This window comes from Glutamicibacter sp. BSL13, assembly GCF_052928425.1.
In genome coordinates, this window is record NZ_JAVGCZ010000001.1 from 57,672 (window position 1) to 98,828 (window position 41,157).

Genomic DNA, 41,157 nt, shown 5'->3' on the forward strand with positions numbered 1-41,157 from the left:
GCGCTGCGCACCCTGGAGGACTCGGAGCTGATGGCCGACATCCTCGGAGAGCAGGTGTTCAACTCCTTCCTGGCCAACAAGCGGGCCGAATGGGAGGAATACCGCCAGGAAATCACCCCCTGGGAGCTGAACCGCTACCTGGGCATGCTCTAGGGCCAGACCGGCACAACGGGGGAAAGAAGAAAGGCAGATGACACCGAGTTCGCGGGAACTGATCAACGCAGGCTTCCTGGACACCACGCGGGCCAAGCAGTTCCTGGACTCGCCGGAACTAGCCGATTTGGACCGCGGCCTGATCCTACGCAGCATGGCCCACGCCCCGGACCCGGACCAGGCGCTGCTGCTGGCCGTGCGCCTGGTGGACAAGCACCCGCAGGCCGGCAGGCTGCTGTGCGAACCGGACAGCTGTCAGGCACTCATCCGGCTGCTGGGGGCCTCCGACGCGCTGGGTGAATTCCTGATCCGCTGCCCGCAGGCCCTGCAGGTCATTACCCACACCCCGCAACTGCATTTCCAGCCGCGCCCGCCCCAGGCGCTGACTGAACAGCTGCTGCAGGCCGTGGAAGCCTACCCCAGCCCTTCGGGACACTGGGTGGCGGGGCAGCGCGGGGAACCGGCCCGCCGCGCCCTGCGCACCGCCTACCGCCTGGCCCTGCTGGACCTGGCCTACCGGGACCTGGGCTCCAGCCAACCGCAGCACATCCTGCCGCAGGTCGCCGCCGAATTGGCGGACCTGGCCGCCGCGGCCCTGGAAGCGGCGCTCGCCGTCAGCCGGGCCGAAGCCGGTGAACAATACGGAGAACACCACGTCGACCAGGTGCGCCTGGCGATCATCGGCATGGGCAAGTGCGGGGCCCGGGAACTGAACTACATCTCCGACGTGGACGTGATCTACGTGCACCAGGGAATGGGGGAACTGTCAGAACAGCAGGCCACCGAGATCGCCACCACCCTGGCCAGTGGCACCGCGCGCACCATCATGCTGCCCGGCGGGGAACCGCCGCTGTGGGAGGTGGATGCCAACCTGCGCCCCGAAGGCAAGGAGGGGGCACTGACCCGCACCCTGGCCTCCCATGAGGCCTACTACCAGCGCTGGGCGCATTCCTGGGAGTTCCAGGCGCTGCTCAAGGCCCGGGCCATTGCCGGGGACCGGGAACTGGGCGAACGCTACGAGCGGATGGTCTCCCGATGGTCTGGTCCAGCTCCGAACGCGACGGGTTCGTGGAATCGGTGCAGAAGATGCGCCGCCGGGTCAGCGCCAACATCGCCAAGGACGAGGTCGAGTGGCAGATCAAGCTAGGCCCCGGGGGGCTGCGGGATGTGGAGTTCACCGTCCAGCTGCTGCAGCTGGTGCACGGACGGGTGGAACAGGCGCTGCAGGTGCCCACCACCACCCTGGCCATCCAGGCGCTGAGCGAACTGGGGTTCATTGGACGCACCGACGCGATGAACTTCGATGAGGCCTACCGCTTCCTGCGGCTGCTGGAACACCGCATCCAGCTCTCCCAGCTGCGCCGCACGCATCTGATGCCGCGCACCGAACACGCCCAACGGGTGCTGGCCCGGGCCATCCGCAGCGCCGGGGACACCCGGTTGACCAGTGCCGCGCAGCTGATGCGGCGCTGGAATGAAACCAAGCGGCTGGTGCGCTCCTTGCACGAACTGATTTTCTACCGCCCACTGCTGGTCACCAGCTCGAACCTGACCACCGAAGAGGTGCGGCTGACCCCGGCCAGCGCCCAGGCGCGGCTGCGCGCCCTGGGGTATCTGGACCCGAAGGCGGCCATGCGCCACATTGAGGCGTTGACCAGTGGCGTCTCCCGTTCGGCGGCGCTGCAGCGCCAGCTGCTGCCGGTGCTGCTGGGCTGGTTTGCCGAGGGTGTGGACCCGGACGCCGGGCTGTTGGGCTTTCGGCGGCTGAGCGAATCGCTGGGCAAGACCCACTGGTTCCTGGGGATGCTGCGTGACACCAACGCCGCCGCCGAACGACTAAGCGCACTGCTGTCCAACACCCGTTTTCTGACCGACCTGCTGGCCGTGGAATCCACCGCCGCGGCCTGGTTGGGCAATGACAGCGCCCTGCAGCCGCTGGACCGCACCGCCCTGGAGCAGCAAAGCGATGCTATTATCCGGCGCAACCGCCAGCCGGACACCGCGATCCGCCAGGTGCGGGTGGCCCGGCGCAAGGAATTCCTGCGCGTCGCCCTGGCCGACGCGGCCGGGCTGATGAACGTCTCCAAGGTTGGCCACGCGCTCTCGGACATCGACGCGGTCGCCGTGGAGGCCATTTTGCGGGTGCTGCGCGCCGCGGATGTTGCCGAGCACGGGGAGCACAGTGACCTGGTGGTCATCGCCATGGGTCGGCAGGGCGGGCAGGAGATCGGCTACGGCTCCGACGCGGACGTCATGTTTGTCCAGCGCCCGGTGCCCGGGGCGGATGGCCAGCAGGCCCAGGAACAGGCGCTGCGCATCGTCACCGCGCTGATCGCCGCGGTCTCCCGGCCGCTCAAGCCGGCCATCCCGGCGGAGGTGCGCCTGGTGATCGACGCGGACCTGCGCCCGGAAGGAAAGACCGGAGCCCTGGTGCGCAGCCTGGACTCCTACGCCGAATACTATGCACGCTGGGCCGATGTGTGGGAACGCCAGGCACTGCTGCGCGCCCGGCCGATGGCCGGGGACCGGCAATTGGGTGAGGACTTCATCGCGCTGATCAACCCGGTCCGCTACGGCGGGGGACTGGATGAGGCGGAGGTCAAGGAGATCCGCAAGATCAAGGCCAGGGTGGAGGCCGAACGCCTGCCGCGCGGCGCCGACCCGGCGCGGCACCTGAAGCTGGGCCGCGGTTCACTTTCGGACGTGGAATGGCTGGTCCAGTTCTTCCAGCTGCAGTACGCCTGCGAACACGAGCAGCTGCGCACCACCACGACCCGCGCCGCGCTCAAGGCCTTGGCGGAGCTGAAGTACCTGTCCAAATCGGAGGTCAAGACGCTGGACATGGCATGGACCCTGGCCACCAAGGTGCGCAGCGCCGAAATCATCACCTCCGGGCGCTCCAGCGACGTGCTGCCGCGCTCGGCCCGGGACATGGAGGCGGTGGGACGCTGGTGCGGCTACGAACCGAACCAGGGCTACCAGCTGGAGGACGACTACCTGAAGGCCACCCGGCGGGCGAGGGCAATCTTTGAAAAGCGCTTCTACGGTTTCGAGGACTAGGGGCGGTTAACCCTGCGCGCGGGTGAGCCGGCCAGTGGTGTCCGGCCATTGCACCACGGCCCGGGCCCCGGCCACCAGGGCCTTGGCACGCAGGGCATCGGCAAGCACGATCCCGTTACCGCCCACCTCCAGGATCGCCAGGTCGCCCTCCAGCCCCGGTGGGGCATCGCGCAGCCGCCAGTTGGCTGCCAATTCGGCGATGCCGCGTTCCAGCAGCAGCTCTTCACCGGCGTGGAAGTCACACGCCGGACCCACGGCGTGGCCGAGAACGCTGCGCGGCTGGACGGTGTCGAAGTCCTCGGTCACCGGTTCCAGATAGCCGACGACCTCGCGGTCCTCACGGGTGACCGGCATCCACTGGGTGCTATCCATGCGCCTCACCTTAGCAGGCAGGCACGTTACGACGGCGGGCTACGGGTGCACCAAAAACCGCAGGCATCGCGCGGGCAAGGGCCCTGGCGATGCCTGCGGTAAATTTTACGCTCGTCCCACCGCGATCCGAGGGGCGGATGACGGCGTCTTGGGCTAGCAGCCGTAGTAGAGCTCGTTCTAATAAACAGCCTATGGCCATAGTTGGGGAGTGTTGGTTTCCGCATGATTCCGGGGGAGAAGCCGATGGTCCGCACTAGCTGTTATTGAGCCAATGCGGACCTTTTGCGGACTATCTGCGGACTTAAATGTCGAAGTGTCTCGCCTCTCAGTTGTCGTTTGGAGTCTCGCCCCGGCTTGTTTCGGACTGAATGACCGGCGCGGGGGTGTAGCGCGAGGTGTGGCCGTCGGACACACCTGATTTCCGCAAGTCCTTGGCAACTGCCGAATGCTGGACACCAACTATCGGCGCGATAGCCCTAGTCGACATGCACTCATGGCTGTCCCCCAGCTGCTCTCTCACCTGCTGGGTGCCCCTGTAACGCTCTGCCCCCTCTACATCTTCCATGTCCGTGCCTTGGGGGCATGGGCGGGCTGGGATGCGCTCACAAGCCCGTCTTGTGGGTGTTTCGGAGCCTATTCTCTCGGCGCGTTCCTGCTCTCCTAGCGCCTAACCAGTGAGAGCGCGGTACAGACATAGCAACATTTAGCCCCATACCGCTGGGGCACCGTATCTCAAGGCCACGGGTACGGGTTCACCTTCAGCACGCTCTCATTTCGAGGGGGTGCTACTGGTGCTACTCCGAATGATGGTTGCCGGGGTTCGGAGTGCTGTTGTGGTGTGGGGGATCAAAGCAAAGGCAGCCCGTAGGCCCGCTAGCCCGAAGGGCCAATAGGTAAGGATGAACTTTCTAACCTACCTACTAGGATTATCTCGCGCATACTGAATCAGGCTTGAAACCGTGCGCCTGTCTTTCTTGCCTTTGAAGGTCTTATGTCCGCAGGTAGCAATTGGTCTAATCCATCTGCCTTCGTTGCCGACCTTCCCTAGTGTTACTCCTAGGCCGCGTGCATCGAGCGTAACCCTCGCTGTTTCCCCTGGCCCTAGTCGAATGGGTAACTCGTGATCGAGCGGGCTAGATTCGAGTCGGGCAAAAGTTCTCTTTCCAGGTAGTGACAGATCAAGTGCAGATAGTTCTGTCACCGCTGTTCTGCTCCGATTGGTCGCTTCGATCCCTAGACGGTCATTGTCCATCTCCCCCATCTCATCGATAGGGGTAATGAAACAGAGCTTGAGCGCTATTCGCAGTCGGTCAGACCAACGGAACCACAGAGTCAGAACCATCGATAGCCCCGAGATGATTATCGCCAGGACGGGCAATATAGAATCCCACGCAGTTCGGACCAGTTCTACGTGCACAACATCATTAGCGCTCACGGGACGAGACTAACGCATCGCACGGCAATTCCTTGCGCAGTCGCCCGCGTGCTCATTCCCTAGATATCTCGCTCGGTACTTTTGGACAGATCCGTCAAAAAGTTCTTTTTACGGTTGATCTTGAAAAGCGATTGCGTCACTAAAAGTGCCAGAATCACCATCTTGCTGGACTCCGCAAAATGGAATACTTCCGGTCAAATCTGAGTAGAAGGCGATCACGTCCGGAAAACGGACACAACAACCAACTTTGCGGGATCCCGCAAAATTCAAGACTTCCGCGTTCCCAACGCGAAAGGGTAGGCGGTGAGCGCACACCCTTTTTTTCGTGACGCTGCGCAAATCATCTTGCCGGCCCCGTCAAAAAGTAACTTTTCAGTGTTGACCCCAAAAAGGGTACGCGCTCAGTGCGTACCCCCTCATTTCAAATGCGACCCGTCCGAACCGGGGGGGATATTTTCAGCTATGGCAGAGGGGCTGAGCAGAGTAACAAGCTAACCCCTCTCCCCCTATAAGGTGAAGGTGTAACAATCACCTTCTTGTCACCCCCGTGGACTACGGTTCGAACTATCCGCACACAACATTCAGGAGGAAACCGTGGGTCGTCAGGAATTTGTAAACTTCAGCAAAGAGATAGCATCGAACTTTCATCAGGGCATCGACGATTGGTATGCATTCCAACAATCAGACCTAGACCGCACATGGAAAATACTAAATTCCTTCGCGCACGCCTTGAACGGCGAAACTGTTGAATACTTCAGCGGGCGCATCCATGACGCTGTTGCAGGTGACATTGAGATAGCTGCCTACACGACTCGCTTCCTGATCTATTTCCGGGGCGTTCCTGGCGAACACGGCCCTAGCTATCATGTAATCCCCCGCGCTTCGCTAACGGGACTTCAGATCATCTCTGCGCCCACAATGATCACCTCACACACAATGGGGCTGGACCCGCAACCCGCATACCAGGTGACTTATGCCGATCAAACCAATTTCGCGTTGCCACTGGTAGCCCAACGGAGAAACGATGATCTGAACGCCTTCGCACCAACGCTGTGGGAAGACCTCATCAAGTAGGAAACAAAAAAATGCCCCGAACCTCTCGCAAGGAGAAGCTCGGGGCATTTTTTGGGAAACAGCAAAGTCGCTACAGGTGGGGGTGTTTCCTTTCAAGTAAAAGCAACCATATTTCTGCTGCTCCTGGTGCTGGCAGGTCTTCGCAACTTCTACTGGGATGCTCGCTGCCATCGTTCGGCACTTACCTTGTTGCAGCCCGCCGCGACGTTAACACCAATAAAAAACTGGTTAGACCGAATAAGGATCGAGCAACGGCTCATCCGGTGCCAGGGTCGCCTCGCTAAGCGAGTTCAGACCAACCGGCTGATACTTATCTACCCATTCGCGCCGGGAAGCACGCCAAGCCTGTTCGCGCTGGTAAAGGCTTCCACCAACCCAATGCCCGGGATCAAAAACCTTCAAATGCTCCGGCATGTCAGCAAGACTGAACTTCCCGGCTGGTGCTGCCGGTTGCCTACGCCTAGCCATGCTTCTTAGCACCGCCATAAACTCCACGTAACGGCCTAACATTCGCCGGCAGGTCATCCTCCAAGCCAGGCAACGCCAAGGTCGCCAGGATTCGAGCTAAAGCCAACCGTTGCGAACGTGCTTCACCAATTGCAGGGTGCAGCCGTGAGCCCTGAGAGCTGGGAATCATCACACCATCCCTGGACACTGCGTTATCAAGATCCTTGATCCTGTCACGAGTCCTGCAAGCCTCTTCGAGCTGCGCAAGCTCCAAGTCTGAGAGTTCAAACTCTGCCACCGTCGATGCCCAAAGAGCTTTACCGGGTGCGTTCAAACCCGTCGGAGTGCGAGGTTTAGATGGTTTAGTCGTCAAAATCTGAGTCCTTTCATAGAGATGCTAGAGCAGTTCGAGCGGCAAAATTGGCTAGAACCAGCGGATAAATCGATAGGGGTCAACGTTTAGGAGGCCACGCATGAAAGTTTGACTATGCCGGGTGGGAAGTTTGGTGGGGGGTGGGGGGATGGTAGGCCGCCCCGGATGCGCTGTGAGCCGCCGCCGTTGTGGTGACGGCTCACAGTGTGGTGTTGCTGGTTAGTTGATGTGTACGCCTGTTTCGTTGTCGGTGTAGTCGATCTGGTTGATGCCTGCTGCGATTGCGGTGCGCTGTAGTTGGTCGCGTTCGGCTTCGTAGGCTTCGTCTTCGGGATCGTAGGCGAACTGTCGAACGCCGTAGTTTGCTCGTTCTGCTCGGGTTTCCATTGGCTTTGGTTCGCGGTATGGCTTGATGCTGTTGAGTGCTGGTGCTTCGATGGTTGCTCCGAGCTTCCACAGTTCTCGCCATTGCAGGGCGCGGCCAGTGGTGTTGTTCCAGGCTTCCCAGACTCGGCGGCGGTGTAGGCCTTCGGCGTTGGTGGTTAGGCCGATGAGTAGCTGGTCTGCGTGTCCGGTTGGTTGGGTTACGCCTGCCAGTAGCGCTGCGGTGTGCAGGGTGGGTAGCAGTGCGGTGAGCTGGTAGGCGTGGGCGGGTGCGTCGGCCCATGCGGTGCGGGTGGTGCTATCGGCTTTGACCATGAGTTCTGGGCTGGCTTCGGAGTCCACTACGTCGAGTGCTTCGGTGAGCTGTTCGGCTAGGTCGTTGAAGCGTTCGCGGATGGTTTCGTAGTTGGCTTCGGCGACGGTGCGGTATTCGACGCGGAGCGCTGCGAGGATTTCGGCTGCTACGTTGTTGCGCACGGTCGCTTCGGTGACTGGGTTGCTACCTGCTGCGGCGATGGCGAGAGCGTGTAGGCGTGCGAGTTCTTCAGGTTTCACCTTGGGGTCGAGCACAGCCTTGGTGAGTGCTTCTTGCATGTCATCTTCAAGGCTGGCGAAGGTGTTCCACCGTTTGGTGAGTGCTTCGAATTTGGTGGTCGTGGTGCCGCCATTTTCGACGATGGTGTGTACCTGGCTGATGAAGTCTGCTGGGGTGGTTTTCATGGTTACTGTCCGTCCTTGTTGATGGTGGTGGTGAGCGCTTCGACTACTTTTTGTCGGAAGGCTTCGTTTTGGAATTGGGTTTGCGCTGCGGGGTCGGTTTTTGCCCCGTCTTGTGCGATGGCTTGCATGATGCTTTGTTTCAGTTCCGGCCCGTTGAGCGCTGGTGGCTGACTGGGAACGTCGTCGTGGTCTGCTGAGAGATCCACGCTGATGGGGTGGTTGATTGTCCCGAGGTGTTGTGCGAATAGGTCTCGGATTGATGGTTGCTGATTCATTTCTTCTCCTTAGTCAGCGATGGTTGCGGGTAGTGTCGGCTCTAGGGTGCCGTCTGCTGCGGTTAGCCCGGTGTGGGTGCTGTGGACCGGCTGAGGCGCTGTCGGGCGCTGTATGAGCCGTTGTGGGGCTTCTAGCTGGTCTGCGAGATCGTGCAGGGTGTCGGCCATGAGTCGCGCTTCAGTGACGGTGAGATGGGCTAGGACAGTGCCCCGGTGGAGCATCCCTATTCCTTGCGTGCGCTCTTGCGTTTCTTTATCTACCCAGACGTATGGACGCACCTTTGCCTGCGGGCGAAATCCTGATTTGTGGCTCAATTGTCTGTCTCCTCGAAACTCTTTGGGATAGTGATGATGTAACCGCTAGATTCTCCGCAATGGGCTACACGATGACCCGCTGCGGCTTGTAGGCTGCTTGCGCCGTGAGTGTGCGTGTGGTGGCAATGCGGACAGACGATTTGGACAACCACGGCGCCGGGATAAGTTCTGTTTTCCCAAGCATCGATTATGGGTGTCTCTGTATTCGTTGCGTTCATGCTGTTTTCCCTTCTCGGATGGTGGTGCAGGTGAAGCAGTCGCCGAAGATGTCCACTCCGTGGATGGGGCACTCTTCGGTCGAAGGTGTCACTTTTTCTCCCCAAGGTGTCGAAGGGGTCATGATCTGGGAACGTGACACCTTGGACACCTTCGTGACACCTTCGGTCGTTTCGGTAGGCTCTAACCGCCAGACCCAACCGGCACCGAAGTCGGACTTGGCGCTTAAGATCCGAGGATTTTTGCTCCTCTTACGGGCGTTCTTGAGTTCGTTGTCACTGAATCCAGCTGCTTTTCCTGCCTTGAGTACGTCTCCCGCCTTTGCTTCCCATGCGTCGTTTTGTTTGATGTAGTCGAGGATGAAGCCCTGGGCGGCGTTGCGGTCTTCATGTTCGCCTTCGTCGCCGTCGGTTCGGCTGATTAGGTCACTGACTGTTTGGTCGGTTTCGCCGAGGAAATTGACCTTTGCAACGCTGGCGGTTTCCCCGTCATCGGTAGTTACATCAACGGATTCCAGAACGAACTTGTAGGAGCCTTTCGTTTCCCCGTAGTTGTTTTTGTCCTGGCTGAAGATTCGTTCACCTGATTCCTCGTCTGTGGCAAAAGCCAGGTATGAGCGCGTGAGGTCTCGCCAGGCGTGTGAACCTGATAGCCCTCCACTCACGGTTCCCCCGCCTTTGTTGAAATGGTTGATCAAGATGAGCGCCATCTCTAGACGCTGGGCTAAGGCGATAAGTGGTTCGTAGGATTGTCTGACATCCTGGACCTTGTTCATGTCGCCGTGCATCAGCGAAGGGGCCGGATCTACTACCAGAACCTTGGCCCCGGTTTCCATGACGGCTTCTTCGATCACGTCCACGTCGAGCGGGAACTTGAGCGAACGGCGGCTGGTGTACTCGTCGAGTGTTGACTCAACTTCGATTTGGTAAATCCGGTCAAGGTCTGCGCCTGCTGCTTTGAGTCGTGGCACCATTACGGTGTCCCAGTCATCCTCGGGACCTATGACGATTGTTGCCATTTTCTGGCCATGTAAGTCGCCTGGAAGCTGGCCTCTACTGGCAAGGGCGGCGAGGTGCAACATGAAGGTTGTCTTCCCTTCACCGCCCTTACCGGCGACGATGGTTGCCGTTCCGAGGGGAATCACGCCTTGGCCAGTGAATGGCTCCCAGAACCATTTTTGGCGACGTGTCTGAATCTGACTGGCTGGTGTGAGAAGTACCCGCTTGGTTGGCAACTTATCGGACATTTTATGATTACCCTCCTACTGCTGTGCGATGAACCGCGGGGGGTTCACAAGGGGTGCTGGTTGTTCTGTCGGTGAAGTTTTCGGCCTGAGTCGTTGTCGTGCCGCATGGATGCTGATTGCGTCTTGCGCGGATTTGGCGAACTCTCGATGTGTTTTTTCGCCAGCTTCCATGGTGTAGAACAGTCGGGCGGCGTGCTCGGCGTGGGACTCTGCGGCCGCGTCTGCGGCGTTCCAGCCCTGCTTGTGCCCATCCTCTAGCCCGTGACGGTATCCCTGCTTGTATCCGGCGTTCAGGCCCTGTCGGAACACTTCGCTGTCTCGGGCTTCCCAGTAGTTGTCAGTCATCCGGCCCTGCTTCCACCGGGACCAATTTGTAGAGAGCCATCGATGCTTCAAGCCCATTTTGGGTGGCCCTGTCGATCACTCTTTGAGCGCTCGGTAAGTTCCAGTAGGCACGCCGTCTATGTCGCTTGGGTTCATGGTCTCCCCGCACTTCCACCACGACGATATGCACTCCATCAACGAGTCCTTGATGATTAGTAGTCAACGGGTACTCCTAACGCTGTGCAGATGATTTGGGGGACTGCCACAAGGGTGGTGAGGGTCAGTGCCAGTACTGCTAGCCGGATGGTGCGCTGAATGTTCTTGTGCATTACTGGTCACCGTCCTGGGTGAGTTCCATGTACGCCTGGAATAGTTCTGGTGCTTTGAGGTTGTTTTCCTCAGCGAGGGCAAATAGTCCGTTGACGGTGGGTGTGCCTTTGATGGGGTGCTGCTCCAGGTATTCCTTGGCGGCGGCGCGGTCGATTTGTGCGAGGACTTGATTCACCATGTTGGGTACGTGTTCGATTTGTTCGCGGGTCCAGGGCGCTTCGGTCCAGTCGCCATTGTCGGCGCACTTGTAATTGGACAGTTGGAACGTGATTCCGTTCTTGGTGTCCCAGTAGCTGTTGAGCTGTGCGTTGGAGTTGTCTAGGTAGACGCCGGGGCCGGTAAAGCTGTGTCCGAGGGTGGTGCAGTCTTCGTCCAGCTGCTCGTTGGGTGGGCATTCTGCGCCGCATGAACAGTGGTATTCGACGTTGAATCCTGCCGGGGCCTGTTCCCGCAGAGTGTTTGGGACGGGCAGGCCGCGTCGTTCGGCTTCGGCTACTAGGTCAATGGTGGTGTAGTCGGTAATGTTGGTCATGACTGATTCCTTTTCTGATGGATTGGTTGGTAGGGCCGCAGCGGATTCTTTGGCGAGAGTGCTGCGGTCCTTTTCTGTGCTCTGACTGTCGTTCACTTTGTTTCTTCCTTCTCGAACTGCTCGTTGAGCCACGCCTCTAGGTCGGCTTGGCGGTACATCACCCGTCCTCCGATGCGTGCGGACCTGGGGCCGGTGCCGAGGTGCCGCCAGTAGCGGAGTGTGGAGACTGGCACGCGCAGAAATTCCGCTGCCTCCTCTATTAGGTTCAAGGTGTATGGTCCAGCACTCATTGATCTCTCCGTTCACAGGATCTGCTTGTTAGCCTTCACAAGATTTTCTTGTTGCTTCGAAGATACAGGCAATTCTTGTCGTTGGCAACTGGCTGTTCTTGTCGGTAGCCTGTAGTCATGGAAAGTATCGATGTATCGGTAGGAGCGAACCTCAAGGAGTTCCGTGGATCTATGCCCCAAGCGGAACTCGCCCGGAGAATGACAGATAGGGGTTTCAAATGGTCCCAGGCGACCGTCTACGAAGTGGAAAGAGGGGGCAGGCCGCTAAAGCTATCCGAAGCCCTAGAACTCGCTGAAGTGCTTGGCATCGTTCCTGAACAACTTTGGTCCGGTTCTGTTGAAGGTCGAGCTGCGCGAGAAGCTTTGAAAGCGCATCGGGAATGGCAAGAGATACTGACGAAAATTCGTGAGGATGCATTGCGATTCGAGGCGATACGGCAGTCACTGGGGCGTCGGGCATTCCGCTTGATGAAGCTGATCGGACCGGACGATCCTCTGTGGGAACACACCAAGAAAATGTCTAGGGTCTCCAAATTAAAACTTCAGGAGGCATTGCAGCTCCTCGAAAAAGAGGAAAAAGAGCAACGCGTTCACTTGGCGCGAGAGCTGCTAGCTGCCGAGGAAGGCAAGAATGGCGTCGATTAAGAGGCGTCCTGATGGTAAGTGGCGTGCCAGGTATCGGGACGAGGCGGGGAAAGAGCACGCACGTCATTTTGGGCGCAAGGTAGATGCGCAGCGGTGGCTGGATGAGGTCACCGCGTCGGTAGTCACCGGGACGTATCTGGACCCGAAGAATGCTAGGACCACGATGCGGGAATGGTCAGAGCATTGGCTCAAGGGCTATGAGGTGAACCGTCCTGGTTCGGTGAAGCAGGCCAAAACTCATGTGAAGCGGATCAACGCCGTGTTCGGTGACGTGCCGTTGAAAGATATTCGTCCTACAGCTATCAAGAATTGGTTGGCCGCGCTCAAGAAGGAGGGACTAGCAGATTCCACGATTCATGCGCTGTATCGGCGGTTAGCTCATTTGCTGTCTGACGCCCTAGAAGATGGCCTGCTGGTGCGCACCCCCGTTAGCCGCAAGATCGCGCCTCCTACGGGCAAGCAGCGCCCGTACGTGGCAACTGAGGCCCAAGTGTGGGCGCTCCATGATGCGATGCCTGAGGGGATGAAGAACGTCATCCTGTTGGGTGCGTTTGCCGGGTTGCGGGTAGCTGAGATTTCAGCGTTGCGGGTGCAGGATGTGGACTCCTTGCGCGGATTTATCACACCGGCGATTCAGTATCCCGGTGTACCGCTGAAAACGGAGGAGTCGAAGAACCCTATCCCGATTCCTCGGGCGTTGGCTTATGAGCTGAATAAGAACCCGGCGAAGTGGGGGAGTGAGACGTTTGTGACGCTGGAGAATGGCCGGCCTGCTGCCCCGTACACGATTGAAGCCCGGTTCCGGGTTGCGCGGGCGACGGTAGAAGGGCTGCCGGAAGATTTCCGGATTCACGATCTGCGACATTTCTTCGCGTCATTTTTGATCGCTTCGGGTGAGGACGTCAAGAAGGTGCAGTCTGCTATGCGTCATGCCTCAGCGAAGACGACGCTCGATGTTTACGGGCACCTTATGGAGGACGCGAAAGAGTCCACACGTGCCGCCGTTGATGGTGCTTTGGCGGCTCGTGCGGACTCTCTGCGGACTAAGCGGGCTTGATCCTCGTAATTTAGCTAGCAGCCGTAGTAGAGCTCGAACTCGTACGGGTTCGGGCGCAGCGAGAGCGGACGGATCTCATTCTCGCGCTTGTACTCGATCCAGGTGCGGATCAGGTCCTCGGTGAACACTCCGCCTTCGAGCAGGTACTCGTAGTCCTCCTCCAGGGCCAGCAGTGCCTCCTCCAGGGTCTCCGGGGCGCGCTGGATGTCCTTGGCTTCCTCCGGGGGCAGCTCGTAGAGGTCCTTGTCGATCGGCTCGGCCGGCTCGATGCGGTTCTTGATGCCGTCCAGACCCGCCATCAGCTGGGCCGCGAACGCCAGGTACGGGTTCGAGGAGGCATCCGGGGCGCGGAACTCGATGCGCTTGGCCTTCGGGTTCGACCCGGTGACCGGGATGCGGATACCGGCCGAGCGGTTGCCCTGCGAGTAGACCATGTTCACCGGTGCCTCGTAGCCCTTGACCAGGCGGCGGTAGGAGTTCACGGTCGGGTTGGTGAAGGCCAGCACCGAGGACGCGTGCTTCAGCAGTCCGCCAATGTACCAGCGGGCGGTGTCGGACAGGCCCGCGTAGCCCTTCTCGTCGTAGAACAACGGGTCCCCATTGGACCACAGCGACTGGTGCACGTGCATGCCCGAACCGTTGTCCCCGAAGACCGGCTTGGGCATGAAGGTGGCGGACTTGCCCCAGGCGTCGGCCACGTTCTTCACCACGTACTTGAACAGCATCAGCTCATCGGCCGAGTGCACCATGGTGTTGAACTTGTAGTTGATTTCCGCCTGGCCAGCGGCACCCACCTCGTGGTGGCTGCGCTCGACTTCCAGCCCGACATTATCCAGCTCAACGCAGATCGCGTCGCGCAGGTCGGCCTGCTTGTCGGTGGGGGAGACCGGGAAGTAGCCGCCCTTGAACGGGGTCTTGTAGCCCTGGTTGCCGCCTTCTTCCTTGCGGCCGGTGTTCCAGGGGGCCTCGTCCGAATCGATCTGGTAGAACGCGCCCTGCGGGCTGGATTCGTAGCGGACGTCTTCAAAGATGAAGAACTCGGCTTCCGGGGCGAAGAACGCGGTGTCGGCGATGCCCGTCGATTCCAGGTAGGCCTCGGCGCGCTCGGCCACGCCGCGCGGATCGCGGTGGTAGGGCTCACCGGTGCGCGGGTTGATGATGGAGAAGTTGAATGCCAGGGTCTTTTCGATCCGGAACGGATCGAGGAAGCCGGTCTTCACATCCGGGATCAGCTGCATGTCCGAATCGGAGATGCCGGCGAAGCCGCGAATCGAGGACGCGTCAAAGAGCTGGCCGTTGACAAAGAAGTCGGCGTCCACTGACTTGGCAGGAACGTTGAAGTGCTGCTGCACACCCGGTAGGTCGGTAAAGCGAATATCGACGAACTTGACGTCCTCCTCGGCGATGTACGCCAAAGCTTCTTCTGGACTGGAAAACATGTGCAGGTTACTCCCTGTTGTCTATTGAAACGGTAAACAAGTCGGTCAAATCATGATCGCTTGCCCTTGCCTACTCCTCTACAATACCGAGGATCCGTTTCCCAGTGGTGTCTCTATTGTTTCTTGTGCGTTACAAAGCAGGGTTTTTCGCTTCTTTTACAGTGCCCGCCCTGTGCCGCCGGGCACACTCAATGGGTTCGCACAGTGAACCCCGATAAACTGGGGGAGTGGAACGAAAAGACTTGGGTTCCTGGCTGGAAGGACCCCCTCAGCTCAACACCCAGCAATGGCCCGGACAGCGACTGGGACGGCCCGAGCGGGGGCCCGGTTCAATTGCCCGCTTCCCCCGGCGTGTCGGGGCGATCATCATCGACTGGGCGCTGGCAATGCTGGTGAGCTGGTGGCTGTTTGATTCCGCCGCCTTGGCCACCCTGCTGCTCTTCTGCCTGGGCCAGATCATCACCGTTGGATTCACCGGCCACTCGATCGGCCATCGGGCGCTGGGCATGCAGGTCCAGTCCATGGACGGCACCGCGATCAAGCCGCTGACCGGTCTGGTGCGCTCGGTGCTGCTGTGTCTGGTCATTCCCGCTCTGATTGCGGACGCCGACCAGCGGGGCCTGCACGACCGCGCCGGAGGCAGCGTTCTGGTGAGCATCCGCTAAGCCTGCCCGATCCACGCGGCAAAGACCCGGCCGGTCAGGAAAGCACTGGGGTTAAATGAAAGCGAGCCGTGCACCCACCAGGGTGCACGGCTCGCTTTCATTCGGTGGTTTACCGCCCGCGCATGGCGCGACGGCTCGGACGCACCTTGTTCGGGTCAATCCCCTTCGGAATCGGCAGACGATTCGCGCTCAGGGTGGTCAGGCGCTTATCCACTGCACTGACCTCAAGCTTCGACAAGGTCTTGGGAAGCTTCTTCATCTTCTTGCTGACCTCAGGCAACGGGGTCTGGTTCTCGCCGCTGCCGGCATTGATCACGGTGATCGGAACGTTGGGCAGCACACGGCCGATGCGCTTGCGCTCGGAGCTGACCAGCTCGCGAACACGGCCGTTCGGGCCCTCGGTGACCAGCACGACTCCGGCGCGGCCCACACCCAGGAACACCAGGTCCTGGTGGCGGTTGGCGGCTACCGGCTCCTGCTTCAGGATCCAGCCGCGGCGCAATACGCTCATCGCGGCGCCGGCAGCACCCGGGCGTCCCTCCAACTGCGTAAACGCGGCCTTCTCGGCGCGACGGGAGAGGACAAACATGGCCGCCAACAAGCCCAACGGGATCGAGATCAGCAGCATCGTGATCCAGTTGTTCAGCAGGATGCCGATCAGCAGACCCACCGCAACAACACCCAGGCCAGCCAGCAACATCCACCACACGACCATCGGGTCATTGCGGCGAGTCATCTGGAACACCTGGCCCATTTGCTTCAGGCGACCGGGCTCTTTATTCGGCTTATCGGCTTTTGGTTTGCGCGAGAACAGGCCACGCTTGGGCTGCGGGTCTGTGTTGGATGCGACATTGTCGGAGTTTTTGGCCATAGTGACTCAATTCTACCCGAGTCCACTGCCCACGTTCCATCCGGGAACGGCAAAGTCCCGACCACACAGTGGTGATCGGGACCTTGCTCGGGCCACAGGCCGCCTCGTGGGGCAGCAACGCTAGTTGGTGACCAGGGAGGCTGCTTCCTGGCGGGTGTTGCCCGAGGACTCAATGTGCGCCAGCGCTTCGGGGATCTCGCGACCCTTCTTGCGCATTGCCCCGGCCCACAGGCGTCCGGCGCGGTAGGAGGAACGCACCAGCGGGCCGGACATGACCCCCAGGAACCCGAGCTCCTCCGCTTCCTGCTGCAGCTCCAGGAATTCCTGGGGCTTGACCCAGCGGTCCACCGGCAGGTGGCGTTCGGTGGGGCGCAGGTACTGGGTGATGGTCAGCAGGTCGCAGCCGGCCTCATGCAGGTCCGCCATGGCCTCGGAAATTTCCTCACGGGTCTCGCCCATGCCCAGGATCAGATTGGACTTGGTGATCAGCCCGCGCTTGTGACCGTGCGTGATGACGTCCATGGACCGTTCATAGCGGAAGGCCGGGCGGATGCGCTTGAATATGCGCGGCACGGTTTCCACGTTGTGGGCGTAGACCTCCGGGGCCGAATCGCAGATCGCGTCCAGGTTCTCCGGCTTGCCGGAGAAGTCGGGAATCAGCAGCTCGACGCCGGTGTTGTCGTTGAATTGGTGAATGCGGCGCACGGTTTCCGCGTACAGCCACACGCCCTCATCCTCCAGGTCATCACGGGCCACGCCGGTGACGGTGGCGTAGCGCAGATCCATCTTCTTCACGCTCATGGCCACCTTGAACGGCTCCGAGCGGTCCAGCGCCGAGGGCTTGCCCGTGTCAATCTGGCAGAAATCGCAGCGACGGGTGCATTCCGACCCGCCAATGAGGAAGGAAGCCTCGCGGTCCTCCCAGCATTCGAAGATGTTGGGGCAGCCAGCCTCTTCGCAAACCGTGTGCAGTCCTTCGGACTTGACCAGGTTCTTCAGACCGACGTACTCCGGTCCGATGTTCAGTTTGGCCTTGATCCACTCCGGCTTGCGTTCCACCGGAACCTTGGAGTTGCGTTGCTCGACGCGCAGCATTCGACGGCCTTCAGGGGCGACACTCATGTGTATTGCTCTTTCTGAGGAAGTAGGAAGGTCTTAAGCGACGGGAAGGGAGGTGACAACCTGGGGCGTGAGCAGACGATCCAGCTCTTCTTGCACCCGGTCGGCGACGTCTACGGGATTCACGGTGCGTCCCAGCTCCTGGGAGATCGAGGTGACCCCGGCATCGGTAATGCCGCAGGCAATGATCTGCTCGTAGGGTTCCAGGGAGTTGGAGCAGTTCAGGGCGAAACCGTGCATGGTCACCCCATGGTTGATGCGAATGCCGATGGCGGCAATCTTGCGGTCCTGCTGCACGCCGTCACCCGGAACCCAGACTCCCGAGCGTCCCTTGATCTGGACGGTTCGGATGCCCAGTTCGGCCAGGACGTTCATCAAGGCTTCTTCAAGGGTTTCCACATACAGGCGGATGGCGTTGATCTTCTTGAGCTTGACGATCGGATACCCGATCAGCTGCCCCGGTCCATGCCATGTCAGCTGTCCACCGCGGTCAACCTCAACCACGGGGGTGCCGTCCTGCGGCAACTGCTCATCTTCGGTACGGCGTCCAGCGGTGTAGACCGCCTCGTGTTCCAGCAGAAGGATTCTGGGGGCTTCTTCGTCGGCAGCCACGGCGTCGTGGAGACGTATTTGGTAGTCCCAGGCTTCCCTGTAGGGAACCAGCGATTCGCCTAGACCGAGTCGTTCGAATTCGATCGTCATGAGCTTCAGCCTACGCCTAATGCGTAAAGGGCTCGAGTTGGTAACGAAACAACGAATGTGGATAACTTAAACGCGTAATACAAGTTTGCTTTACAACGGAGTCATGGAATATGAACTCAGCCCGTTCGCGTGGCCCGAATGTGAAGGCTACCTGACCCTCAGGTCGTTGGACGATGCCCAAGATTCGCGGGTGTGGCTCGTCCAACGCGAAGCCGACCAATGCTTCCTGGTCATGAAGCTGGCCTCCCAGACTGAAACGCTGGCCACGATCCGGCAGGGGACCGACGGGCCCAACGATCAGCACACCATCAAGCTTCATGACACGGTGATGACCAACCGGGGGCCGGCGCTGCTGGTGGAATACTGTCCCGGGGGCAGCTTGGGCCAAATGGTCGCTGCCCGCGGCCCACTGCCGCTGGGGGAGGTGATTACCGCATTGGCTCCGGTCGCCCAGTCGGTCGCGCGCCTGCACTCCCAGGGGCTGGCGCACGGGGACGTGTCCCCGAACAACATCCTGCTCTCCGCCGAGGGGATGCCCAAGCTTTGTGACTTCCAAGAAGTGAACCTGCTGGACGAAAATAATCACAGGGCTGGCACCCCAGGGTTCATCGCGCCGGAAGCAGGGGACTCACCGGCAACAGCGCCCGATGCGGTGGCTAACGGCGAGGCGCGGGATGTCTACGCGCTCGGGGCCTGTCTGTGGTACCTGCTCAGCGCCAAGGTCCCCGACCCTCCGGCGCTGCGTGCGCCGGTGACGCTGGTGTTTGAGGATCTGCCGGAAACCGTGCTGGACCTGCTGCTGGATGCGCTGCATCCAGAACCGACCGCGCGTCCCAGTGCCGACCAATTCGCCCGCAGCCTGTACGCCAGCGGGCAGGCCGAACCACTGAACTGGACTGAATCGGTTCCCGCCCAGGCATCACACCTGATGGCGACCATTCATCCGCCAGCACCCCGCGGCCGACGCCGGGCCATGCGTTCGCGGCCGGAGCGTCGGCAACGATTGGTTCCGGAACGGCCCGAAGTCACCCAGGAACAAGCCCGACGCTTCGAGGACCGGCACGCCCTGAAACCCACGCCCGGTGGTCGACGGCTGATCGCCGCGGCATTGCTCGGTTTGTTCATGGTCGTCATTGCTGGGCTGGGGGTGAATCACTGGCAGTCGCAAACCGATGCCAACGCCGCCAACGGCGAGCAGGCACCAGTGGATGCTTCCCGAACCTGCTCCATTCAGTCCGATGCCCAGTTGCCGCCCTGCGCTCAGTCACCGGACGCCGTCGGGGCAGCCTTGTTGAAACTGACCCACGCGCGGGACCGGGCATTCAACTCGGGCGACTATCAGGCGCTCTCCAAGCTCTATGTGCCGGAAGCTAAACAACTGGGTGAAGATGCCCGGGTCCTGCAGGAATTGAAGGATATGGACCTGGGGGTCACCGGGATGCGAACCCGACTGAGCGGGATCGAAGTCGTGGCGCGAAGCTTCCCGGACACCGTGGTCCTGGAGGCGCATAGTGTGCTTGACCCGTACGCCTATCGAAGCCTGTCGAGCGAAGAAGATGTTCACCGGGCCCAGCAGGCCCGGGCCGAGCGAGTCCGCTTCGAACTGCGCCAACATACCGGGCAGTGGCTCATCTCGCGGATTCTTGCCCGGGAGACGACAAATGGGACCGCCGCGAACGGCGATCCCATGAGCGGGTATGAAACCGGGCCTGTCGAGGACTAGTTCCAGAGGGTGGCGATCAGGATGTTCACCAGGGCCAGGCCGCCGGTGGCATGCGCGATGCCAGTGGAAACCTCCTCGCCGGCCTTGACCTTCTTGCGGCCCAGGAACGCGGTCACCACGATGGCGATGGAGATGACCAGCTTGATGCCGATCTTCATGTGGTTGACGGTGCCGTCTTGCATTTCAATGACGCCGACCAGGGCCAGGCCGGTGATCAACTGGGTCAGTGCGCCAATCCACTGCCACAGGTTGACGGTAGGGGTCTTGAAGTTGGCCAGCCAGCCGCCGAAGATGGCCGCAGCCCCCAGGATATGGAGCATTACCAGAACGTTAAACAGGAAAGTCATGCTTCAAGAATAGTCTGCTTCGACAAATTGTAGAAATGCCGAAGGCCCGCTGGAACACGCGGTGCCGCGTGTCAGCGGGCCTTCGGCAAGCCGGGCTGATCAGGGCCTAGAGGCCAAGATCACCTTCGAATGCGCCACCCTCCAGGCGGGCCTTGACGGTCTGCAGGAAGCGACCGGCGTCGGCGCCGTCCACCAGGCGGTGATCGTAGGTCAGGCACAGGTACATCATGTGGCGCACGGCAATCGAGTCGTTGCCTTCGGCGTCGGTGATGACCATCGGGCGCTTGACGATCGCGCCGGTGCCCAGGATGGCAACCTGCGGCTGGTTGATGATCGGGGTGTCGAACAGCGCGCCGACCGAACCGATGTTGGTGATGGAGAAGGTTCCACCGGCCAGCTCATCGGGACCGATCTTGTTGCTGCGGGTGCGCTCGGCGACATCGGCGATCTTCGAGGCCAGGCCGGCCAGGTTCAGGTCACCGGCGTTGGCCACGACCGGAACCAGCAGGCCGCGATCGGTGTCCACCGCGAATGCCAGGTGCTCGGCATTGTGGTAGGTGATCTGCTGGCTCTGCTCGTCGTACTCGGCATTCAGCGTCGGGTGCTGCTTCAGGCCCTCGGCGACGGCCTTGGCGATGAACGGCAGGTAGGTCAGGTTCACGCCGTTGGTGGCCTTGAACCCGGCCTTGGCCTTGGCACGCAGGTTGACCACGCGGGTCATGTCGATCTCGTGGACCTGGGTCAGCTGGGTGGAGACATCCAGCGACTCGCGCATGCGGCGGGCAATGACCTGGCGGATGCGCGGAGCCTTGACGGTGGTGCCACGCAGCGAGGAGGCCTCGACGGCCGGAGCGGCCTTGGCCGCCGGAGCCGACGGCGCGGCAGCGGCCGGAGCGGACTGGGCGGCGGCCTTCTTGGCCTCCACCGCGTCCAGCACATCCTGCTTGCGGATGCGGCCACCGACACCGGTACCGGTCACGGTGCTCAGGTCAATGTCGTTTTGGTTGGCCAGACGACGCACCAGCGGGGTGACGTAGCCGGCGCCCTCGGAACCGCCGGCGGCCGGAGCCGGGGCGGCAGCGGGGGCTTCCTGCTTCTTCTCGGCCGGGGCCGGAGCTGCGGGAGCCTCTTCCTGCTTCGGAGCAGCCGGAGCGGCCGGAGCCTCTTCCTGCTTCTTCTCGGCCGGGGCCGGGGCTTCTTCCTTCTTCTCGGCCGGGGCCGGAGCCTCTTCGTTGGCGGCCGGTGCGGCCGAGCCGGAGCCGATGACGGCCAGTACGGCGCCCACTTCGGCTTCCTCGTCCTCGTTCACGCGGATTTCCAGCAGCTTGCCGGCCACGGGGGAGGGGACCTCGGTGTCGACCTTGTCGGTGGAGACCTCCAGCAGCGGCTCGTCAACCTCCACGTCGTCGCCGACCTGCTTCAGCCAGCGGGTGACGGTGCCTTCGGTGACCGATTCGCCCAGGGCCGGCAGGGTGACCTCGGTGCCCGAGGCGTCACCCGAAGCGGCCGGAGCCGACTCGGTGGACTGCTCGGCGGCCGGGGCCGATTCCTGCTGCGGTGCGGACTCTTCCTGCGCCGGCTCCTCAGCGGCCGGTTCCTCGGCCTGCTGCTGATCGGAACCGGAATCCGAGCCTGCGCCCGAGCCATCGCCAATGCGCACCAGCGGCGCGCCGACTTCGGCTTCCTCGTCCTCGGCCACCAGGATTTCCTCGATCACGCCGGCAACCGGGGAGGGCACCTCGGTGTCGACCTTGTCGGTGGAAACTTCCACCAATGGCTCGTCGACCTCGACACGATCGCCGACCTGCTTGAGCCAACGGGTCACCGTGCCTTCGGTAACGCTCTCACCCAATGCGGGCAGGTTTACGGTTTCAGACATCTTCCCGTATCTCCTCTGAAAATTTAAAAGCTATTAGGTTGGTCCGCGGTGCCGGCTTGCCTCAAGCGGCCCGCGAGCCCACGTGGTTGATGGAGGCGTTGCCTCCGAGCCTAGCGGACGAAGCAGCGTGCCGTTGCGGACACGCTGCTTCATGACGGGCAACTAGCCGTGCAGCGGCTTGCCGGCCAGGGCCATGGCGGTCTCGCCCAGGGCCTCGTTCTGGGTCGGGTGGGCGTGGACCAGCTGGGCCACATCCTCCGGGTAGGCTTCCCAGTTCACGATCAGCTGGGCCTCGCCGATCTGCTCGCCAATGCGGCTGCCGACGCCGTGCACGCCCACGATCGGGCCGTTCTTCACGCGCACCATCTTGATGATGCCGCTGGTGCCCAGGATCGAGGACTTGCCGTTGCCGGCCAGGTTGTATTCGGTGGTCTCGACCTGATCGGCGCCGAACTTCTCCTTGGCCTTCGGCTCGGTGTAGCCCACCGAGGCGATTTCCGGCTCGCAGTAGGTGACCTTCGGGATGTTGATGTCTTCGATGATGGTCGGCTTCAGGCCGCCGATCTCCTCGGCAACGAAGATGCCCTGCTGGTAGCCGCGGTGGGCCAGCTGCAGGCCGGGGACGATGTCGCCGACGGCGTAGATGTTGCCCACGCCGGTGTGCAGGCGCTCATCGGTGATCACGAAGCCGCGGTCGATGGTGATGCCCTGCTCCTCGAAGCCGAAGCCCTCGGTGACCGGGCCGCGTCCCACGGCCACCAGCACGATGTCGGCTTCCAGGGTCTTGCCGTCGGCCAGCGAGACCTTCACGCCGTTCTCGTCCTGCTCGACCTTTTCGAAGAAGACACCGGTGTTGAACTTGATGCCGCGCTTCTTGAAGGAGCGCTCCAGCACCTTGATGATGGCCGGGTCCTCGTTCGGGACCAGGGAAGGCAGGCCCTCCACGATGGTCACGTCCACGCCGAAGGACTTCCACACGCTGGCGAACTCGACGCCGATCACGCCGCCGCCGAGCACGATGGCGCTCTTGGGCATGGTGTCCATGTTCAGCGCCTCGGTGCTGGTCAGCACGCGTCCGCCGATTTCCAGGCCGAAGGTCTTGGAGGTCGAACCGGTGGCCAAGACGATGTTCTTGCCCTTGTAGCGGTTGCCGTTGACCTCGATGGTGTCCTGGGAGACCAGGCGGCCTTCGCCTTCGATGACGTTGATCTTCTTCATCTTCAGCAGACCGCTCAGGCCCTTGAACTTGCCGGCCACAATGCCGTCCTTGTAGCTGCGCACCGCACCCAGGTCAATGGAGTCAAGGGTGGTGTTGATGCCGTACTTGGCGCTTTCGCGTGCGTTGTCGGCCAGCTCCGCCGAGTGCAGGTAGGCCTTGGTCGGGATGCAGCCGGTGTGCAGGCAGGTGCCGCCGAGCTTTCCCTTCTCGATCAGGCCAACGGTGAGGCCCAGCTGGACGGCGCGCAGGGCGACCGAGTATCCAGCGGAACCGCCACCGAGGATGAGGACATCGAATTCTTGCGTTGCTGCCGATTCGGCCACGTGAACGCTCCCTCGTAATAGCTAATCTGGTCGACTTCTGGCCGACCGGGGATCGGGTGGGACACGCTGCGCACAACACCTCCCGGTGGAGGGTGGAGGGCGGCGTGCCGTGATGTTTCAAAACTTACCTTAGTCCGGTGAACCGCCATCAGTCACCTCGTGACAGCGAAAAGTCAGTTTCCCCTATATTTTTGCACGAAACCCGGTGTGGGAAGCTGTGACGCCTCCCGCACCGGGGTGTATTTCGTGACTCATCAATCCCGTTTAACGGGTGGCGAAGCGCTCCGCGAATCCGATGAGCGTGCGCACCTGTGAACCGGTGCCGTTCTTCGGGGTGTAGCCCCAGGCACTGGCCTCGTTGAAGGCCGGGCCGGCGAAGTCGATGTGGGCCCAGGGGATCGGGGTCTCATCGACCTTGCCCACGAACTCGCGCAGGAACACGGCCGCGGTCATCATCCCGCCCATGCGTTCACCGATGTTGGCCAGGTCGGCGACCTGCGAATCGATTGAGGCGCGCAGATCCTCGGGCAGCGGCATCGGCCAGGCCAGCTCACCGACCTCATCGGATGCGGACACCAGCTCGTCGCGCAGCGCCTCATCGCCCATGACCCCCGCGGTGCGCAGGCCCAGGGCGAGCATCTGCGCGCCGGTGAGCGTGGCGATGTCAATGATCGCGTCCGGCTTCTCCTCACTGGCGGCGACCAGCCCGTCGGCCAACACCAGGCGGCCCTCGGCGTCGGTGTTCAGCACCTCCACGGTCTTGCCGCCGTAGATGGTGATGACATCGCCTGGGCGGGTCGAACGCCCGCCGGGCATGTTCTCGGCCAGGCAGAGCCAGGCGGTGACCTTCAGGTCCAGGCCGAGCTCGGCCACACCGGCCACGGTCTGGAACATGGCCGCCGCGCCGGACATGTCCGACTTCATGGCGTGCATGCCAGCGGCCGGCTTCAGCGAGATGCCGCCGGTGTCAAAGGTGATGCCCTTGCCCACCAGGGCCAGGTGCTTGCTCGCCTTGGCCGGGGAGTACTCGACCTTGACCAGGCGCGGGGCCCGCTCGGAGCCGCCGCCGACGCCCATCAGCCCGCCGAAGCCGTCCTTGGCCAGGCGCTTCTCGTCGTACACGGTGACCTTCAGCGGCAGCGACTTGGCGTAGTCCTTGACCGCGTTGGCGAAGGATTCGGGGTACAGCGCGTTGGCCGGGGTGTTGATCAGGTCGCGGGTGGCGCGCACGGCGCGGCCCAGCACCGCTGCGCGCTTCAGCGCGGCCGGCAGCTGCTTGTCCGCGGAGGCGGCGGTGACCACGATCGCGTCGCTGAGCGCCGGCTTCTCGTTCTTTTCCGAGCGGAAGTTCTCGAAGCGGTAGCTGCCCAGGGCGATGCCCTCGGCCACTGCGGCGGCGCGCGCCACGGTGGCGGCGGGCAGTGCGAACAGGGCGCTCTTCACGCTGCCCAGCTGGCGGGCGGCCGAACCGGCGGCGCGGCGCAGCTTCTCGTCGGTCAGCTCCTGCAACGAATCAACTCCCAGGCCGATGAAGGCCACGTACTTGGCCTTGGAGGCCTCCACCGCCGGCAGCCGGGTCAGCTCATCGGCCTTGGCGCCGACGCCCATGTCGGCCAGGGACTTTTCCAGTTCTGCGGTGGTCTGGGGGTCAAGCACCGATTCGGCGATGTGAACCTTCTCATCGCTCTTGTAGATGCCCAGCACCAGTGCGTCGGCGTTCTTGCGCTTGATGTCGGTTCCGATTGCGGTCAGCTTGAGATCGCTGGAGTTGATCACGAAATCATTCCTTCTAAGCCTTTGTAGGGTTTGAGGATCTGTAAGGGTAGGGGACCGGGCGGAGCGGGGCGCCGCGGGTGGCGGCATGCGGCATCTGCACCGTGTCCCATTAGTAGATGTTAGCCGAGGTACACCCCGCGCGTGCCCCACTTCACAGTGGCTGTTGCCCCGAAGAGATAGAATGTGACGTTGGAGTATGACCCGGGGGCCCGGGTTCTGCTAAGAATCGTTGGGTGGCAGGCAGACGTGCATGGCATGCACGACGGTGCCGTTGGCCCAACGGGTAGGACAAGTAGTGATCCGTCGGAATGATCCGGCGGCTGATCTCGGATCGGGGTGGAATGACCAGTTCGTCGTTGATGAAGCTGATGGCCGAAGACCTCGATGACCCCTGCCTGCAGGGGCTGGGAATGTACATTTCCCTCAAGGGGGCCAGCGACGCGGGCAACGCCCACGTCCAGGTACACAACGAGCTGTTTGGGCAGCTGGCCGGCGAGCTGGTGGCCCGTTTCGACGCCGATCAGCTGGTGTGCTACTCCGCCCAGCGTCCCCGGGTGACCTACCTGGGGGACCACTTCGCCGCCTACCAGGAGCCGGTCATCGAGCTGTACCTGATGACCGATGGCATGGACCGGGACTTCTGGTTCCTCACCGGCGTTGAGCCGGACCTGAAATGGGAAGAGCTCAGCTCCCAGCTGCTGGTGCTGATCGAGGCCTTTAACATCGGCCCGGTGGTCTCCACCAGTTCGCTGCCGATGCCGGTCCCGCACACCCGTCCGGTGGGTGTGACCGCCCACGGCAACCGCAAGGACCTGATCGAACAGATTTCCACCTGGTCGCCGACCGCCGAACTGCCGGCCGCCTTCACCGACCTGCTGGAGATCCGCCTGGCCGAGGCCGGGCGCGACGTGGTCGGCTACTCGCTGCACACCCCGCACTACCTGGCCGAGGCCGAATACCCACCGGTGGCCGTGGCCGCCCTGGAATTTGTGGGGGCGGCCCTGAAACTGGCCCTGCCCACCGACAGCCTGCGTGAAGCCGGCCGGCTGATCGAAGGACAGCTGGCCGAACAGATCGACGCGAACACCGAAGTGCGCCAGATGGTGGCCGGGTTTGAGAAGCGCTTTGACGCCCACGCCCAGGAGCACCAGCCGCGGTCGCTGCTGCTTGATGAGGACCATGAGCTTCCCGACGCCGAGCAGATCGCTGCCCGCGCCGAATCGTTCCTGGCCGGGATCGAGGACCTGGATGCCTGGTTGGCCGAAACCGGCCCCCTGCCCGAAGACCGTCACGAGGACGCCACGCACACCGACGCCGATGAGGGCGCCGATTCGGACGATGACCCGCACGGCCCCGAAGATTCGGCCGATAGTTCCGGTGACCCGACCCCTTGAGCCATGACCAGCTGAATTCAAAAAAATCTTGGATCGTCTACACGGTGGCGCTGCTGGCCTACCTCTCGGCGGTCGCCCAGCGCACCAGCTTCGGCGTGGCCGGGCTGGAGGCCACGGAACGCTTTAACGCCTCCGCCTCGATCCTGGCGACCTTCTCGGTCGTCCAGCTGCTGGTGTACGCGGCCGGCCAGGTGCCGGTCGGGCTGATCCTGGACAAGGTCGGCCCGCGCCGGATGATTGTCGGCGGGGCGATCCTGATGACCCTGGGCCAGGCATTCTTGGCCTTTGCGAACAACGTCCCCCAGGGCTTGGTTGGGCGTGTGCTGGTCGGTGCCGGGGATGCCATGGTCTTCGTCTCGGTGCTGCGGCTGCTGCCCATGTGGTTCTCCGGGTCCCGCATCCCGATGCTCACCCAGATCACCGGCACGGTAGGGCAGCTGGGCCAGCTGATCAGCCTCTTCCCGTTCCACGCGATGCTCATCCACGTCGGATGGACCCCGGCATTTGCGATGCTTGCCGTCATCGCCTTCGTGTCCCTGCTGCTGGTCATCACCTTTGTGCACAATGGGCACGAATGGCGTGGCACCGGGGAAGAGGACCCGCTGAGCACCCGGGCGCGGCTGGCGGCGGCGTGGCGGCAACCGGGCACCCGGTTGGGGTTCTGGACCCACTTCAGCACCGCGTTCATGGTCAACGTATTCATGCTTACCTGGGGTTTCCCCTTCCTCGTCGAAGGCCAGGGGGTCTCCGGAGCACTGGCCTCCAGCCTGTTGTCGATCTTCGTTGTCGTCGCGATTGTCCTTGCCCCGATCCTGGGGGCCCTCACCGCCCGCTATCCGACCCGCCGGTCGCTGATCGCCCTGACCATCGTGCTGGGGATGACGGTGATGTGGGCCGTGGTGCTGCTGTGGCCCGGACGGGCGCCGCTGTGGGTGCTGATCGTCCTGATGATCAGCATCGCCGCTGGCGGTCCGGCGTCGGTGATCGGCTTCGACTTTGCCCGCACCTTCAACCCGCCGCACGTGATGGGAACAGCCACGGGCCTGGTCAACGTCGGAGGATTCTCCGGGGCCTTCATCTGCATGTACCTGGTCGGCATGCTGCTGGACTTCCAGTTCCAGCTGGCCGGCGGTGAACGGGAACTGTACAACCTGGGCGCGTTCAAGCTGGCCTTGTGCGTCCAGTTCGTGTTCGTGGCCGTGGGCATCAGCGGGATGCTCCTGGCACGCAAGAAGGCGCGCCGCCAGCAAAATCCCGGCCATTAGCTTCCCTGGTGGCTGCGGCCCGAGTTGTCCACACTCGGGGTCCCCGATCCCGTGGGCACCTCGGTCTTGGCCCACTGTCGGGTCATGACTACTACACCGGAACAAGAGCCGCTCTCCCTGGAGCGCGCCGAAGACATCCTTGCCTACGTGCCCCACGCGCTGGGGTTTCATCCCTCCGAATCGGCCGTGCTGTTGCTGATGGTCGACAAGAAGCTGGAAGCGACCCTGCGCGTGGATCTGCCAAAACACGACAGCGCGGGGGAGCGCCGGCCGTGGGTGGAGCAGGTCTGCAAGTTGGTGGGAAAGCTGCCGCAGCTGACCGGAGCACTGTGCGTCCTGTACTCCAACGACCCGCCACCTGCCGGGCGGGAACTGCCCTATCACCAATTGCTTGCCGAGCTCAGCGAGAGCTTCGATGCGCGCCGTACGCCACTGCATCAGGCGTGGTTTGTCAACCGGGGCATGGTGTGGAATTACAACGGGGCGGTGCCAGAACAGCGCGAGAACCCGGCCTGCCCGGAACTCAGCGACACTTACCTCAGAATGGTCCTGGCCGGTTCCGCCCCACTGCACGAGCCCTGGGACGGGGAGGGCGTCCCGGAATGGGAGAACGCCGGAACGATCCGCAGCCTCGCCGATTCGCTCGACGGCGACATGTACGACTGCCTGGATACCTGGGCTGCACTGCTGGAAACAGACGCCTACCAGTCCGAGGCAACCATGCGCTCCGAACCATTGGTCGCGGCACGGCTGCTCTCTGGCTTGGAAATCCGGCTCGTGCGCGACATCCTGCCCTACCTCGCTGGTGTGGGTGCGGTCGCGGCGCGCACGGCGGTGCGTGAACTGGCGCTGCGCGACACCGAGGAACGCGCCCAGGAACTGGCCGATTTCCTGCTAGGCGGTGGGGCGAACACTCCGGAGTGGAAACGGCTGGAGAACCTGTGGTTCATCTGCCGAGACCTATTGGGGGTGGCGCGAGCCGGACAGCGTTCGGCGCTGCTGTGCATCCTGGCGTGGATTGAATGGGCCAAAGGCAGGGGAAGCATGTCCATGGCGCTCTTGCGGACCGCCTTGGATAGTGACCCTGAATACCGTCTTGCGCAGTTGCTGCAGCAACTGCTTTACCGCGGAATCATGCCGGAGTGGGCCACTGATCCCCAACGTGCCTGGCGTTCAAGTTTCCATTAGGAGCGCGAAATCCGGCCGCGCCAAGTGGTGCCTGCGTGGTTATTCGTGGATAATGGGACAACAGACCCGGTTAGGTCCGATTGTTCTTTTGCGTTCCGTCTTTTCACAGCGGGAACAAAAGAAGGCGTAGATGCGTTGAAATACGTGACTGTCGCCATGGCGGAAACTCCTTGTTTCCGCTAACGGACTTGACAGGGTCATAGTGGTGTTACCGGTAGGTGCATCTGGGACGCATCGTGAGAAAGGTTATTCGTGTCATCAACTGAGACGAACGCTAAGCGCAAGGCTGCCAACGCAACTGCGGCTGAGGAAGCCAACGCCAAGGCTGTGGCAGAGAAACCTGTCGCGAAGAAGCGCGCAACCAAGGCCAAGGCAAGCAGCAAGGCCGCCGGTAAGGCCTCAGAAGAAGTCGTTGACAACGAAGAGCAGACCGAGGCTCAGACCGACAACGCCGAAACTGAAGAAAAGACTGAAGACGATTCCGTTGGCTTCGTCATCAGCTCGTCCGAAGACGACGCCCCTCAGCAGCAGGTGATGGTGGCAGGTGCCACCGCCGACCCGGTCAAGGACTACCTGAAGCAGATCGGCAAGGTCGCACTGCTGAACGCCGAGCAGGAAGTGGATCTTGCGCTGCGCATCGAGGCAGGGCTGTTCGCTCAGGACAAGCTGAACAAGGACGACGGGTCAATGGACCAGCGGCTGCGCTGGGACTATGAACAGATCATCCACGACGGAAAGATCGCCAAGAACCACCTGCTGGAGGCCAACCTGCGCCTCGTGGTTTCGCTGGCCAAGCGCTACACGGGCCGCGGCATGTTGTTCCTGGACCTGATCCAGGAAGGCAACCTGGGTCTGATTCGTGCGGTTGAGAAGTTCGACTACACCAAGGGCTTCAAGTTCTCGACCTACGCCACCTGGTGGATCCGTCAGGCGATCACCCGTGCCATGGCCGACCAGGCACGAACCATTCGTATTCCTGTGCACATGGTCGAGGTCATTAACAAGCTCGCCCGCGTCCAGCGTCAGATGCTGCAGGATCTGGGCCGCGAACCCACTCCGGAAGAGCTGGCCAAGGAACTGGACATGACCCCGGAAAAGGTTGTCGAAGTCCAGAAGTACGGCCGCGAACCGATCTCCCTGCACACCCCGCTGGGTGAAGACGGCGACTCGGAGTTCGGTGACCTGATCGAGGACTCGGAAGCCGTGGTTCCGGCCGACGCGGTTTCCTTCACCTTGCTGCAGGAGCAGCTGCACTCGGTGCTGGACACCCTCTCGGAACGTGAAGCCGGCGTCGTGGCGATGCGCTTTGGCCTGACCGACGGTCAGCCGAAGACTTTAGACGAAATTGGCAAGGTCTACGGGGTGACCCGTGAACGCATCCGTCAGATCGAATCCAAGACGATGTCCAAGCTGCGTCACCCCTCGCGCTCTCAGGTGCTGCGCGACTACCTGGACTAAAACGATCGTTCCGCGGCGGACGAAGCTCTGTGTGGCTTCGTCCGCCGCGGTCGTTAAACCCAACATTTCGCCGCAATTCGCACACCGATGAGTGGCCGGGCCCTGCTTGGCGGTTGCTGAGCGGCACCGGCGCTGCGGAGCAATATTTGACCCATAACAAAAACGCTGGGACCCGCCCTTCGGCGGATCCCAGCGTTTGGCAGACAACGGACGGCGCGAGCTAGTCCTGGATGTCCACCTTCGGCTTCTCGTAAAGCCGCGAAGTTTCGTCCTGCCACTCCGAGGTGAGCGGGCGAAGCTTATCCTCTACGGCTCGTGCGTGGTGTGCACAGAACAGCAGTTCGCCACCTGTGGAGGCTAGCACGGCCCTTACGTAGGCCTGTGCGCCGCAACGGTCGCACCGGTCGAGGGCATTGAGTTCGCGACTTGCAGTTGTAGTAGTCATTGCCAGCCTCCTTAAATCTTGGTGTATTCAATACAACCAGTTATGGCCCGAACTTTATGCCCCTCGGGCCGCTCTTTCGCTCACCGCGTACTGCTTGTGGATAAGCTCATAGTGGCCAAGTTCCCGTTTTCACGGGTGTTCGGCTCACAGAATTCGAACACATTGACGACTAGAATGGGGGCAGGATCCCCGTCAGGCAGCAGTAGGAGTTAGTAACCACGTGGCCAAAGCCGATAATTACAACGCCCGCCATCTTTCCGTGCTCGAGGGACTCGAAGCCGTACGCAAGCGTCCCGGCATGTACATCGGATCCACCGACTCGCGCGGACTCATGCACTGCTTGTGGGAAATCATCGACAACTCGGTCGATGAGGCCTTGGGCGGTTATGGCCAGTCCATCTCCGTCGTTCTGCACAACGACGGTTCGGTGGAAGTGCGCGATGACGGGCGAGGCATCCCGGTGGACATCGAACCCAAGACCGGCCTGAGCGGCATCGAGGTCGTCTTCACCAAGCTGCACGCCGGCGGCAAGTTCGGCGGCGGCTCCTACACCGCTTCCGGCGGCCTGCACGGTGTGGGCGCCTCGGTCGTCAACGCCCTTTCGGCACGCCTGGACGTGGAAGTTGACCGCGGAGGCAAGACCTACGGCATGCAGTTCCGCCGCGGGGAACCGGGCCGTTTCTCCGATCGCGGCAAACCCCGGGCGGATGCTCCCTTCGAGGCCTTCAAGAAGGCCACCGAACCCGACGTGGTGGGCAAGGCCAAGCGCGGCGTCACCGGAACCCGGATCCGCTACTGGGCGGATGACAACATTTTCACCTCCGATGCCCGCTTCTCCTACGAGGACCTGCAAAACCGCGCACGACAGACCTCGTTCCTCGTGCCCGGCCTGCGCATGACCCTGCGCGACGAGCGCGGCCTGCCCGGCACCCTGGGTGAGGACGGGCCCTACGAGGAGGTCTTCCAACACGACGGCGGCATCAGCGAATTCGTGGACTTCCTCTCCAGCGATTCGGCAGTCACCGACATCTGGCGGATCCAGGGCAGCGGCTCATTCCATGAGAAAGTGCCGGTCTTCGACGCCGAGGGGCGCAGCCACATTGAAGATCTGCAGCGCGTCTGCGAAGTCGATCTCGCCGTCCGCTGGGGGATCGGCTATGACACCACGGTGCGCACCTTTGTGAACATCATCGCCACGCCCAAGGGCGGCACCCACCAGACCGGGTTTGAACAGGCGCTGCTGAAGTCCTTCCGCAAGGCCGTGGAGGCCAACGCCCGCAAACTGAAGTTCGGCAACAAGGACAAGATCGAGAAGGACGACGTCCTGGCCGGCATGACAGCCGTGTTGACCGTCCGCCTGGCCGAACCGCAGTTCGAGGGCCAGACCAAGGAGATCCTGGGTACCTCGCAGGTGCGCCAGATCGTCTCCCGCGTCGTGGAGAAGGCGCTCAACGAGCGCCTGGCCTCGACGAAGCGTGCAGAAAAGCAGGAAGCGGCCACACTGCTGGAGAAGGTCGTCAATGAGATGAAGTCCCGCGTGAGCGCACGCGTGCACAAGGAAACCCAGCGCCGCAAGACCGCTCTGGAGTCCTCATCCCTGCCGACCAAGCTGCTGGATTGCCGGACGAAGGAAACCGAGCGTTCCGAACTATTCATCGTTGAGGGTGACAGTGCGCTGGGTACCGCCCGCCTGGCCCGGTCCAGCGACTTCCAAGCCCTGCTGCCCATCCGCGGCAAGATCCTGAACGTGCAGAAGGCCTCCATTTCGGACATGCTCTCGAATACGGAGTGCGCCTCGATGATCCAGGTCATCGGCGCCGGATCGGGCCGCACCTTTGACATCAACCAGGCCCGATACGGCAAGGTCATCCTGATGACCGATGCCGATGTGGACGGCGCCCACATCCGGACCCTGCTGCTGACCCTCTTCTACCGGTACATGCGACCGATGGTGGAGGAGGGCCGGGTCTACGCCGCGGTGCCGCCACTGCACCGGATTGAGATCATCAATCCCGGTTCGAAGAGCAACGAAGTGGTTTACACGTATACCGAAGCCGAGCTGACCCGCCTGCTGGCAAAGATCGAGGCCGAAGGCCGGCGCTACAAGGAGCCGATCCAGCGTTACAAGGGCCTGGGTGAGATGGACGCGGACCAGCTGGCCGAAACCACCATGGATCCCCGGCACCGCACGCTGCGCCGGGTCGGCGTGGAGCATGCCCAGGCGGCCGAGGAAATCTTCGACCTGCTCATGGGCTCGGATGTGGCACCGCGCAAGGAATTCATCATCTCCGGTGCTGACAACCTGGAACGCGAACGCATCGACGTTTAGGGGCGCCAGCAGCGAAAACGCCGACCGGTTTGCCTGGGGTATTACCCGGGGGGACCGGTCGGCGTTTCCTTTTGCCCGGTGTTCCGGGACTTCAGCCGTGGCCGGTTGTGGATTGCGTCTAGCCCAGCAGCTTGGGCGCAATCAGCAACACGGTGGGGCAGACCAAAAGCATCAGTGAGCAAAAGACGATCGCCGTGGTCTGGAAAACACTCAGCGGGTTCGGATCATTGAGCAGGCGCTGCAGGCGTCCGGAGGACAATTCTCCGTTCGGCACGGTTTCCAGGTCGCCGCCCGAGCCGCCCTGCTGGGCGGGATCGTGGACCGGGTTGGGGGCCACGGAGGACGCGACGGTCACGATGGCCCGCAACAGGACTGGGCGCTGCACCTTCTGCAGGGCCGTGTCATCGGCCAGCATCTCGGTCAGCTGGCGCACCGCGTCCAACGCCAGGCGCGATGTCGGCAGCCAGGGAAGGGCTTCGTGCCAGGCGGTGAAGGCCAGGATCAGCAGGTCGTGGCGTTGTTCAAGATGCGACCGCTCGTGGGCCAGCACCGCCTGCAGTTCGGTCTCGGAGAGCTGGTCCAGAAGTCCACGGGACAGGACGGTGACCGAGCGGGTCATGCCCGGAACGCAATAGGCAACCGGGACGTCATGGTCCAAAACCAGGGTATTGGGCCGGTCCTCGGCGGGGTTGGTCAACAGCATCAGCAGCTGGCGATGCTTGGCCCTCTGCCGGGAGATCCGCCAGGCGGCGCGCAGCAGGGTCAGGACCAGATGGGTGGCAAAGAGCAGTGCGGCGCTGAGCGCAAAGAGGTGGACCACCCCGGGGGACGGGGCATCGGGGTCCCCGAGCAGCAAGCGCCATCCCTGGTGCAGGGCACTGAGCAGGTCATCGCCCAGTGGAGTCAGACCCCACACGAGCATGGAGCCGATCATTGACAGCCCACCGGCCAGGGCGATGGCCTGCCACAACAGGACAGCGGCCACCGGGGAGCGGGCTGGCCATTTCGCTTTGGCCAACGCCAACGGCGTTGGCCACGCTAATGCGATGGCCAACGCCGCAAGAAAGTATGAGGTGAGAAGCACTCAGCCCTCTATATCGTGAAGGATTTAGACGGTTTTCGGTGCGTCCAAGATAGCACGAAGTGCCGCCGCTTCGTCGGGGGAAATGCCGCCGATGAAGCGCGCCAGAACAGCTTCGCGGTCCTGGGCGGTTCCCAATGCCTCGTTGAGCAGGTTCACGGTGTGATCCTCGCGGGTCGACGAGGCCGTGTAGCGGTGCGGACGCGTGGAGCGTTCCCGGGCGACGAGGCCCTTCTTTTCCAACCGCGCGAGTACCGTCAGCACAGTGGTGACTGCGAGTTCCTTCGCAGCATCGCCGGGTGCGGCGAGTTCATCGCGCAGATCATTGGCGGTCAGTGGTTCTGCGGAGTCCCACAGAAGTTCCATGACTGAGCGTTCCAGATCGCCAAGGCTGGCCACAGGGCAGTACCTCACTTGCCTACTAGTGCTAAAACGTCCGGCGCCATTAAGCGCCAACGAACGTATCGTGCAGTCCATTCTATAGGGGATTGACCAAATTTTCTACACTTCGTAAAAATCGGGTCTGAGTAGATTATTGTTGCAAAAATCACATTCGGGCATAGTCTCTTGGGCGCACCTTGAGAACTCGGCAAATTTGGCGCTTGCCTGTTGCTGGCATCACGCGGTTTGGTCGGTGGCTTGTTTTGCAGGCCACAGGCCGGTTACCCGCGAGTTCTACGTCTTGTCGAAATTGGCCTATCGTGGTGGTGAACGACTTTTCTACGTTCAGTAGAAAACGTGTTTACACTCGAAGGGAAACCGATGGACCCGTTGGAAATTGCGCGGTGGCAATTTGGCATCACCACCGTCTACCACTTCCTGATGGTGCCGCTGACGATCGGGCTGGGGCTGGTCGTAGCGGTGCTGCAAACGGTATGGCTGCGCACCGGCAATGAACAGTGGCTGCGAATGACGAAGTTCTGGGGCAAGCTGTTCCTGATCAACTTCATCATGGGCGTGGCCACCGGTATCGTGCAGGAATTCCAGTTTGGCATGGCCTGGAGCGAGTACAGCCGATTCGTCGGCGACGTCTTCGGGGCCCCGCTGGCCATGGAGGCGCTGCTGGCGTTCTTCGTCGAATCCACCTTCCTGGGACTGTGGATCTTTGGCTGGAAGAAACTGCCGGCAAAGCTGCACCTGGCCACGATCTGGGCCGCTTCGCTGGCCAGCATCCTCTCGGCCTACTTCATCCTCGTCGCAAACTCGTGGATGCAGCACCCGGTGGGCACCGAAATCGTTGACAGGCGCGCGGTCATGACCGACGCCTGGGCCGTGTTCACCAACAACACGGCGCTGATCACCTTCCCGCACACCGTCTTCGGCGCCTTCGCCGTGGCCGGCGGATTCCTGCTGGGCATCTCCTGGTTCCACCTGTACCGTCGCCGCGCGGAGGGCATCGACACGGTGGACGCCAACGGGCGCGTCATCGTTGGGGAAGACCTGAGCAAGGGCCGCAACCGCGACAAGACCGACCACAAGGTATGGCTCTCCTCGCTGCGCATCGGTGCAGTGGTGGCGCTGGTCTCCTTCCTGGGGGTGGCCTTCTCGGGGCACACCCAGGCCCAGCTGATGTTCGAGCAGCAGCCGATGAAGATGGCCGCCGCCGAGGCCGCCTGCCACGACGGCACCGGGTTCTCGGTGCTGACGCTGGGCGATGTCCGCACCCAGGGCAGCACCAGCTGCGATGACGTCACCGCGGTCTTCGAACTGCCCGGTCTGCTTTCCTACCTGGCCAACGGCGACTTTGAAACCCCGGTCAAGGGCGTGAACACGCTGATCCCCGAATACCAGGAAAAGTACGGCACCCACTACCCGGATGAGGAATACCTCGGTCAGTACGCCGGCCAGGAAATCAACTACGTCCCGGTCATGGAGGTCACCTACTGGGGCTTCCGGCTGATGATCACGTTGGGCGGGTTGAGCGCCGTCGCCGCCGCGGTGGCCCTGTGGCTCACCCGCAAGGGGACCGTGCCGCACAACAAGTGGGTCTCCCGGCTGGCCCTGCTGGGCATCGCCGCCCCGTTCGGGGCGAACTCCTTCGGCTGGATCTTCACCGAAATGGGACGTCAGCCCTTCGTGGTGGCGCCGAACCCGCAGATGGGCGGCATTGACCAGGTGTTCATGTACACCGCCGCCGCGGTCTCGCCGACCGTCAGTGCCGGGGAGATGCTCTTCTCCACGATCAGCCTGACGCTGATCTACGCAGTGCTGCTGGTGGTCGAACTCGTGCTGCTCACCCGGTTCATCCGCGGTGGGGTGGCCTCCTCCATGCCCGAACTGAACAACGACGAGCGCAAGGACGAGGACAAGCACGATGATGATGTGCTGTCCTTCGCCTACTAGCGGGAACGGAAACTGACAATGGAATGGCTTCCAACACTATGGTTCGTGGTCATCGCCGTCCTGTGGCTTGGCTACCTCTTCCTTGAGGGCTTCGACCTCGGGGTGGGCATGCTCATGGGGGTGATGGCCCGCAATGAACGCCAGCGCCGGGTCATGCTCAACACCATCGGCCCGGTCTGGGACGGCAACGAGGTCTGGCTGCTGACCGCCGGCGGGGCCACCTTCGCCGCCTTCCCCTACTGGTATGCCTCGCTCTTCTCCGGGCTCTACCTGCCGCTGGTGATCGTGCTGGCCGCACTGATCTTCCGTGCCGTATCCATTGAATACCGCGGCAAGGCGCACACCGCCACCGCGTTGAAGATGTGGAACCTGGCAATGAGCCTGGGCTCCTTCGTGGCCGCCTTCGGTGTGGGCGCCATGCTGGCGCTGACCACCCTGGGGCTGCCACTGAATGAAAACGGGGACCGGGTCGGCGGAGCGTTCGCCTGGTTTGGCTGGGAAGCGGTGCTTGGTGGCCTGGCGGTCGTGGGCTACTGCCTGATCCAGGCGCTGGCCTTCCTGCGCCTGAAGACCGATGGGCCGATCCGCGAACGCAGCGGCTCGCTGCTGGTCAGGTGGCTGCCGCTGGGCCTGCTGCCGCTGGTGCTGTGGGCGCTCGCGGTGCTGTTGCGCAACGACTCGATGGGCGCCTGGGCGCTGCTGGGGCTGGCCGCGCTGGCCATGGTGGCCGCCTGGGGCACCGCCCGGTCGGGCCGCGAGGGATTCTCCTTCATCGCCCTGGGGGCGGCCCTGGCGCTGGGGGTCGCGGCGATCTTCACCGCCGCCTTCCCGGTGGTGCTTCCCTCCACGATCGACCCGGCGTTCAACCTGACGGTGATGAACGCCTCCAGCACGCCGTACACGCTGCGGCTGATGAGCATCGTGGCCGCGTTCGGGGTGCCGTTGGTCCTGGCCTACCAGGCCTGGAGCTACTGGGTGTTCCGCAAGCGCATCCACGAAAAGCACATCCCGGAGACCCACCTGATCACCCCCGTGGTCAAGTAACCGTCGATGGCCCAACGCCAAGGAGAGAAGATGGCCGCACCACGCTTCCTGCCCTCAAACCTGCTGCAGCGCCGGCAGCTGGTGCTGCTGACCGTGTGGTCGATCAGCAAGGCCCTGGGGCTGATCCTGCTCGCCTTCGCGTTGGGCACCTGGATCGCCTCCCTGGCCGGCTCCGGTGCGCCGGCCGGCCCGCGGCTGCTGTGGCTGGCCCTGGCCGGCGCGCTGCTGCGGGCCGCTGGCGGCTGGGGGCTGAACGTGTCCTCCCGGCGGATGGGGTTGGGCGCGAAGGAGCGGATGCGCGAACAGCTGGTGGCCAGCACCGCAGCGGTCAGCACCATCGTCCCGGTGGCGTCCAAGAAGTTCTCCGTGCCGGTAACCGCCACCCTGGCCGCGCACGGCATCGACAAGCTCGATGACTACTTCACCAAGTTCATCCCGGCCATGGTCAGCGCACTGGTGCTGCCGCCGCTGCTGGGGATCTATGTCCTGACCGTGGATCTGACCAGCGCCATCGTGCTGCTGATCACCATTCCGCTGGTGCCGCTGTTCATGGCCCTGATCGGCATGCACACCCAGGAGAAGATCCGCGAAAGCCAGGCGGGACTCGACGCGCTGGCCCACCAGCTGTATGAGCTGGCCCTGGGGCTGCCGGCCCTGCTGGGCCTGGGGCGGGCCCGCGCCCAGGGAACTGCGATCGCCCGGTTGGGCCGACGCTACCGCAAGGCCACCATGGAGAACCTGAAGACGGTCTTCCTCTCCAGCTTCTGGCTCGAACTGATCTCCACGCTCTCGGTTGCGGTGGTGGCGGTGTTCATCGGCCTGCGCCTGGTCGGCGGCCACATGGACCTGGCCGCCGGGCTGATCGTGCTGATCCTGGCTCCCGAGGTCTTCGGAACCCTGCGTGAGGTCGGCTCGGCCTACCACGCCGCCGATGACGGGCTGGCCGCCTACCAGCGCTACGAGCAGATGGTGGGGCAGAACCCCGAACCGGCCATCAGCGTCCAACGGCTGCCCCTGGATGCCGGGAACCGCCAGCCGATCCTGGAGCTGGAGGACTTTTCCTTCCGCTACGGCACCGAGGCGCCGCTCTACCGCAACTACACGCTGCGCCTGGAACCGGGCCAGCGCCTGCTGCTGGACGGGGCCAGCGGCACCGGGAAGAGCACCCTGCTCAAGGCCATCGCCGAGGGTGCCAGCGCCAACGCGCTGGACGCCGAGCAGACCAGCGGCCAGCTGCGGCTGCGCGGCGGGTTCGCGCTGATCAGCCAGCACCCGGAATTCAGCCAGGACACCGGCGTACGGCAATTGGCCCTGGATGCGCCCCAGGCCAGTGCCGAACAAATCCAGCGTCTGGCCCACGAGCTGGGGCTGCACACGATGCTGCAGCGGCCCATCGCCGAATACTCCCCGGGCGAACTGCGCCGACTTGAGGTGCTGCGCGCCCTGCTGCGCATCCACAGCGAACCCGGCACCCGGCTGCTGCTGGCCGATGAGCCAACCGCCCACCTGGATGCCCGCAACGCGGCCGCGGTACGCCGGCTGCTGGGCGAACTGCCTGCCGGCTGCGCGGTCCTGGTGGCCAGCCACGACCCGCTGCTGGGCGCCCGCCAGGTGCCCGGCACCGCACCGACGGCCACCACCGCCCCGGTGGATGAGGACGAACCGGCGGCGCTGCCGCAGGCGCCCCGGCCGCCGCGCGGCCAGCAGGCGTCCGGATTCACCCCGGTGCGGGATTTGCTGACCCGTTACACCGGGGCCCGCAAGGCCGTGCTACTGGGGGTGCTGTCGGTGCTCTTCGCCGTGGCCCTCTCCGCGGTCAGCGGCTGGCTGATCGTCAAGGCCAGCTACATGCCCCCGGTGCTGCACCTGATGGTGGCGATCGTGAGCGTGCGCGCCCTGGGCATTGGCCGGGCGGCGCTGCGCTACCTGGAGCAGCTGGCCATCCACGACGCCGTGCTGGGGTACGCGGCCGAGCTGCGGGAAAAGATCTGGAACGCCATGGTGGCCAAGCCCGCCAGCTGGGGCGTTGTCTCCCGTTCCCCGGTGGTGCTGCGCTTCTTCCTGGCCGAGGTCGACGAACTGCGCGACCTGCTGGCCCGGGTGGTCTTCCCGCCCCTGCAGGCCCTGATCGTCTGGCTGCTGGGCACCGTGGTGCTCTTCCTGATCCAGCCGGCCTTCGGGTATGCGGGACTGGGCGCGCTGCTGCTGATGCTCATTGTCATTGTTCCGCTGATCCGCCGCATCGAGGGGCACAGCACCACCGAGCAGCTGGAGCACCGGCTGCAGGTCAACGAACGCGTGCTGGCCATCCTGCGCAACCGGGCCTCGCTGCGGGCCAACGACTCCCTGGGGGAGTTGCTGGCCCGGCTGCGGCGCACCGAGCGGGAAAACACCCGCAAGGCCAGCTGGCACGCCCTGGGCCAGGGCGTCGGGGCGAACCTGATGACCCTGACCGGAGCCGTGCTGGCCACCGCCTGCGTGGCCCTGAGCGAGGTGACGCCCGAACTGACCGCGGTGGCCGCCCTGCTGGCCCTGGCCCTGTCCGAACCCGCCGCCGCCTGCGTCGCCTCGATCCAACAGGCCCGGGCACTGGCCGAACTGCGCCAGACCCTGGCCGACCGTGGGGTGAGCAGCGCACCACAGCAGCAGCTGCCGGAGCCGGAGGAGGATTTCGGGCCGGTCACCGGCTTTGAGCTGCACGAGGTGGCCCTTGGCTACCGTGAGGGTGAACCGGTGCTCCAGGGGCTCAGCGCCCGCATCGCCCCCGGGGACTGGACGGCACTGACCGGCCCCTCCGGCTCGGGCAAATCGACCCTGCTCACCGCCCTGCTGGGGGTGCTGCCCCCGTTGTCCGGGCAAATCCACGCCATCGACACCGCCGGGCAGCTCTCACCGCTGACGGCCCAGGCCCTGGATTCGGTGGCCTGGTGCCCGCAGGAGGCGCACCTGTTCGACTCAACCCTGGCGCGCAACCTGGCGCTGGGCGTGGAGGGGCCGATGCCGCCGGAGTCGCAGATGCTCCAGGTGCTGCAGGCGGTGGGCCTGGGATCCTGGTACGCCCAGCACCCCCAGGGCCTGGAGACCCGCATCGGCAGCGGCGGCCACAGCCTCTCCGGCGGACAGCGCTGCCGCCTGGCCGTGGCCCGGGCCCTGTTGGCGGACAAGCAGGTGGTGCTGCTCGATGAGCCGACCGCCCACCTGGGCCAGGACGAGGGACAGGCGCTGATCGATCAGCTGCGGGCCGCGCTCGCCGGTCGCACCGTGGTGCTCATTACCCATGACGCCCAGCTGGCCGGCGA

At 62.9% G+C, this 41,157-nt stretch carries 33 protein-coding genes and 1 pseudogene (1 of these 34 cut by a window edge); 15 read left to right on the plus strand and 19 right to left on the minus strand.

The genetic code is table 11. The features are described 5' to 3' along the window. Together glnA (RCJ92_RS00235) and RCJ92_RS00240 are read left to right on the plus strand one after the other, a co-directional pair. Positions 1 to 153 carry the 3' portion of a type I glutamate--ammonia ligase gene (glnA, locus tag RCJ92_RS00235; protein ID WP_138178035.1) on the plus strand. The gene continues 1,188 nt to the left of window position 1, outside the view, so 153 of the gene's 1,341 nt are visible here — the last part of the coding sequence; the start codon falls outside the window, past its left edge; its stop codon occupies positions 151 to 153. A gap of 37 nt (positions 154 to 190) precedes the next feature. After that, positions 191 to 3,213 (plus strand): annotated as a pseudogene (locus RCJ92_RS00240) (bifunctional [glutamine synthetase] adenylyltransferase/[glutamine synthetase]-adenylyl-L-tyrosine phosphorylase). A gap of 6 nt (positions 3,214 to 3,219) precedes the next feature. Here the strand turns inward: RCJ92_RS00240 and RCJ92_RS00245 are convergent. Further along, positions 3,220 to 3,585, minus strand: a complete 366-nt coding sequence (locus RCJ92_RS00245; protein ID WP_279402430.1) for a hypothetical protein — start codon at positions 3,583 to 3,585, stop codon at positions 3,220 to 3,222. Between the two features lie 2,029 nt (positions 3,586 to 5,614). Here RCJ92_RS00245 and RCJ92_RS00250 point away from each other — a divergent pair. Then, positions 5,615 to 6,094, plus strand: coding sequence for a hypothetical protein (locus RCJ92_RS00250; RefSeq protein ID WP_446753402.1), 480 nt, complete (start codon positions 5,615 to 5,617; stop codon positions 6,092 to 6,094). 228 nt (positions 6,095 to 6,322) lie between these two features. On the opposite strand, the gene RCJ92_RS00255 is transcribed toward RCJ92_RS00250, so the two are convergent. From RCJ92_RS00255 to RCJ92_RS00285, 7 genes are all read right to left on the minus strand, one after another. Beyond that, complete coding sequence (locus RCJ92_RS00255; protein ID WP_446753403.1) at positions 6,323 to 6,508, minus strand: hypothetical protein; 186 nt, start codon at positions 6,506 to 6,508, stop codon at positions 6,323 to 6,325. Positions 6,509 to 7,133: 625 nt separating this feature from the next. Next, positions 7,134 to 8,018 carry a hypothetical protein gene (locus tag RCJ92_RS00260; RefSeq protein WP_446753404.1) on the minus strand — a complete coding sequence of 295 codons (885 nt, stop codon included), beginning with the start codon at positions 8,016 to 8,018 and terminating at the stop codon, positions 7,134 to 7,136. A 2-nt stretch (positions 8,019 to 8,020) separates the two neighbouring features. After that, positions 8,021 to 8,293 (minus strand): hypothetical protein, encoded by a 273-nt coding sequence (locus RCJ92_RS00265; RefSeq protein ID WP_446753405.1) that lies wholly within the window; start codon positions 8,291 to 8,293, stop codon positions 8,021 to 8,023. A 529-nt stretch (positions 8,294 to 8,822) separates the two neighbouring features. Then, positions 8,823 to 10,070: an AAA family ATPase gene (locus RCJ92_RS00270; protein WP_446753406.1), complete on the minus strand. Its 1,248-nt coding sequence runs from the start codon at positions 10,068 to 10,070 to the stop codon at positions 8,823 to 8,825. Between the two features lie 15 nt (positions 10,071 to 10,085). Beyond that, complete coding sequence (locus RCJ92_RS00275) at positions 10,086 to 10,415, minus strand: hypothetical protein (protein WP_446753407.1); 330 nt, start codon at positions 10,413 to 10,415, stop codon at positions 10,086 to 10,088. A gap of 307 nt (positions 10,416 to 10,722) precedes the next feature. After that, the gene (locus tag RCJ92_RS00280) at positions 10,723 to 11,352 is read right to left on the minus strand and encodes a hypothetical protein (RefSeq protein ID WP_446753408.1); all 630 of its coding nucleotides are present in this window, start codon (positions 11,350 to 11,352) and stop codon (positions 10,723 to 10,725) included. After that, the gene (locus RCJ92_RS00285; protein WP_346922119.1) at positions 11,349 to 11,546 is read right to left on the minus strand and encodes a helix-turn-helix domain-containing protein; all 198 of its coding nucleotides are present in this window, start codon (positions 11,544 to 11,546) and stop codon (positions 11,349 to 11,351) included. The genes RCJ92_RS00280 and RCJ92_RS00285 overlap by 4 nt, the downstream gene beginning before the upstream one ends. 117 nt (positions 11,547 to 11,663) lie before the next feature. Between RCJ92_RS00285 and RCJ92_RS00290 the strand changes: the two genes are divergently transcribed. Beyond that, positions 11,664 to 12,191: a helix-turn-helix domain-containing protein gene (locus RCJ92_RS00290; RefSeq protein WP_446753409.1), complete on the plus strand. Its 528-nt coding sequence runs from the start codon at positions 11,664 to 11,666 to the stop codon at positions 12,189 to 12,191. After that, entirely contained in the window at positions 12,178 to 13,248 is a 1,071-nt protein-coding gene (locus RCJ92_RS00295) for a site-specific integrase (RefSeq protein WP_346922121.1), read from the plus strand. Before RCJ92_RS00290 ends, RCJ92_RS00295 begins: the two co-directional genes overlap by 14 nt. Before the next feature lie 14 nt (positions 13,249 to 13,262). Here the strand turns inward: RCJ92_RS00295 and glnA (RCJ92_RS00300) are convergent, their stop codons facing one another. Beyond that, a complete protein-coding gene (gene glnA / locus RCJ92_RS00300) occupies positions 13,263 to 14,687 on the minus strand; it encodes a type I glutamate--ammonia ligase (protein WP_138178029.1) in 1,425 nt (474 codons plus the stop codon). 227 nt (positions 14,688 to 14,914) lie between these two features. On the opposite strand from glnA (RCJ92_RS00300), the gene RCJ92_RS00305 reads away from it, so the two are divergent. Next, complete coding sequence (locus RCJ92_RS00305; RefSeq protein WP_054820885.1) at positions 14,915 to 15,352, plus strand: RDD family protein; 438 nt, start codon at positions 14,915 to 14,917, stop codon at positions 15,350 to 15,352. Positions 15,353 to 15,461: 109 nt separating this feature from the next. Here RCJ92_RS00305 and RCJ92_RS00310 read toward each other — a convergent pair whose 3' ends face one another. The 3 genes from RCJ92_RS00310 to lipB form a co-directional block, all read right to left on the minus strand. After that, a complete protein-coding gene (locus RCJ92_RS00310) occupies positions 15,462 to 16,223 on the minus strand; it encodes a DUF4191 domain-containing protein (RefSeq protein ID WP_054820886.1) in 762 nt (253 codons plus the stop codon). 120 nt (positions 16,224 to 16,343) lie between these two features. Continuing rightward, the gene (gene lipA, locus RCJ92_RS00315; protein ID WP_446753410.1) at positions 16,344 to 17,345 is read right to left on the minus strand and encodes a lipoyl synthase; all 1,002 of its coding nucleotides are present in this window, start codon (positions 17,343 to 17,345) and stop codon (positions 16,344 to 16,346) included. A gap of 33 nt (positions 17,346 to 17,378) precedes the next feature. Continuing rightward, entirely contained in the window at positions 17,379 to 18,044 is a 666-nt protein-coding gene (lipB, locus tag RCJ92_RS00320; protein ID WP_360028571.1) for a lipoyl(octanoyl) transferase LipB, read from the minus strand. A 166-nt stretch (positions 18,045 to 18,210) separates the two neighbouring features. On the opposite strand from lipB, the gene RCJ92_RS00325 reads away from it, so the two are divergent. Next, a complete protein-coding gene (locus tag RCJ92_RS00325) occupies positions 18,211 to 19,767 on the plus strand; it encodes a serine/threonine-protein kinase (RefSeq protein ID WP_446753411.1) in 1,557 nt (518 codons plus the stop codon). Here RCJ92_RS00325 and RCJ92_RS00330 read toward each other — a convergent pair. The 4 genes from RCJ92_RS00330 to RCJ92_RS00345 all read right to left on the minus strand — a co-directional run bounded on the left by RCJ92_RS00330 (position 19,764) and on the right by RCJ92_RS00345 (position 25,311). Beyond that, positions 19,764 to 20,114: a hypothetical protein gene (locus tag RCJ92_RS00330; RefSeq protein WP_054820889.1), complete on the minus strand. Its 351-nt coding sequence runs from the start codon at positions 20,112 to 20,114 to the stop codon at positions 19,764 to 19,766. The genes RCJ92_RS00325 and RCJ92_RS00330 overlap by 4 nt on opposite strands. 106 nt (positions 20,115 to 20,220) lie before the next feature. Beyond that, entirely contained in the window at positions 20,221 to 21,993 is a 1,773-nt protein-coding gene (gene sucB, locus RCJ92_RS00335) for a 2-oxoglutarate dehydrogenase, E2 component, dihydrolipoamide succinyltransferase (protein WP_446753412.1), read from the minus strand. Between the two features lie 162 nt (positions 21,994 to 22,155). Next, positions 22,156 to 23,535 carry a dihydrolipoyl dehydrogenase gene (gene lpdA, locus RCJ92_RS00340; protein WP_138178017.1) on the minus strand — a complete coding sequence of 460 codons (1,380 nt, stop codon included), beginning with the start codon at positions 23,533 to 23,535 and terminating at the stop codon, positions 22,156 to 22,158. Between the two features lie 264 nt (positions 23,536 to 23,799). Next, positions 23,800 to 25,311: a leucyl aminopeptidase gene (locus tag RCJ92_RS00345; protein ID WP_446753413.1), complete on the minus strand. Its 1,512-nt coding sequence runs from the start codon at positions 25,309 to 25,311 to the stop codon at positions 23,800 to 23,802. Positions 25,312 to 25,652: 341 nt separating this feature from the next. Between RCJ92_RS00345 and RCJ92_RS00350 the strand changes: the two genes are divergently transcribed. The 4 genes from RCJ92_RS00350 to RCJ92_RS00365 all read left to right on the plus strand — a co-directional run bounded on the left by RCJ92_RS00350 (position 25,653) and on the right by RCJ92_RS00365 (position 30,616). Further along, entirely contained in the window at positions 25,653 to 26,705 is a 1,053-nt protein-coding gene (locus tag RCJ92_RS00350; RefSeq protein ID WP_446753414.1) for a proteasome assembly chaperone family protein, read from the plus strand. Beyond that, entirely contained in the window at positions 26,702 to 27,970 is a 1,269-nt protein-coding gene (locus RCJ92_RS00355; RefSeq protein WP_346922126.1) for an MFS transporter, read from the plus strand. Before RCJ92_RS00350 ends, RCJ92_RS00355 begins: the two co-directional genes overlap by 4 nt. Before the next feature lie 84 nt (positions 27,971 to 28,054). Further along, on the plus strand, positions 28,055 to 29,158 hold the full coding sequence (locus RCJ92_RS00360) for a DUF4192 family protein (RefSeq protein ID WP_446753415.1): 1,104 nt from the start codon (positions 28,055 to 28,057) through the stop codon (positions 29,156 to 29,158). Positions 29,159 to 29,410: 252 nt separating this feature from the next. Beyond that, positions 29,411 to 30,616: an RNA polymerase sigma factor gene (locus RCJ92_RS00365; protein WP_138178008.1), complete on the plus strand. Its 1,206-nt coding sequence runs from the start codon at positions 29,411 to 29,413 to the stop codon at positions 30,614 to 30,616. Between the two features lie 220 nt (positions 30,617 to 30,836). Here the strand turns inward: RCJ92_RS00365 and RCJ92_RS00370 are convergent, their stop codons facing one another. Then, entirely contained in the window at positions 30,837 to 31,061 is a 225-nt protein-coding gene (locus RCJ92_RS00370) for a DUF7455 domain-containing protein (RefSeq protein WP_054820859.1), read from the minus strand. 220 nt (positions 31,062 to 31,281) lie between these two features. On the opposite strand from RCJ92_RS00370, the gene RCJ92_RS00375 reads away from it, so the two are divergent. Continuing rightward, positions 31,282 to 33,390, plus strand: coding sequence for a DNA gyrase/topoisomerase IV subunit B (locus RCJ92_RS00375; RefSeq protein ID WP_446753416.1), 2,109 nt, complete (start codon positions 31,282 to 31,284; stop codon positions 33,388 to 33,390). Between the two features lie 118 nt (positions 33,391 to 33,508). Here the strand turns inward: RCJ92_RS00375 and RCJ92_RS00380 are convergent, their stop codons facing one another. Then, positions 33,509 to 34,474, minus strand: coding sequence for a M56 family metallopeptidase (locus RCJ92_RS00380; RefSeq protein WP_446753417.1), 966 nt, complete (start codon positions 34,472 to 34,474; stop codon positions 33,509 to 33,511). Between the two features lie 24 nt (positions 34,475 to 34,498). Further along, a complete protein-coding gene (locus RCJ92_RS00385; RefSeq protein WP_054820860.1) occupies positions 34,499 to 34,870 on the minus strand; it encodes a BlaI/MecI/CopY family transcriptional regulator in 372 nt (123 codons plus the stop codon). 363 nt (positions 34,871 to 35,233) lie between these two features. Here RCJ92_RS00385 and RCJ92_RS00390 point away from each other — a divergent pair, with 363 nt between their 5' ends. The 3 genes from RCJ92_RS00390 to cydC form a co-directional block, all read left to right on the plus strand. Further along, entirely contained in the window at positions 35,234 to 36,814 is a 1,581-nt protein-coding gene (locus tag RCJ92_RS00390; protein ID WP_446753418.1) for a cytochrome ubiquinol oxidase subunit I, read from the plus strand. Between the two features lie 18 nt (positions 36,815 to 36,832). Continuing rightward, entirely contained in the window at positions 36,833 to 37,858 is a 1,026-nt protein-coding gene (cydB, locus tag RCJ92_RS00395; RefSeq protein WP_446753419.1) for a cytochrome d ubiquinol oxidase subunit II, read from the plus strand. 30 nt (positions 37,859 to 37,888) lie between these two features. After that, the coding region (gene cydC, locus RCJ92_RS00400) for a thiol reductant ABC exporter subunit CydC (RefSeq protein ID WP_446753420.1) at positions 37,889 to 41,157 on the plus strand (3,269 nt) is incomplete at its 3' end.

Excerpts from the sequence above, each read along its gene's own strand:
- lipB (WP_360028571.1), bottom strand. The coding sequence starts at position 18,044 with ATGACGATCGAATTCGAACGACTCGGTCTAGGCGAATCGCTGGTTCCC.
- RCJ92_RS00370 (WP_054820859.1), bottom strand. The coding sequence starts at position 31,061 with ATGACTACTACAACTGCAAGTCGCGAACTCAATGCCCTCGACCGGTGC.
- RCJ92_RS00275 (WP_446753407.1), bottom strand. The coding sequence starts at position 10,415 with ATGACTGACAACTACTGGGAAGCCCGAGACAGCGAAGTGTTCCGACAG.
- RCJ92_RS00390 (WP_446753418.1), top strand. The coding sequence starts at position 35,234 with ATGGACCCGTTGGAAATTGCGCGGTGGCAATTTGGCATCACCACCGTC.
- RCJ92_RS00270 (WP_446753406.1), bottom strand. The coding sequence starts at position 10,070 with ATGTCCGATAAGTTGCCAACCAAGCGGGTACTTCTCACACCAGCCAGT.
- RCJ92_RS00295 (WP_346922121.1), top strand. The coding sequence starts at position 12,178 with ATGGCGTCGATTAAGAGGCGTCCTGATGGTAAGTGGCGTGCCAGGTAT.
- glnA (WP_138178029.1), bottom strand. The coding sequence starts at position 14,687 with ATGTTTTCCAGTCCAGAAGAAGCTTTGGCGTACATCGCCGAGGAGGAC.
- RCJ92_RS00350 (WP_446753414.1), top strand. The coding sequence starts at position 25,653 with ATGACCAGTTCGTCGTTGATGAAGCTGATGGCCGAAGACCTCGATGAC.
- cydB (WP_446753419.1), top strand. The coding sequence starts at position 36,833 with ATGGAATGGCTTCCAACACTATGGTTCGTGGTCATCGCCGTCCTGTGG.
- RCJ92_RS00245 (WP_279402430.1), bottom strand. The coding sequence starts at position 3,585 with ATGGATAGCACCCAGTGGATGCCGGTCACCCGTGAGGACCGCGAGGTC.
- RCJ92_RS00310 (WP_054820886.1), bottom strand. The coding sequence starts at position 16,223 with ATGGCCAAAAACTCCGACAATGTCGCATCCAACACAGACCCGCAGCCC.
- lipA (WP_446753410.1), bottom strand. The coding sequence starts at position 17,345 with ATGAGTGTCGCCCCTGAAGGCCGTCGAATGCTGCGCGTCGAGCAACGC.
- RCJ92_RS00285 (WP_346922119.1), bottom strand. The coding sequence starts at position 11,546 with ATGAGTGCTGGACCATACACCTTGAACCTAATAGAGGAGGCAGCGGAA.
- RCJ92_RS00290 (WP_446753409.1), top strand. The coding sequence starts at position 11,664 with ATGGAAAGTATCGATGTATCGGTAGGAGCGAACCTCAAGGAGTTCCGT.
- RCJ92_RS00360 (WP_446753415.1), top strand. The coding sequence starts at position 28,055 with ATGACTACTACACCGGAACAAGAGCCGCTCTCCCTGGAGCGCGCCGAA.
- sucB (WP_446753412.1), bottom strand. The coding sequence starts at position 21,993 with ATGTCTGAAACCGTAAACCTGCCCGCATTGGGTGAGAGCGTTACCGAA.
- RCJ92_RS00265 (WP_446753405.1), bottom strand. The coding sequence starts at position 8,293 with ATGAATCAGCAACCATCAATCCGAGACCTATTCGCACAACACCTCGGG.
- RCJ92_RS00260 (WP_446753404.1), bottom strand. The coding sequence starts at position 8,018 with ATGAAAACCACCCCAGCAGACTTCATCAGCCAGGTACACACCATCGTC.
- RCJ92_RS00330 (WP_054820889.1), bottom strand. The coding sequence starts at position 20,114 with ATGACTTTCCTGTTTAACGTTCTGGTAATGCTCCATATCCTGGGGGCT.
- RCJ92_RS00255 (WP_446753403.1), bottom strand. The coding sequence starts at position 6,508 with ATGCCGGAGCATTTGAAGGTTTTTGATCCCGGGCATTGGGTTGGTGGA.